Genomic DNA, 43665 nt, shown 5'->3' with positions numbered 1-43665 from the left:
GAGGCCGGTTGGGCGACCCCGACGAGTACGGCGCGCTGGCCGTGCACATCGTGGAGAACCCGATGCTCAACGGCGAGGTCATTCGGTTGGACGGCGCAATTCGGATGGCGCCACGCTAGCCGCGGGCCTTTCTGCGCCGAGACTGCGCTCAGATAGCGCCGCGCTGTCGCGAGCCTTTCTGCGCCGAGACTGAACTCAGATGGCGCCGCGCTCGCCGCGGGCCTTTCGGCGCCGAGACTGCGCTCAGAGCGCGATTCCTAGCGTTTCCGCGACCTGGCTACAGTTTCGGCGCCACCGTTACAGTCTCGGCGTCACCGCTGCAGTCTCGGCGTCACCGCTGCAGAATCGCCGTCACCTCTGCATTCTCGCCGTCACCGCTGCAGTCTCGCCGTCACCGCTACAGTCTCGACGCCACCGCTGCAGTCTCGGCGTCACCTCTAAAGTCTCGCCGTCACCTCTAAAGTCTCGGCGTCACCTCTAAAGTCTCGCCGCCGACGAAAAAGCCCCCCGCCAGAGGCGGGGGGCTCACACCGAAGACATCGGGTGCGCTAGCGACGGAACCACCGCGTGGCGGTCGGTTCGGCCATCAGTAATCGTGCAATTACGCCCATGGGGTTACCTCAGCTCGCTGTCGGCAGGGGTTGCCAGTCTTCGAACTGCTCCGAGCACTCACCCTCGACGAGCATGTCGCCGTGGTAGAGAGCTTCGAAGTCAGCCTTGATGACGTCGGCACTCGTGTCGTCGATCCACATGACACTGAGCGTAAAAGCCAGCATTAAGGATTCGGTGAGTCACGATTCGGAAAATGATGGCAATTCCTACCGACGGGTAGGTTGCCGTCGCGACGGCCGAGATTACCCATTTCGGCGCAAGCTGAACCATATGGGCTCGATACCCGTAATCAGGACGCGGACGCTGTTCGACATCTGTACGTTAGCGTTGGTAAATAGCGTGAATTTCTAAGGCCGCGGCAGCCCCTCGGGACGGGTCTGAACCGTGGTGGAGGGACACAAAATGCTGCAGTGGATCGCCCGACTGGCTCTCGCGGCACCACGGCGAATCATCGGCATTGCCCTCCTGGTCTTCGTCGCCGCCGCGATCTTCGGCATCCCGGTCGCCAAGAGCCTGTCGCCGGGCGGTTTTCAGGACCCGGACTCCGAGTCCGCTCACGCCATCGCCGTGTTGACCGAGAAGTTCGGACAAAGCGGGCAGCAGATGCTGATCCTGGTCACCGCGCCCGAAGGGGCCCGAAGCGACCAGGCGCGCACTGTGGGCACCGACCTCGCCGAGCAGCTGAGTCGCTCACCGCTGGTGTACAACGTGTCCTCGGCCTGGACAGCGCCGCCGCAAGCCGCTGCCGATCTGATCAGCAAAGACGGTAAATCGGGACTGATCGTCGTCAACATCAAGGGTGGCGAGAACGACGCGCAAAAGAACGCCCAAACGCTGTCCGATCAGATCGTGCAGGACCGACCCGGGGTGTCGGTCCGCGCCGGCGGTTCTGCCATGGAGTACGCCCAGATCAACAAGCAGAATCAAGCCGACCTGCTGGTCATGGAGATGATCGCGATTCCGTTCAGCTTCCTGGTGCTGGTCTGGGTGTTCGGTGGGTTGCTGGCGGCGGCATTGCCGATGGCGCTGGGCGCCTTGGCTGTCGTCGGGTCGATGTCGGTCCTGCGGCTGGTCACCTTCACCACCGAGGTGTCGATCTTCGCGCTCAACCTGAGCACCGCGCTCGGTCTAGCGCTGGCCATCGACTACACATTGCTGATCATCAGCCGCTATCGCGACGAGTTGGCGGAGGGCTGTGACCGGGAGGAGGCGCTGATCCGGACGATGGCCACCTCCGGTCGCACCGTGCTGTTCTCGGCGGTCACCGTGGCCCTCTCCATGGCCGCGACTGTGGTCTTCCCGATGTACTTCCTCAAATCGTTCGCTTACGCGGGGGTCGCGACGGTCGCCTTCGTGGCAACCGCGTCAATCGTGGTCACGCCGGCAGCCATCGTGCTGATGGGTTCCCGGCTCGACGCGTTCGACGTGCGGCGCCTGGCACGCCGGATATTGCGCCGACCCGAGCCTGTGCACAAGCCGGTCGAGCAGCTGTTCTGGTACCGGTCGAGCAAGTTCGTGATGCGGTATTGGCTCCCGGTCGGTGGTGCCGTCATCGCGCTGCTGCTCCTGCTCGGGCTGCCCTTCGTCTCGGTGAAGTGGGGATTCCCGGACGACCGGGTGTTGCCGGAGTCGGCGTCGTCGCATCAGGTTGGCGACGAGCTGCGCGATAACTTCTCGCGTGATTCGGCGACCTCGGTGCCGATCGTCATCCCGGACGTTCGCGGTGTGAGCCCCGCGGACCTCGATAGCTACGCGGCCGACCTCTCGAAGGTTCCCGATGTGGCCGCCGTCTCCGCGCCGAGTGGGACGTTCATCGGCGGCAAGGCCGCGGGCCCGCCCGTCGGGGCCACCGGAATCAAGGACGGCAGCGCATTGCTCACGGTGAGCAGCACCGCGCCGCTGTTCTCTTCGGCGTCGGACAACCAGCTCAAACGACTGCACCAGGTGGCGCCGCCGGCCGGGCACTCGGTGGAGATGGCGGGTGTCGCGCAGGTCAACCGCGACAGCGTCGACGCGGTGACAGACCGATTGCCGCTGGTGCTCGGCCTGATGGCCGTGGTCACGTTCGTCCTGCTGTTCCTGCTGACCGGCAGCGTAGTGCTGCCGCTGAAGGCGCTGGTACTGAATGTGCTCTCATTGACGGCCGCATTCGGTGCGCTGGTGTGGATCTTCCAGGACGGCCATCTCGGTGCCATGGGAACCACCCCCAGCGGGACCCTGGTGGCGAACATGCCCGTGCTGTTGTTCTGCATCGCGTTCGGGCTGTCGATGGACTACGAGGTCTTCCTGGTCTCTCGGATTCGCGAGTACTGGTTGGCGTCGGGCGCGGCGCGGCCGGCCACACCCACTCCACAGGAGGCGCACGCGGCCAACGACGAAAGCGTCGCACTCGGGGTGGCGCGCACCGGCCGGGTGATCACCGCGGCCGCGTTGGTCATGTCGATGTCGTTCGCCGCGCTGATCGCCGCGCATGTGTCGTTCATGCGGATGTTCGGGTTGGGCCTGACGCTCGCCGTGATCGCGGATGCCACGCTGGTGCGCATGGTGCTGGTCCCGGCCTTCATGCATGTGATGGGCCGTTGGAACTGGTGGGCGCCCAAGCCGATGGTATGGCTGCACGAGCGGTTCGGCATCAGTGAAAGCGGTGCCGCCGAAGGGTCCGACACCGCGGGGCGAACCATTGGAAGCCAGTCCGGCGGAGCCCCGGTTCGTAGCGGACGCAACGGGCAGGAGATCCACGCTTCGGTGACGCGTAATGGTTGAGTCGGCAAAGGTCGAGAATCCGTTCTTCGCACGGGTTTGGCCCGTGGTGGCCGCGCACGAAGCTGAGTCGGTGCGCGCCCTGCGCCGGGAGAACCTGGCCGGACTGTCCGGTCGGGTGCTCGAAATCGGCGCGGGCAGCGGGACGAACTTCGCTTATTACCCGGACACCGTCACTCAGGTCGTCGCCGTTGAGCCTGAGCCGCGGTTGGTGGCCAAGGCGAGGGCCGCGGCGGCGGCCGCGCCGATACCGGTCGAGGTGACCAGCGTCGCGGTTGAGGAGTTCAGCGACCAGGATGCGTTCGACGTGGTGGTTTGCTCGCTGGTGTTGTGCTCGGTGCACGACCAGGTCGCGGTGCTGCGGCGACTGCGCGAATTGTTGCGTCCCGGCGGGGAACTGCGCTTCCTCGAGCACATAGCCAGCGGCGGTGGGCGCGGCCGGCTGCAACGGTTGGCGGACGCCACGATCTGGCCGCGCATGTTGGGAAACTGCCACACGCACCGCCATACCGAACGCGCGATCGTCGACGCGGGCTTCGAGATCGTTGAATCCCGGCACGAATGGACGTTGCCAGCGTGGGCGCCGCTGCCCGTGTCAGAGTTGGCGCTGGGGCGCGCGCGAAGGAAGTGAGCCTGCGGTCGCCGTCATGAGCCTGGGCCAATACGTCGAACCTGCAGGTGCCGCGCGAAAGGCGCCGAAACTGTAGCCACTGCCTCGAGCCTGCGGGTACCGCCTCGAGCCTGAGGGTGTTGCGCCGAAACTGTAGCCACCGCCTCGAGCCTGCGGGTACCGCACCGAAACTGTAGCCACTGCGCGTTTACGCCGCGGATTGCGCTGTGGGCGCAGGCTCGATGCGCTCACTACAGGTTCGACGCCCTCACCGTAGGTTCGACGCCCTCGCCGCACACTCGATGCCCCCGCCACACACTCGACGCCCCCACCGCAGACTCGATCCCCTCACCACACACTCGACGCCCTCACCGCACACTCGATGCGCTCACCGCAGGTTCGACGCCCTCACCGCACACTCGACGCCCTCACCGCGCACTAGATGCTCGGTAATCCAGCGCATCTCGAACGCGACGAACAATCTCGGCCGGGCGGTCGGTGACCAGCACCCGAATGACAATCCAGCCGAGTCGCTCGAGGTCCTCGCTGCGTCGGACGTCTTTCTGGTACTGCCAGCGGTCGGTTCGATGGTGCTCGCCGTCGTACTCGACGGCGACCATGGTGTCCTCCCAACCCATGTCGAGGTAGTACCGACGCGCGTCATCGGGGGCGACGACCGGGATTTGGGTGGTCGGACGGGGCAGACCGGCCTGGATCAGCAAGAGCCGCAAAGACGTTTCTCGAGGCGACTGCGAACCGGTGTCCACGAGTTCCAGCGCGGATTCCAGCTGTCTGAGCCCACGCGCGCCGCGGTGGCGTTCGGCAACGCCAATGACGTCCCGCACTTTGGTGCTTGTCGTCGCAAGCAACGCATCGAGCTGGGGTATCGCGCTGTCGAGCGGTTCACGGCGTCCGATATCGAAAGCCGTGCGGGCCGGTGTTGTCACGGGCAGGCCGGCAACGACGACGGTCTCATCGGCTGCAAGCCGGATGTCATAGGTCTGGACCCCCGGCGGCGGCCTGAGATTCGACCAGGCCAACTCGACAGGTCGATCCTCGTCCACCCAGCGCGACCCATGCCAGGCGGCTGCGGTCAGACCGGCGACCACCCCCCGTCGACGGGACCACAGCCAGGCGGCCAACGTGCGTTGCCGCAGTGACGGCTGCTGGTCGCGACGCATGTAGACGTCGGGCAGCAGTGCACGAAATCGCGAGCGCAGCTGACTTGGCCGCAGTATCCCGCCGGCAATAGCTTCGCTGCCGATGAACGGATCGTCGCCAACCATGACGGCAGGATGCTCGTCCGCGCGGCCTCACGCGTGCCGAAATTCCTCGACGCTCACCGGGCTGTGGAACAAACGCGATCTGTGTGGCTCTACTTCAGCAGCGCCGGCAGCCGGTCCAGCAGCCCGGGCAACGCCGTGCTGGCCGACTCCCGGATGCTGAGCGTGACGCTGCTGGTCAACGGGGTGGGCTCGGGATTGACCTCGATCACCGGTATGCCGCGCGCGACGGCGAGCTCGGGCAGCCCGGCGGCCGGGTAGACCACGGCCGAGGTGCCGACCACCACCACCAGATCGGCGTTCTCGGTCGCCTGGACGGAGCTCTGCCACGGCCCCTGCGGCAACATCTCGCCGAACCACACGATGTCCGGCCGGATCAGCCCGCCGCAGGGACACACCGGCGGCTCCACCTCGATCACGGCTTCCGTCATCACCGGCAAGGCCTCGTGGTAGTGCACACCGCAACGCGCGCAACGAAATTCGAACAAACTCCCGTGCAGGTGATGGACGGTGGCACTGCCGGCGCGCTCGTGCAGGTCGTCGACGTTCTGGGTCACCACGGTGACTTCAGCTACTTCCGGATGGCTCTGCCACGCCGCGATCGCTCGGTGTCCGTCGTTGGGCTGAACATCGGCGACCAGGTAGTGGCGCCACAAATACCAACCCCAGACCCGTTCGGGGTTGCGTTCCCAGCCCTGAACACTGGACAACTCATAGGGATCGAAATTGGCCCACAGGCCGTTCTTGTCGTCGCGAAAGGTCGGTACTCCGCTTTCGGCGGAGATGCCCGCGCCGCTAAGCACCACCACTCGCATCCCACAAACATAGCGGCGCTTGGGCAATACTGGGTATGTGGAGTTGCGCGATTTGTTGAAGGTCGACGTGAAGGCAGGCAAGCCGCTGTTCGACCAGCTCAGAACCCAGGTGATCGACGGTGTCCGCGCGGGCTCGCTGCCCCCCGGCACCCGGCTGCCGACCGTGCGCGACCTGGCCGGCCAGCTCGGCGTGGCCGCCAACACCGTGGCCCGCGCCTACCGCGAACTCGAGTCCGCAGCCGTCGTCGAAACGCGCGGACGCTTTGGCACTTTCATCTCCCGCTTCGATCCCACCGATGCCGCGATGGCAGCTGCCGCCAAGGAATACGTCGAAGTCGCCCGTGCTCTAGGGCTCACCAAGTCCGACGCGATGCGCTACCTCACGAATGTCCCGGACGATTAGAACTCCAGCAACGTAAGGTTCGGCCGCACCGGATCCAACAGCGGAACGCTGTAGATGGCCGACATCGCAGTGTTGAGCAGTAGGCCGCGCCCGGGCGGCAGGTGTATATCGCGGACGGCGCTGACTCCCGGCACGATATTCAATAGATTTGCGGCCTCGCTGACCGACAGGCTGAAAGGCATCGTCGGCACCGTGTAGCGCAGTGAGGTGCGCAAGCCGAGCCGAGTCCACATGCTGAACCACCGCGGCGGCAGATCGAACATCATCTGGCCACCGGGAAAGCGTTTGGCGCACTCGGTGATCAGCTCCATGGATTGTTCGGGCTGCAGATACATCAGCAGCCCCTCGGCGGTGATGAACACGCCGTCGGACGGGTCGACGGCATCCATCCAGCTGTAGTCCAACGCCGATTGCGCGCGCACCGCGATCCGCGGCGACCCCGGCAGCAAACGCGCCCGGATGTCGACAATAGGCTCCAAATCTACTGTCAGCCAACGGAATTGGCTATCGGGCAGCGCCGCGTCCAAACGCCAGAAGCTGGTCTGCAGGCCTTCGGCCAACGCCACCACCGTCGCCGACGGGTGGGCCCTCAGATAGGACTCGGCCGCTTTGTCGAACGCCCGCGCTCGCAGCGCGATGTCCTGACCGGTGCGGCCGAACTTCGCGAAATCGAAGTCGATCGCATCGACCAGGGCTACTGCCATCGGGTCCTCGATGATGGCGTCGGGTCGGCGTGCCTCGCTGGCTCTGGCGTTCAATGTCAACAGAGCGGTCTCGGAGACACCGGTGAGAGAGACTTTCTGCGGCGCGGATTCGGGCTCGCTCATTTCAGCACCTTAGCCAGGGTGCGCAGGTTGCGGGTGGTGGTCGACGCCTTGTACCGCTTCTTTCCCATTGTCTTGCCGATCGTGCTGTTAAGGGTGCTGCCCTTGGCCACCTGCCAGTAGATGACGCCCTCGCCGCGCTCGATTCGCTCCTTCGGTCCGGCGGGCAGGTCGCCGAGTTCGTCGAGCACGTCGGCATCGGTGACGAAGGTGACGTAGGACTGGTATCCGTCGACCTCCCGCTCGAAGGGAAACGTGCGATCGATGGCGCGCACCGTCTCGATGTCGTACGCGAGCACCCACGCGTCGTACCCGAAACGCTCGCGCAGCGCGGATTCAGCCTTGGTGCGCACCGTCGCGACATTCGAGTCCGACTCGAGCAGAACATTGCCGCTGGCCAGGATGGTGCGCACATTCTCGAATCCGACCTTGGTCAACGCGTCAGCCACCTCGGCCATCTTGAGGTTGACGCCGCCGACGTTGACACCCCGCAAGAATGCCGCGTACTCGGTCATGAACCGATTCCAGCAGCCCATCGGCGAATGGTGCAACGCGACGTAGGCTTTCGGCATGGGACGCCAAGTCTTCGACGACAAGCTGTTGGCCGTGATCAGTTGCAACTCGATCGGGGTGCTGGCCACCATCAAGCGCGACGGACGCCCTCAATTGTCGAACGTGCAGTACCACTTCGACGCGCGGAGTCTGGTGCTGCAGGTCTCGGTCACCGAGCCGCGGGCCAAGACTCGCAACCTGCGCCGCGATCCGCGGGCATCCCTTCTCGTCGACGGCGACGACGGCTGGTCTTACGCGGTCGCCGAAGGTGTCGCTGAACTGACCCCGCCGGCAGCCGCGCCTGACGACGACACGGTTGAAGCGCTGATCACGTTGTATCGCAACATCGCTGGCGAACATCCGGACTGGGACGAGTACCGAGAAGCCATGGTCACCGACCGCCGGGTGCTGCTCACGCTGCCGATCTCGCATGTGTACGGCATGCCGCCGGGTAAGCGATAGGCTGCAGCCATGGCTGAATCGGACGACTTGGAAACGCCAGAAGACGAGAACAAGCGCAAGTTCCGTGAAGCGCTCGAACGCAAGAGCGCAAAGTCGGCTGGTGGCTCCGATCACAAGGACGGCGCCGGCAAGCAGTCCCGAGCGCACGGTGCCGCGGGCAACCGTCGGGAATTCCGCCGCAAGAGCGGCTAACGTGTTGCCGGGCAAGCAGATTCCTTTCTAATCTGATGCTCTGGCGGAGTGCTGGGCAGTCGGTTCTAAACTGAGGACGTGCCGAAACTTCAGCTCGTCCAAGAAACGGCCGCCGACGCTTTGCTGGACTCCAACCCCTTTGCGCTGCTGGTCGGCATGTTGCTCGATCAGCAGGTTCCGATGGAGACCGCGTTTGCGGGTCCGAAGAAGATCGCCGACCGGATGGGCGGTATCGATCCAGCCGAAATCGCGGACTACGACCCGGACAAATTCGCCGCTCTGTGCTCGGAAAAGCCTGCCATCCACCGCTTTCCGGGATCGATGGCCAAGCGCATCCAGACGCTCGCCCAGATCATCGTCGACCGGTACGACGGGGACGCCGCGGCATTGTGGACCGCCGGCGATCCGGACGGCAACGAGGTGCTGCGGCGGCTCAAAGCCCTGCCGGGCTTCGGCGAGCAGAAGGCTCGGATCTTTCTGGCTTTGCTAGGCAAGCAGTACGGCGTGACACCGACGGGCTGGCGGTCCGCGGCGGGCGAGTTCGGCAAAGCGGGCACACACATTTCCGTGGCCGACATCGTCGACGCCGAATCGCTGGGCCGGGTGCGGTCCTATAAGAAGCAGATGAAAGCTGAGGCCAAAGGAAAGGCGGCAACGTGAAGACACACATAACCTGCCCGTGCGGCGAGGCCATCGTGGGCAAGGACGAGGATGAACTGGTCGAGCTGACGCAGGCGCATCTCGCCAGCGTTCATCCCGGTCTGGAGTATGACCGGGACGCCATCCTGTTCATGGCCTACTAACCGTCGCCTGCCCTGCCGCGAGCGCGCGTGTCGGTACGAAGACACGCCGCGGACGGCGTACATTCGCGCGCGCTCGCGACGGCAATCTCGCGACGGCAATCTCGCGACGGCAATCTCGTGACGGCAATGGCGCTACGGCAATGGCGCGACGGCGGCGCTACGGCACTACCGTCGAGCCGATGGTGGGCATGAACTGGCACTGACGGTCTTTGGTGGTGACCTGACCGAAGATCGTCGACATGATGCTGCCCGAGCCGGTGTCGACGATCGCGGTCAGCGTGGTCGGTCCCTCCGCGTTGATGTCGGTGCGCGGCTTGAGGGTTGCCGTCCCGGACTTGCCGGTGGTCAGGTTCACCCAGGTGACATTCAGCGGCAATCGCTGCACATCCGCGGGGCCGGGAGTACCGACCGCGGTGAACACGTACGCGGTCTGGCCCGCGGCGGGACCTGGCGTGGGGATGGCGGCCGGTCCTGCCACCGATAGCGCGGTGGCCAGGGCGCTGGTTCCGTCGCCAAGGCAATTGGTGCCGATCGACGGGTACATGAAGTCCTGCGTGGGCGGGGCGTCCGGTCCGAAAGCCGGTGCCGCGGCCTCTGGCGCGGGCGCGGGAGCTGGAGCCGGTGCGGCGGCTTCCGGTGCCGGGGCCGGAGCCGCGGCCGGAGCTGGAGCGGGAGCCGCGGCGGGCGCCGCAGCCGGAGCGGGAGCTGCGGCGGGCGCCGGAGCCTGAGCTGGAGCCGCGGCGGGCGCCGGAGCGGCAACCGCCGCCGGAGCCGCCGAGGGGGCGGCGACGGGTGCAGGCGCCGGAGTAGCCGCGGCAGGGGCCGGTGCCGGTGCGGGTGCCGCGGGGGCCGGTGCGCCCGCGGGCGCCGGACCTGCCGCGTGGTTGGGATCTACGCCCGTCGGCAGATGCGGCAAGGTGCCGGGTTCGACGCCCGGCGGAGGAACGTGCGGCACGGGGGCCGCTTCCGGCGGCGTCGGCGCCACACCGGCCGCCGTTGCCGGTCCGCCGTGATGGGGCGTGCCGGCCACCGGAATCGACGGATCTGCCACGAACTGGTTGACCGACGTGGCGACGTTCTTGGCTTCGGGTGGCGCGGTCGGGTTGTGCGCGAACGCTTGAGCAGCCGCCATCAGCAGTTGCGTAGCCTGCGCCGGGTTGCCGGCCGCCTGCTGGATGATCGGGCTCAACTCGGCCAATGCTGGCAGCCCAGGGAGCTGTTGGGCGGGGTTGGGCGGCGGTGTCGCCGGGTCGGCTGCCGCGCTCGGACAAAGCGCGAACGCGGCAGCCGATGTGACGACGACTGCGGCCAAACCTTTGGACAGACTCCAAGTGCTTGCCACGGTATTTCTCTTCTCCCGTTATCGGTGGTGGTGGTTCAGCCGTCGGATGACGAGGCTCAGGGCAGTGCCGCGAGCAGCGTCTGGGGCGGTCCCGCGGGTGCCGGTGCGGTGGCGCCGGGTGCCGCGGGCGCGGTTCCCAAGCCCGGAATGCCCCCTGGAATGGCTGACGTCAGACTCGGCAGTGCCGCCTGAGCCAACCCCGGAAGGGCGGACGCCAGCCCTGGAAGCGCCGAAGCCGGAGCGGCGGGCGCCGCTGCCGCCGGTGCGGCAAGGCCAGGGATCGCCGACGCGAGGCCCGGAACCGCCGCTGCGGGCGCCGAGGCCGGAGTCACCGGCGCGGTGATCCCTGGGATCGGGGTGTTCACACCGGGAATCGAGGGAACCGCCGCCGGAGCCGGCGCAGCCGGAGCCGGAGCCGCAAGCGCCGGAAGCGGCGTGTTCACACCGGGAATGGCCGGCACCCCTGCGGGTGCGGGTGCTGGGGCGGCTGCCGCGGCCGGCGCGGTGATGCCCGGAATCGGCGTGTTCACACCCGGAATCGACGGAACCGACGCGGGAGCCGTAGCGGCGGCGGGCGCGGTTGCCCCCGGAAGCACCGAGGGCAGATTCAACCCGCCCGGGGTTGCCGGCACCGGGTCCGGCGCGCGAAGAATACCCTGCGGTGCCGGCGAAGTGCCCTGCGCCGGCGGGGTTGCACCCAGGGCAGTCGCCAGGTTCTGCAGAATCTGCGGTGCGTTGGCGGCCGAAGCGATCAGCTGCTGGGGGATGTCCGGTTGCGCGGGCGCGGGCGCGGGGTCGGCGTGGGCGATACCACCCGTCAGCAGCGCGGCGGACGAGCCGACCAATACAGCGGCGGCGCGTACGTAAGTCCAAATGGTTGGCATGACTCTCCCTGGTTGTTTCAACGGGCTATTCCAGGCCCCCACAGGACCTGAAGCCGAAGCTATCGCGGTACAGAAGTGACTCAAGTGACACGTGTGGCATTTATGCGATCGTTACCGATACGAGCGGCGGCAGTGACCGGCCACCAGGGATTCGTGTCCTGGCCGTGATCAACGGCCTGGCGCGCGACATGGTCGCTAAAGTCGGTCGAATCGACACCATCTCGGCCGCCGCGGCGGCACCCGCCCGCAAGACAGCCCTAGCCGCGCCGCTGCTGATCCTCAGCGTCCTGGCGCGTTTCGCCTGGACCTATTTCGCGCCCAACGGCGCCAACTTTGTGGACCTGCACGTCTACGTAGGCGGCGCGGCGGCGCTCAACCATCCCTGGTCCCTCTACAGCTACGTCTACGCCGACCAGACGCCGGATTTCCCGCTGCCGTTCACCTATCCGCCGTTCGCTGCCGTCGTCTTCTACCCGCTGCACGTGGTGCCCTTCGGCCTGCTCGCCTTCATCTGGCAGGCCGCGACCGTGGCGGCGTTGTACGGCGTGGTGCGCATCAGCCAGCGACTGATGGGCACGGACGCCGACCGCCGCGCCGCCATGCTGTGGACGGCGGTCACCATTTGGATCGAGCCGCTGCGCAGCAACTTCGATTACGGCCAGATAAACGTGTTTCTGGTGCTGGCGGTGTTGTACGCGGTCTACACCACCCGCTGGTGGCTGTCGGGGACGCTGGTCGGTGTCGCGGCCGGCGTCAAGCTGACCCCTGCGATCGCCGGGGTGTATCTGCTTGGGGCCCGCCGGTGGTCCGCGGCGTTGTTCGCGCTGTCGACGTTTCTGGTCACCATCGGGATATCGCTGCTCGTCGTCGGCGACCAGGCGCGGTACTACTTCACCGACCTACTGGGCGATGCCCACCGAGTCGGGCCGATCGCCACCTCGTTCAATCAGTCCTGGCGCGGCGCGATTTCGCGCATCGTGGGTTACGACGCGGGGTACGGGCCGCTGGTTCTGCTGGCGATCGGTGTCACGCTGGTGCTGGCGGTGCTGGCCTGGCGAGCGCTCGAAGCGTCCGACCTGCTCGGCAGGCTGCTTGTGGTCGAAATGTTCGGCCTGCTGCTGTCGCCGATTTCGTGGACGCACCACTGGGTGTGGCTGGTGCCGCTGATGATGTGGCTGCTACACGGGCCGCTGCGGAAACGACTCGGCGCCAAGGTCCTGGGCTGGGGCTGGCTGGTGCTCACTGTGATCGGCGTGCCGTGGTTGCTGAGCTTTGCACAGCCGACCATCTGGGTGATCAGTAGACCGTGGTACCTGGCGTGGGCGGGGCTGGTGTACGTGCTGGCGACACTGGCCACGCTGGGCTGGATTGCCTTGCCGCACCGCGCTACTCGCGCCGGAACAGCCGCCCGTGATTGCGGAACCAAATGATGTTGCCGACTTGGTCGCGAACGAAATTCGAACGGGTGCCCACCGGCTTGCCGTCCGGCCCGAGATCAAGCCCGTAGTCGGGCCGGTAGAACGCCAGACCCATCGGGGTACCGCGTTCAGTCGGGTCGGCCGAGCCCATCGTGCCGTCAAGCTGGCCCGCCCCTGCTCGAAAATTGATGACCGCGCGTTCCACATTGCCGGATTCCGGGATGAACTCGGCGACGTACCGGCCTTCGTATGGCGCGAGATCGCCGGCGCTGCGGCGCTGCACCGTCGCGGGCAGGTTGCCTACGCCGGCAAACCGGCGCAATGCCCAGTCGTCGGCGAAGAGGTCGATGTTGAGTTGTGCTCCGCCTTCGGAATTCGTCAGCAGCGTCATCGCGAAATCACGGGCCGGCACCATCAAGAAGCCGGAACGCTGGCCGTTCCATGTCCCGCCGTGCTGGACGATCAACTTGTCCTCCGCCGATGGCCGCAGCATCCAGGCCACACCCATTCCGGTCAGTTCGACCTGTAATGTGCCGCCGGCACCGGGATTGGCGCGCATCGACTGCAACGCCTGCTGGCTGAGCAGTCGCGTGCCGTCGGGTGTCGTGCCGTCGCCGAGGTGAAACCGCGCGTAGCGCAACTGGTCTCGTACATTAGATATCAGTCCACCGGTGGGGTTGCAGCTGCGCGGAAATGCCCAGAAGCTTTGTTCTACAACAGGTTTTCCCTCGACGACGTCATGTGGTGCGGCCACGCTGAGGCCTGACAACTGGTCGGAGGAGAAATGGGTATGTCCCAATTGCAATGGGTCGAGCAGCAGCCTCTGCACCGCTGACTCGTAGGTCGTACCCGAGACCACCTCGACGATCCGGCCTGCGACCGCCAATCCCGCGTTGTTGTAGGCGAATACCGCACCGGGCGGGCTGAGTTGCGGTAGCCGGGCCAGCGAGCCGACGTAGCGGGCCAGCGCGTCGTCGCCGCCGCCGAAATCCTGCACGTCGTCACCCATCCAACCGGAGGTGTGGTTGAGTAGCTGGCGCAACGTCACCGCGGCGCTCACCTCAGGGTCGGCGACGGCGAAGTCGGGCAGGTATCGGCGCACCGGGGCGTCCAGCACCACCTTGCCCGCATCCACCAGCCTCATGATCGCGGTGCCAGTGAATGTCTTTGTGGTGGAGCCGATCCGGAAAACGGTATCGCCGTCAACAGGAGTCGGCTGGTCGACACTGGTGACGCCGTAGCCCTTGACGTATTCCTGCCCGCCGGCCCAGACGCCGACGGCCACACCAGGAATCCCGTACGTTTTCATGCCGGCGGTGATTTTGGCGTCGAGTTCGTCGAACACCGTCGGCCTGGCCGGCTTGGCCGGCGAACATGACATGGCGGCAGCCGCCGCGCCAACAACGGCGCCGCCAAGCACGGTGCGACGAGTTACCGCGGTCACGGCGGCGGCGGGTTGACGGCGAACGTCGGTGGCAGCGTCCTGCCGACGCAACTGGTGTCGGGGCGCTGCGGGTCGTTGAAGAACGACGCGATGACGGCCGCGCCGCAGGGATCGGCATAGATGCCGTGGGCGGCACCCGGGACCGTTACCGAAATGGCGTGCGGAAGACGCTGCGCCACATACTGTCCCGACGCAGCGCCGGTCTGTCCGTCGTAACTGCCGGACAGCGCCAACGCCGGCATGGTGGCGTCGCTGATCCCGCGCACCCAATCCGACGCCTTGGGCACATTCCATGCCTGGCAGGCCTGCCGCAGGAAGGGCAGCTGCGGTGCCTGGGCGCGCACCGAATCGGGCAGCGCGGCGAAAACCTGTCGCGCGGCGCGGTTTTGGTCCTCAGCGGAGTCGAACGGCACCCATTCGCTGCACCAGATGCTCAGCGTCAGGCCCCAGCCCATGACCCCGACCTTGGCCGGGTTCACCCAGGCCATGGCCCATTGCTTAGCGGTCCGCGTGGGGTTGCCGTGCGCGAGTTCGTCGATCGCGGCGGGCATCTCGGCCGGAAGATGCGTTGCCATCGGAACGAACCAGTTCAGCAGCGCACCACCGTCCAACACGATCTTTGTGTCGCCGGCCCCCTCGACATTGACCGAGGTGGTCACCGGGTGCGCCTCGAGTTCGTTCACCAACCGCACGAATGTGTCGCCGAGGTTGGGATAGCGCGCCTGGCAATCCGGTTGCACGGTGCACGCGCTCATCATGTTGTCGAACGCTTCCCGTGCGCTGCTCCAAGTCCAACTCGGGCTCGCGATCGAGGGCGGTGTCATCCCGTCGAGCACCAGCGACCGGATGGCCGGCCCGTCTAGGCGCGAGTAGATCAATGCCAGGTCGGTGCCATAGGAGTGAGAGAACAGATTCCACTGCGTCACGTGCAGGGCGTTGCGCAGATCGACGAGATCGTAGGCGCTTTCGGTGGAGTTGAACGCTGCCAGGTCGGCAGTACCGGCCAACCGGTCATGGCACGTCTTGGCTGCCTGCACGTATTCGGCTCCGGTGCCGGGCGCGTCGTACACCAAGCCCACTCGGCGGCTGAAGAAGTTATCGATTTCCGGGCAGGTCAGCGCCGGTTGCGAGGAATGGTTGCCGCGTTGCGCGAGCAGGATCAGGTCCCGGTTGCGATTGAGGTCCACGTCCTGGGCGATCGGCGGATCCATGATGGCGTCCTCGCCGGGGCCGCCGGTGACGAAGACGATCGGGTCGGGCGCGGCGGGTTGCGTCTGTGCCGGAATGACGGCGACCGCCAACCGTAATGTCCGCCCGCCGGGCTTGGTGCGATTCTCGGGCACGACAAGTGTGGCGCACTGCGCCCGCTGCAGTTCGGGCGCCGGGTGTGGCAACGTCGGGCAGGGGCCCGGCTCGTACTTCACCGCGGGGTGGGCGACCGTAGTAGGCGCTCCCGAGGCCGGCGGTCCCGATGCCGGTGGGCCCGAATGAGAGCACGCGGTGCCGGCGGCTGCGAACAAGATCGCGATGGTCAACCGCAACGAGAGCGTCATCGCGGATCACCCTATCGTCGCCAACCCAACCTGGTTGCGGTTTTCGGCCCGGGATTTCGCCGTGTGGTTCGACTCGCGTAGCGGCGCCGGCTCAGTTACCGACGATGCCGTTGATGTCCCTGGCCATATCGATGTCTTTTTGCGTAATACCGTTCTCCGAGTGCGTCACCAGCGCGAATGTGACTGTCCGCCAACGGATATCGATGTCCGGATGGTGATCTTTGGCTTCGGCGTGCTCGCCCACCCGGCGCACCGCGTCGATACCGGCCAGAAACTCCGGAAACTTGATCGACCGCCGCAGGGCTCCGTCGACACGCTCCCAGCCGTCGAGTTCGGGCAAAGCGGCGTCTACTTGCTCATCCGATAACACAGCCATACCTCGAAGGTATACCGTCACTGGCCATGCCGACCCAGATCGTCGTCGCCGGAGCGATCATCCGCGACCACACGGTATTGGTGGCGCAACGGGCCCGTCCCCCGGAATTGGCGGGCCGGTGGGAACTCCCCGGCGGCAAGGTCGCAGCCGATGAAACCGAACCCGCCGCACTGGCCCGGGAACTGGCTGAGGAACTGGGACTCGAGACGAGCGACGTCGCGGTGGCGGGACGCCTGGGCGGGGACGTGGCGGTCTCGGCCACGATGACGCTGCGGGCCTACCGCGTACGCCTGCTCGGCGGCCAACCACAGCCACACGACCACCACGCGTTGCGGTGGGTGACTGCGGCCGAGCTTGATGAGGTCGACTGGGTGGCCGCCGATCGAGCCTGGCTACCCGACCTGCTTCGCGCTCTGTCCTGACGAATTCCACAGTCCGTCTACAGCAAACATCCAGGCCCGCTGAAGGTAGCCGACGTCAACTGTTGAGAAGGGCAACTTAAAACGATGCGTTGATGACGAGGAGGCATCCTTGACTGTGACGCCGCATGCCGGTGGACACCTCGAGGAATTGTTGGCACGCAGCGGGCGCTTCTTCACCCCGGGCGAGGTATCGGACGACGTGCGCACCGTTTTTCGACGCGGCGGCCGCGAGGGTGACGTGTTCTACCGCGACCGATGGAGCCACGACAAGGTCGTGCGGTCCACCCACGGGGTGAACTGCACCGGATCGTGTTCGTGGAAGATCTACGTCAAGGACGGGATCATCACCTGGGAAACCCAGCAGACCGATTACCCCTCGGTCGGGCCGGATCGTCCCGAATATGAGCCGCGGGGATGCCCGCGCGGAGCTTCCTTCTCCTGGTACAGCTATTCGCCCACCCGGGTCCGCTACCCGTACGCCCGTGGCGTGCTGGTGGAGATGTACCGCGAAGCCAAGGCCCGCCTCGGCGACCCGGTGCTGGCGTGGGCCGACATTCAAGCCGATCCGCAGCGTCGGCGCCGTTACCAGCAGGCCCGCGGCAAGGGTGGGTTGATCCGGGTGAGCTGGGCTGAGGCAACCGAGATGATCGCGGCGGCACACGTGCACACCATCAAGACCTACGGTCCGGACCGGGTCGCCGGCTTCACTCCGATCCCGGCGATGTCGATGGTCAGCCACGCCGCGGGCTCGCGGTTCATCGAGCTGATCGGCGGCGTCATGACATCCTTCTACGACTGGTATGCCGACCTTCCGGTGGCCTCGCCGCAGGTGTTCGGCGATCAGACCGACGTGCCGGAATCCGGGGACTGGTGGGACGCCTCCTACCTGGTCATGTGGGGCTCCAACGTGCCGATCACCCGAACCCCCGACGCGCACTGGATGGCCGAGGCCCGCTACCGCGGCGCCAAAGTCGTTGTGGTCAGCCCGGATTACGCCGACAACACCAAATTCGCCGACGAGTGGATACGCTGCGCCGCAGGCACCGATACCGCCCTGGCGATGGCGATGGGTCACGTCATCCTCTCGGAATGCTATGTGCAGAACCAAGTTCCGTTCTTCACCGACTACGCATGCCGCTACACCGATCTGCCCTTCCTGATCAAGCTGGAAAGCCGCGGCGAGCGGTTGGTGCCGGGGAAATTCCTGACCGCAGCCGACATTGGTGAGGAAGTAGAGAACTCAGCCTTCAAGCCCGCCCTGCTGGATCAGGCCACCGACACCGTGGTAATCCCACAGGGCTCCCTGGGGTTCCGGTTCGGTGAAGACGGGGTGGGCAAATGGAACCTCGATCTGGGTGCGGTGGACCCGGCGCTGAGCGTCGAAAGTGCGGACGGCACCGCCCAACTCGTCGACCTGCCCAGCTTCGACACCGTCGACGGTCATGGTCAGACCGTATCGAGGGGTGTACCGGTGCGCCGGGTCGGGAAGCATCTGGTGTGCACGGTGTTCGATCTGATGCTGGCCCAATACGGGGTGCGGCGCGACGGGTTGCCCGGCGACTGGCCGAGTGGTTACGACGATGCGACACAGCAGAACACGCCGGCATGGCAGGAACCGATCACCGGGGTGCCTGCCGCACAGGCTATCCGGGTGGCCAAGGAATTCGCCCGTAACGCCGAAGAATCCGGCGGCCGATCCATGGTGATCATGGGCGGCGGGATCTGCCATTGGTTCCACAGCGATGTGATGTACCGATCGGTACTGGCGCTGCTCCTGTTGACCGGGTCGATGGGACGCAACGGCGGTGGCTGGGCACATTACGTGGGTCAGGAGAAAGTCCGCCCGCTGACCGGATGGCAGACCATGGCGAACGGCGCGGACTGGGCGCGGCCGCCCCGCCAGGTGCCCGGCGCCTCGTACTGGTATGCCCACACCGACCAGTGGCGTTACGACAGCTACGGCGCGGAGAAGCTGACCAGCCCGCTGGGCCGCGGTCGGTTCGCCGGCAAACACACCATGGACCTGATCGCCTCGGCGACGGCGATGGGCTGGAGCCCGTTCTATCCACAGTTCGACCGATCCAGCCTCGACGTCGCCGACGAGGCAGACGCGGCCGGCCGCGAGGTCGACGAGTATGTCGCTGAGCAACTGGCCGAACGCAAACTCAAACTCGCGGTGACTGATCCGGACAACCCCGTCAACTGGCCGCGGGTGCTCACGGTGTGGCGAGCCAACCTGATCGGCTCATCGGGCAAGGGTGGCGAGTACTTCTTGCGGCACCTGCTGGGTACCGACTCCAACATCCAGGCCGAATCGCCCGCCGACGGTGTCAAACCACAGAATGTCCTGTGGAACAACGATATTCCCGAGGGCAAGCTTGACTTGATGATGTCGATCGACTTTCGGATGACGTCGACGACGCTGGTGTCCGACGTGGTGTTGCCCGCCGCCACCTGGTACGAGAAAGCGGACCTGTCCAGCACCGACATGCACCCCTACGTGCATGCTTTCAGCCCCGCAATCGATCCGCCGTGGGAAACCCGTTCTGACTTCGACGCTTTCGCGGCGATCGCGCGCACCTTCAGCTTGCTGGCCCGACGCCACCTCGGCACCCGCTCCGACGTGGTGTTGACCGCGCTGCAGCACGACACCCCGGATGAAATGGCCTATCCCGATGGGGCCGAACGCGATTGGTTGCAGACCGCAGAGGAACCGATTCCCGGCCGGACGATGAGCAAGATCACCGTCGTCGAGCGTGACTACACCGCGATCTACGACAAGTGGTTGACCCTGGGGCCGCTCGTGGAAAAGTTCGGCATGACCGTCAAGGGTTACACGGTCCACCCGTTCCGCGAGGTAACCGAGCTGGCAAGCAAATTCGGGGTGATGAATTCCGGTGCTGGCGCGGGGAGGCCGGCGATCACCACCGCGCAGCGAATGGCCGACACGATTCTTGCCCTGTCCGGGACCTGTAACGGACGCCTGGCCGTAGCGGGTTTCCTGGAACTGGAGAAGCGCACTGGGCAGCGATTGGTGCAATTGGCCGAAGGCAGCGAGGAAAAGCGCATCACCTATGCCGACACCCAGGCGCGTCCGGTCCCGGTGATCACCAGTCCGGAGTGGTCGGGCAGCGAAACTGGTGGGCGCCGATACGCCCCCTTCACCATCAACATCGAGCACCTCAAGCCGTTTCACACCCTGACCGGTCGGATGCATTTCTATCTCGCCCACGACTGGATCGAAGAACTCGGCGAACAACTGCCGGTGTATCGACCGCCGTTGGACATGGCCCGGCTGTTCGACCAACCTCGACTGGGACCCACTGACGACGGCATCGGGCTCACTGTGCGGTATTTGACGCCACACTCCAAATGGTCGTTCCACTCCACCTACCAGGACAACCTGTACATGCTCTCCTTGTCGCGGGGCGGGCCCACCATGTGGATGAGTCCGGGTGACGCAGCCAAAATCGAAGTGCGCGACAATGATTGGGTTGAAGCCGTCAACGCCAACGGCATCTTTGTGTGCCGGGCCATCGTCTCGCACCGGATGCCCGACGGCGTGGTGTTCGTCTATCACGTGCAGGAGCGCACCGTCGACACCCCGCGCACCGAAACCAACAACAAGCGCGGCGGCAACCACAACGCGTTGACCAGGGTGCGCATCAAGCCCAGTCACCTGGCTGGCGGCTACGGGCAGCACACTTTCGGATTCAACTATCTCGGTCCCACCGGCAACCAGCGTGACGAGGTTACCGTGGTGCGCCGGCGCAGCCAGGAGGTCACGTACTGACATGAAGGTAATGGCGCAGCTGGCGATGGTGATGAACCTCGACAAATGCATTGGCTGCCACACCTGCTCGGTGACGTGCAAGCAGGCTTGGACCAATCGTTCGGGTACCGAGTACGTGTGGTTCAACAACGTCGAAACCCGCCCGGGCGTAGGTTATCCCCGCACCTACGAGGACCAGGAGCGGTGGCGCGGGGGATGGGTGCGTGACGACAAAGGGCGGCTGCGGTTACGCGACGGCGGCCGGCTGCAGAAGTTGCTGCGCATTTTCGCCAACCCCAACCTGCCGACCATGGACGACTATTACGAGCCGTGGACCTACGACTACGAAAACCTGACGCGAGCGCCGGCCGGGGATACCTTCCCGACGGCGGCGCCCCGCAGCCAGCTCACCGGCGAGCCGATGAAGGTGTCATGGGGCTCCAATTGGGACGACAACCTCGCCGGCTCAACCGAAATCGTGCCCGAGGACCCGATCTTGAAGAAGATCGGCGACGAAGTTCGGTTGAAGCTCGAAGAGACCTTCATGTTCTACCTGCCGCGAATCTGCGAACACTGCCTCAACCCCTCGTGCGTCGCCTCGTGCCCGTCGGGAGCGATGTACAAGCGCAGCGAAGACGGCATCGTGCTGGTGGACCAGGACCGCTGCCGGGGCTGGCGGATGTGTGTTTCCGGATGTCCCTACAAGAAGGTGTATTTCAACCACCAGACCGGCAAGGCCGAGAAGTGCACGATGTGCTATCCGCGCATCGAAGTCGGCTTGCCCACGGTGTGCTCGGAAACCTGCGTCGGACGGCTGCGTTACCTCGGGCTGGTGCTCTACGACGTGGACCGGGTGCTGGAAGCGGCGTCGGTGGAGAACGACACCGATCTCTATCCGGCGCAGCGACGAGTCTTTCTGGATCCCCATGACCCCGAAGTGATTGCCGGCGCGCGGGCGGAGGGCATTTCCGAGGAATGGATCGACGCTGCGCAACGCTCGCCGGTTTACGCGCTGATCAACACGTACCAGGTGGCTCTACCGCTTCATCCGGAATACCGCACCATGCCGATGGTCTGGTACATCCCACCGTTGTCGCCTGTGGTCGATGCCGTCAGCCAGGGTGGGCACGACGGGGAGGATCTGGGCAATCTGTTCGGCGCTTTGGAGGCGTTGCGCATCCCGATCCAATATCTCGCCGAGTTGTTCACCGCGGGTGACACCCAGGTGGTGGCCGGAGTGCTTCGGCGCCTGGCCGCGATGCGGTCCTACATGCGCGATATCAACCTGGGCCGGGAAACGCAGCCGCACATCCCGCACGCAGTCGGGATGACCGAGGAGCAGATCTACGAGATGTACCGGTTGCTCGCCATCGCGAAATACGAAGAGCGATACGTGATCCCGACCGCCTATTCGGCGGAGGTGCCCGCCGCCGCGCTTACCGAAGAGATGGGCTGCTCGTTGTCGTTCGAGGGCGGGCCCGGGATGTACGAGTCGGGCCCATTCGGTCAGGACAGCGGTACGCCGGTGCCGGTCGCGGTGGAGAGTTTCCACGCGACTCGGCAGCGACAGACGAATCTGCTGAATTGGGACAGTAGGGCCAAACCGGTCGGGTTGTTTCCGGAATCGAAGCGGGTCGACAAGTGAAACTGTTGTCCCGCAACAAACAACGCACGCACACCATGCACGATCGCCTGGTGTGGCAGGCGGCGTCGCTGCTGTTGGCCTATCCCGACGAGAATCTATCGCGGCGTCTGGACACCGTCGACGACCTGTTGGGTCACCTCGACGAGCCGGCACGCAAACTGCTCGGACAAACGGCCGAGCGGCTACGTTCCTACGAAACGCTCAATGCGGCAATCGATTACGTCGAAACATTCGACATGCGTCGACGTGCCACCATGTACCTGACCTACTGGACCGCCGGCGATACCCGTAACCGGGGCCGCGAAATGCTGGCCTTCGCCAATGTCTACCGCGACGCCGGGGTGGAACCGCCGGGCGGCGAGGCGCCCGATTATCTGCCCGTTGTGCTGGAATTCGCCGCCACCGTCGACCCGGAGGCCGGCCGCCGTGTACTGGTCGAGCACCGCACCCCGATCGATGTGCTGGGCAAGGCGCTGGTCGATGCCCAATCACCCTACCGACACGTGGTGGCGGCGGTGTGCATGACTCTGCCGGCAGCTACCGACCAAGACCTGCGCCGGGCGCAGCGTCTTGCCCAGGCCGGTCCACCTGCGGAAGCGGTTGGCCTGCAACCGTTTACCCTGACCGTTCCGCCCAAGCGAGGTTCGGCATGACCCTGCTGCAGATCTTCTGGGACGACGCACCATATGTCGTGCTGGCCATCGCGGTCGTCGGCACCTGGTGGCGGTACCGCTACGACAAGTTCGGCTGGACCACGCGTTCGTCGCAGATCTACGAATCGAGGCTGTTGTCGATCGGCAGTCCGCTGTTCCACTTCGGCAGTCTCGCGGTCATCATGGGGCACATCAGCGGTCTGTTCATTCCGGAGTCCTGGACCAGGGCGATCGGGATGAGCGATCACCTCTATCACCTGCAGGCGCTGATGCTAGGCGCCCCGGCCGGTTTCGCCACCCTGCTCGGCATCGGGCTGCTCATCTATCGGCGCCGCACCAGCGGACCGGTTCGATCGTCCACCACACGCAACGACAAGCTCATGTATGTGGTGCTGGTGTGTGCACTGGTGGCCGGATTGAGTTGCACCCTGATGGGCGCAACGCACTTCGGTGAACTGCACGACTACCGGCAGAAGGTGTCGGTGTGGTTCCGCTCGATCTGGATCCTCGAACCCCGCGGGGACCTGATGGCCCATGCCGCGGCGTACTACCAGATTCACGTGCTGATCGCGCTCACCCTGTTCGCGCTGTGGCCCTTCACCCGCCTGGTGCATGCCTTCAGCGCGCCGTTCGCCTACGTGTTCCGGCCCTACATCGTCTACCGCAGCCGTGACGTGGCGGGCCGTAATCAGCTGGTCGGCTCCACGCCGCGTCGCCGCGGTTGGTAACGCTCAGTTCGCTTATTCACCGCTTCCGCTGCCACAATCACCGACGTGCCATTTCGTAATGTCGCCATTGTCGCCCACGTCGACCATGGCAAAACCACCCTCGTCGACGCGATGCTGCGGCAGTCCGGCGCCCTGACCCACCGCGGCGACGACACCCAGGAACGCATCATGGACAGCGGTGACCTGGAGCGGGAAAAAGGCATCACCATCCTGGCCAAGAACACCGCCGTGCACCGCCACAACGGCGACGGAACGGTCACCGTGATCAACGTGATCGACACCCCGGGTCACGCCGACTTCGGCGGTGAGGTGGAACGCGGCCTGTCCATGGTGGACGGGGTGCTGCTGCTGGTCGACGCGTCGGAGGGGCCGCTGCCGCAGACACGGTTCGTGCTGCGCAAAGCGCTGCAGGCACATCTGCCGGTGATCCTCGTCGTCAACAAGACCGACCGGCCCGACGCCCGCATCGGTGAGGTCGTCGACGCCAGCCACGACCTGCTGCTCGACGTGGCATCGGACCTGGACGACGAGGCGGCCGCGGCTGCCGAGCACGCGCTGGGACTGCCGACCCTTTACGCATCCGGGCGCGCCGGCATTGCCAGCACCGAGCAACCCGACGATGGCCAGGCACCCGTCGGGGACAACCTCGACCCGCTGTTCGACGTATTGATGGAGCACATTCCCGCGCCCATGGGGGATCCCGAGGCCCCGCTGCAGGCCCTGGTCACCAACCTCGACGCATCACCGTTCCTCGGCCGGCTCGCGTTGATCCGCATCTACAACGGCAAGCTGCGCAAGGGCCAGCAGGTGGCCTGGATGCGCGAGGTGGACGGCGTGCCCGTAATCACCAGCGCCAAGATCACCGAGTTGCTGGCGACCGAGGGCGTGGACCGCGCCCCCACCGACGAAGCGGTCGCGGGCGACATCGTGGCGGTGGCGGGATTTCCCGACATCATGATCGGCGACACGCTGGCCGACCCCGACCACGCCCACGCCTTGCCGCGCATCACCGTCGACGAACCCGCCATTTCGGTCACGGTCGGCACCAACACCTCGCCGTTGGCCGGCAAGGTCTCCGGCCACAAGCTGACCGCCCGGATGGTTCGCAGCCGTCTCGACACCGAACTGGTGGGCAACGTGTCCATTCGCGTCGTCGACATCGGCCGGCCGGACGCGTGGGAGGTGCAAGGGCGGGGCGAGCTCGCGCTGGCCGTGCTGGTCGAGACGATGCGCAGGGAGGGCTTCGAGCTCACCGTCGGCAAACCGCAGGTGGTGACCAGGACCATCGACGGCAAGCTGCACGAGCCGTTCGAGGCGATGACGATCGATTGTCCCGAAGAGTTCGTCGGCGCGATCACTCAGCTGATGGCCGGACGCAAAGGCCGGATGGAGGAGATGACCAACCATGCCGCAGGGTGGGTCCGGATGGATTTCATCGTGCCCAGCCGTGGCCTGATCGGTTTCCGTACCGACTTCCTCACCCTCACCCGCGGCACCGGCATCGCCAACGCGGTCTTCGACGGCTACCGGCCGTGGGCCGGCGAGATCCGCGCCCGGCACACCGGTTCGCTGGTGTCGGACCGCTCCGGCGTCATCACGCCGTTCGCGCTCCTGCAACTCGCCGATCGCGGCCAGTTCTTCGTCGAGCCCGGCCAGGACACCTATGAGGGCATGGTCGTGGGCATCAACCCACGTCCCGAGGACCTCGACATCAACGTCACCCGCGAGAAGAAGCTGACCAACATGCGGTCCTCGACTGCTGACGTGATGGAGACGCTGGCAAAGCCGCTCGAGCTGGACCTGGAACGCGCCATGGAGTTCTGCGCGCCCGACGAGTGTGTCGAGGTGACGCCGGAGGTCGTGCGGGTCCGCAAGGTGGAGCTGGACGCTACGTTGCGCGCCCGTGCCAAGGCACGCGCGAAGGCGCGCGGGTAGGCGGAGTGCGGCTCGATACTCTGATGGGCGTGCTGCACCGGGCTCGCCACCTCCTGTTGGCGGTCGGTGTTCTCGTCGCGATCATCGGCCTGGTGCTCTCGGGTTGCACGGTGAGTCCGCCGCCGGCACCGCAGAGCACCGACACACCGCGCAGCACGCCACCGCCGCCGCAACGCCCGACCCAGATCATCATGGGCATCGATTCAATCGGCGCCGGCTTCAACCCGCACCTGCTGTCGGATCTGTCGCCGGTGAACGCGGCCATCAGCGCTCTGGTGCTGCCCAGCGCTTTCCGGCCCGTCCCGGATCCGAGTTCATCGACCGGGTCCCGGTGGGAGATGGATCCGACGCTGCTGGTGTCCGCTGATGTGACCAGCGCGAATCCGTTCACCGTGACCTACAAGATCCGCCCGGAGGCGCAGTGGACCGACAACGCCCCGATCGCCGCCGACGACTTCTGGTACCTCTGGCAGCAGATGGCCACCCAGCCCGGCGTCGTGGACCCGGCCGGTTATCACCTGATCACATCGGTGCAGTCGCTGGAAGGTGGCAAGCAGGCCGTCGTCACGTTCAGCCAGCCGTACCCCGCATGGCGCGAGCTGTTCAACAACCTGCTGCCCGCGCACATAGTTAAAGATGTATCGGGCGGTTTCGCGGGTGGGCTGGCGCGGGCACTGCCCGTCACCGGCGGACAGTTCCGGGTGGAGAACATCGACCCCCAGCGCGACGAGATCCTGATCGCCCGCAACGACCGCTATTGGGGGCCGCCGGCCAAACCCGGCCTGATTCAGTTCCGTCGGGCCGGCGCCCCGGCCGCGCTCGCCGATTCGGTGCGCAACGGCGATACACAGGTGGCGCAGGTGCACGGCGGTTCTGCCGCGTTCGCCCAGCTGTCGGCCATCCCTGACGTGCGGACCGCCCGGATCGTGACGCCGCGCGTCATGCAGCTGACGCTGCGAGCCAACGAACCAAAGCTGGCGGACACCCAGGTCCGCAAGGCGGTCCTGGGCCTGCTCGACGTAGACCTGCTCGCCGCCGTGGGTGCCGGTAGTGACAACACGGTGACGCTGGATCAGGCGCAGATCCGGTCGCCCAGCGATCCCGGCTATGTGCCGACCGCGCCGCCGGCGATGAGCCGGACAGCGGCGTTAGGCCTGTTGGAAGCGTCAGGGTTTCAGATCGAAAGCAACACCACGATCACCTCGACGCCTGGATCGGTTTCCACCACCACGCCGGTCAGCACCGGACCAACCGAGGTGATCCACGGCCAGGTGAGTAAGGACGGGAAGCAACTGACGCTGATCATCGGGGTGGCCGCCAACGACCCGACCGCGGTGGCCGTGGCCAACACCGCCGCAGACCAGTTGCGCAATGTCGGCATCGCCGCCAGCGTGCTGGCGCTGGACCCGGTGACGCTGTACCGCGACGCGTTGAAGAATCACCAAGTGGACGCGCTGGTGGGCTGGCGTCAGGCCGGCGGGAATCTAGCCACCGCCTTGGCATCCCGGTTCGGGTGTCCCGCATTGCAGGCGACGGAGATTCCCAACCCCAACGTGCCGACACCCACCCCCTCGAAGACAACCGGAAACATCGGAACCACGCCCCAGGCGGGACCGGACACCAAGACACCGCCGACCACCACCCCTCGGCCACCGGAACCCGGTGCGTTGGTGAAGGCGCCGTCGAACCTCACCGGCATCTGCGACCGCAGCATCCAATCGAACATCGATGCCGCGCTCGACGGCACCAAGAACATCGGCGATGTGATCACCGCGGTGGAGCCGCGGCTATGGAACATGTCGACCGTCCTGCCGATCCTGCAGGACACCACGATCGTGGGTGCCGGGCCCAGCGTGCAGAACGTAAGTCTCACCGGCGCCGTCCCGGTCGGCATCGTGGGTGACGCCGGCCAGTGGGTCAAAACGGGGCCATGAGCCGCGCGGGTACGCCGGAGCGGCCGCTCGTTGAGCTTGCGACAAATTGTTACAAAAATTGCGTTTGGAAATGGCACGCGCGGGCAACACCGGCGATACGCTCGGCCAGGGGGCACCTGGTCGGGCAGGGGTAGCCAGCATTCATTGATGCGGTTAGGGGTCCGAAATGTCGTTTGTCTTTGTCGAGCCGCAAATGATGGCGGCGTTCGCTGCCAACCTGTCCGGCATTGGTTCGGCGCTCAGCGCCGCCAATGCCACTGCGGCGGCATCAACCACCGGCGTGCTCGCCGCGGCGGCCGATGAGGTCTCAGCGGGGATAGCCGCGCTGTTCTCCGAGAACGCGGTGGGGTATCAGCAGGTCAGCGCCCAGGTGGCGGCGTCATATGAACGTTTCGTCCAGGCGGTGACGTCGGGTGCGAACGCTTATGCCGCAGCCGAACTCGGCACCGCGCAAACCTTGGTGAACGGGTTGGCCGCACCGGCCCTGTCCGTCGAGGGCTTTGCTCAGGGGTATGCCAACTTCGCCGCCAACGTCGTCAATGCTGAGCTGAGTTTCAACCAGGCGTTGGTTGGCGGCGAGGTGGCGTTGCGGCAGCTCGTCTTCGGCAGTGGCAACGCGCTGTCCGCCGCCGTTGATTCCGGCCTGACGGTCGCGAACTCGTTTGTGGGTGCCGGCCAGACAGCTCTCAATACCCTTCTTGGAGCACAGGTTCCGGCCAACTTCGCCTCGAGTCTCGTCGTCGACAGCTCGCTGGACGCAAACCTCGGACTGGGCGGTCTGTCCGGTTCGTTCAATGCGGCAATCAACGGCCTTGGCGCCCAGCTCAATGCGGCTCTTTCGGGCAACCTGAGCGCTGCCCTGCCCGACCTGAACGTCCTGGTGCAGGCCGGGAACGCGTTGGCGGCCAACGTCAATGCGGGCATCAACAGTCTCGTGCAGACCGGCGGCGCCCTGGCGAACAATTTCGTGTCGAACCTCAACGCGCTCACGCAAACCGGCGGGTCGTTGTCGGCCATCTTCGGTGGCGACCTGTCAGCCCTGGGTGCTCAGATCAACGGGGCGGTAAACGCCGCTCTGTCCGGGAATCTCGGCCTCGGGTTGCCCGACCTGTCCGCCCTGGCCCAGACCGGTGCCGTGTTGGCGGCCAACTTCAACAACGCACTCGCCGGATTCGGTGTGAATTTCCCGGCTCTGGCCGCGAACGTGAGCACGGCGCTGAATGGATTGTTGACGGGCAACCTCGACCTCGGTCTGGTACTGCCGCCGCTGCCCACCCTGGACTCGCTGGCCGCGAATCTGACCGCGGGACTGAACGGTCTGGCAAGCAACTTCAACCTGAACCTTCCCGCCTTGGCGGCCAACATAAACGGCGCTCTCGGGCCCCTTGGCGCCCAAATCAACGCGGCCTTCACCGGCGCCTTGAACGGCGACGCGTCCGGGCTCAATGCCCTGATCAACGCGGTCGCGGGTCTCCCGACGACTGGCTTGGCGGGCTTCGAGCAACTGCAGAGCGGGCTCTTGGTCGACCTGACCACCAATGAGCTTGCGCTCAACGCATCTCTGGTCGCCAACGAGCGCGCTCTGGTCTCTGCATTGCTCGGCGCACCGGCCCTCTTGGGTCCAGCGGGCTATTTCTTCAACGCCGGAAACTTGTTGCTGGGTACCGGTGAACAGTTCCTCAATGGCCTGGTTGGTGCTCCGGCGGTTAACTTGACCAGCAGCCTGCTCTTCAACGGCGCGCTGCCGCTCGGCGGCGGGCTCGCTCCCGTCGGCGGTCTGACCGGAGTTGTGCAGCAATTGCTTTCGCTCAACACGGCGCTGGGTGGCGTGCCCGGCCTTGATGCGGCCCTGTTGACCCAGCTGGGTCTGACCCCGACCGCCTTGCAGGCTATTGCTAACGCACAACTTGCTTTCAACGCCAACCTGGTCGCCAACGAGCAGCTGTTGCAACTGCAGCTCTTCGGCACAGGTGGCGCGCTCAATGGTGCGGTGAACAACGCCTTCAACGGCCTCAACCTGGCATTGGTCGGCACGCCTCAGGCAGTCATCAATGCGCTGCTGGGTGTGCCGGCTGTGCCCATCGCGCCCAGCCTGCTGGTCAGCGCTACCGGCGATGTGTTCGGCGGCGTCACGGCCGGTGGTCTGCTAGGTGCCCTCGAGCAGAAGTTCCTGTTCGACGCCGCAGTGCTGAGCAACCTGTTCGCCCCGGTTCAGGTGACCCTGACAGGAGGGCTGCCGAACTTGCTCACCAACCTCAACGCCGTATTGACCGGGCAGGTCACGGTGAATGCAGGTGCCAACACCGGCGGCTAGCCGCCCGAAGTCGCTCTAGAAGCGACGTCGCAGCGACGTCGAATCAACATTTCACCGGTCGGTCCGTCACCTCTGGGTGCCGGGCCGACCGCGTTTATGTCAGTGCGCGAAGCGGATATCCAGTATGCGATGGCCGGCAAATTTATCCAACGCAATTCATAGAAACCACCCACACGACCTAGGTTGAATCGCTAACCTCTGCACATCATCGTCGCCAGCGGCGGCCCGGGAGACCCATCGCTGGCCAGAGTGGGGAGGACTGCGATGTCTTATTTGACGACGGTGCCAGAATTCGTGTCGGCCGCTGCAACGGATTTGGCCGGCATCGGTTCGGCCATCGGCTCGGCCAGCAATGCGATAGCCGGAGCGACGACGGCGGTACTGCCGGCGGGCGCTGACGAGATATCGGCGGCCATCGCGGGCCTGTTCGGTTCGCATGGACAGGACTTCCAGCAGCTCAGCGCCCAGGTGAGCCGATTCCACGAGCAGTTCGTGCAAGCCGTCAGATCGGCTGCGAGCGCCTATGCCGGCGCGGAGTTCGCCAACATCGCGCCGCTGCAGGGACTTGCGAGTGCGGCGGCGGGCAGTCCGTTCCAGCAGTTGGAGCAGATGCAGATCGGTTTCAACACCAATCTGGTAACCAACGAGATGTTGTTCAACAAATCGTTGGTGGCGAATGAGGTTGCGCTGGAACGGATGTTCTTCGGCACCGACAGTGCGTTCAATGGTGCGTTGAACCGTAGTTTCAATGTTGGCAACTTGTTGTTGGGTAGTGGTGAGCAGGCGGTGAACCTGTTCTTCGGTGCGCCGGTGCCGGCGAACTTCACGTCGAATCTGTTGCTGGGCAGCGCAGCGCAAACCTTCAACGGAGGTCAGATCGGTGGCCTGGTGGGTGCTTTCGATCAGAGTCTGATGGTTCCGACGGATTTGATCGGCATGTTCACCGGTAGTTCGGGTCCGACGGCTGCGGCGGGTCTGGCGGGGTTGGGTGTGGCCGCCCCGGCCAGTCCGTTCCAGCAGTTGGAGCAGATGCAGATCGGTTTCAACACGAACTTGGTGGCCAATGAGCAGTTGTTCAATCAGTCGTTGGTGACTAACGAGGTTGCGCTGGAACGGATGTTCTTCGGCACTGACAGTGCGTTCAATGGTGCGTTGAACCGTAGTTTCAATGTTGGCAACTTGTTGTTGGGTAGTGATGAGCAGGCGGTGAACCTGTTCTTCGGTGCGCCGGTGCCGGCGAACTTCACGTCGAATCTGTTGCTGGGTAGCGCAGCGCAAACCTTCAACGGGGGTCAGATCGGTGGCCTGGTGGGTGCGTTCGATCAGAGTCTGATGGTTCCGACGGATTTGATCGGCATGTTCACCGGTGGTTCGGGTCCGACGGCTGCGGCGGGTCTGGCGGGGTTGGGTGTGGCGGCCCCGGCGAGTCCGTTTCAGCAGTTGGAGCAGATGCAGATTGCTTTCAACACGAACTTGGTGACCAATGAGCAGTTGTTCAATCAGTCGTTGGTGACGAACGAGGTATTGTGGGAGCAGCAGGTTTTCGGCACTGACAGTGCGTTCAATGGTGCGTTGAACCGTAGTTTCAATGTCGGCAACTTGTTGTTGGGTAGTGGTGAGCAGGCGGTGAACCTGTTCTTCGGTGCGCCGGTGCCGGCGAACTTCACGTCGAATCTGTTGCTGGGCACTGCGTTGCAGACGTTCAACGGGGGTCAGATCGGTGGCCTGGTAGGTGCTTTCGACCAAGGCCTGATGGCGGGCGTGGATGTCATCGGCCTGATCGCGGAACCGTTCACCGTCTGAGGCGATTAGTCCTCGCGGGCTGCCGGCGCTTTCGGCGGTATGACGGTATCGACAACGAGCAACAACTCGCGGCGGGTCGGCGGCGTTCCGGTCAGCATGAAATGCTGATTGATCAACGCCGGCCCGATGCGCGATGTCAGCGGCGTCAGCATCCCCGCATCGATGTCCCCGTCGCGCACAGCGCTATTGAGGATCGACTCGATGATTTGCAACCGCGGGCAGACAACGGCGTCGGCGAAGATGGCCCGCAACTCGGGCTCGTGCAGCAGTTGGCTGATGATTTCCAAGCCTGGGAAATCGGTCTTGCCCGCCAACACATCACGATGAGCGGTGACGACCGACAGGAGATTCTCCCGAGCCGACCGGCCGGCGCGCGGTTCGGGCACCGGCGGCACGGTGTGCGTCATGGCCGCCTGCACCAGGTCGTGCTTGCTGGCCCAGCGTCGGTAGAGCGCCGCCTTACCGGTCTGGGCGCGCGCCGCGATGCCTTCCATCGTCAGACCGCCGTACCCGACGGAAGTCAACTCCGCCAAAGTCGCCGCGTAGAGTGCACGTTCAAGCACTTCACCGCGCCGGCGTCTTCGGCTGACGGTCGGTCGGGTAGCCTGCGCCATACGTCGATAGTAGCCGCTAGCGTTCCTATTGGGGCCATTGTCCGGTTTTCGGTGTCGGTCTGGGGACGGCAGGTAGGGTGCCTCCATGCCTGAGACACCGCGGCTGTTGTTCGTACATGCACATCCCGACGACGAAAGCCTGGCCAACGGGGCCACCATCGCTCACTACACCGCACGCGGCGCGCAGGTACACGTCGTCACATGCACCCTGGGTGAGGAAGGCGAAGTGATCGGCGACCGATGGGCCCAACTCGCCGTCGATCACGCGGATCAACTGGGCGGTTACCGCATTGGCGAGCTCAGCCGGGCACTGCACGCACTGGGTGTCCGGGAGCCCGTCTACCTCGGGGGAGCGGGCCGCTGGCGGGATTCCGGGATGGCCGGCACCGAGCCCCGCGACCAACGCCGATTCGTCGACGCCGACGAGCGAGAGGCCGTCGGAGCGCTGGTGGCGCTGATCCGAGAGCTGCGCCCGCACGTCGTGGTGACCTACGACCCCGACGGCGGTTACGGCCATCCCGACCACATCCACACCCACGTCGTCACCACCGCCGCGGTGGCGGCCGCCGCGACGGAGGACTACCCGGGTGAGCCTTGGTCGGTGCCGAAGTTCTATTGGACTGTCCTGTCGCGGGATGCCATCGCGACTGGCCTGCGCTCGCTGATGCCGGAAGACCTGCGGCCCGAATGGGTGCTGCCGCCGGAAGAGATCCCGTTCACCTACCCGGCCGAGAGCATCAATGCCGCCATCGAGGCCGACGCGGACGCGCATGCCGCCAAGGTCGCCGCACTCGCCGCGCATGCCACGCAACTCGTCGTTGGCACAACCGGTCGGGCCTGCGCCCTGTCCAACAATCTGGCGTTACCGATTTTGGCCGCGGAGCATTACATACTCGTCGCGGGCACGCCGGGCGCACGGGACGCGCGCGGCTGGGAGACGGATCTGCTGGCTGGTCTGGGCATCGCAGGTCTCGGCACGTAAACTGCCAAATAGGCAGCCACGGAAGGAATTCGCATGGACCCGGACTTGGACCCTAACCTGCAGCACTGGCAAGACCGGCTCGACAGCTTGCAGTGGGTGCTCGGTTCGATCGTCTCGCAAATCGACAGCGTCCCAACCTGACAGACACCACGTCACGCGTCGTCTCGGTTGAGGAGACCGGCGCAACTGATCCCGCTATCCGTGTAGTCGTGTTGGCGCTTCTGGCGGTCGACGGAGTCCTGTCGGCACTGGCCGGGGCGCTGCTGCTGCCCTCCTACATCGGCTCGGTTCCTTTTCCGGTGAGCGCGTTGCTGAGCGGGTTGGTCAATGCCGCCCTGGTGTGGGCCGCGACCCGCTGGACCACCAAGCCACGGCTGGCCGCGTTGCCATTGTGGACCTGGTTGCTCACGGTCGCTGCGTTGAGCCTCGGCGGCCCCGGCGGCGACATCGTCCTGGGTGGCCAGGGAGTGATGGCCTACAGCGCGTTGCTGCTCATCGTGCTGGGTACCGCACCGCCGGTATGGGTGCTGTGGCGGCGTAGAGCGCGCGTCTGACGGTCACGCACCGGGGAAGAACGGCGGCAGGGGCGGCAGCGGCGGGAGGAAGCTCCGGAACCAGTAGATCTCGGTTTCGATGAACTGGTTGACCGATGCCGTGGTGGCGGACCAGAAATTGCTCAGCCCCTGCTGGAAGCTGACCGTTCCGGCAAGGAAGTCCAGCGTATTGAACAGCCCGCTCTGGACGATCGGCTCGAAGAGGTAATAGAAGAAGTTGATCTGCGGCGCCAGAATGCCGACCCAGGGCAACCACCCAGCGGCGTACGCGGCCAGATTGAAGCCGTATTGCACGTAGGGCTCGAACGCGAGATAGGCCTGTTCGATCGCGGTGGCCCAGGAAACGGGTAGGACGGCCGCCGGGGCGGCCTCGGCCACCGGCGCCAACAGCGAGGCGCCCAGCGCCGCGGTCGAACCTGTCGGCAGCCCCAGCAAGCTCCGGATGCTCCCGCCCACCGAGCCCATCGAGCCCACGGCCTCGCCGATCAACGGCTGACCCAGCAGCTGCGCGGTCGGTGCGTTGACCGCACTGGCCAATGTCTGCGCCGCACCGCGCTCAGCGGACGCATAGGACGCCGCACCGGCGCCCAGGACCTGCACGAACTTGTCGTGGAATGCCGCAACCTGGGCACTGAGCTGTTGATAGCTCTGTGCGTGCGACGAGAACAACGCTGCGACCTCGGCCGATACCTGATCGGCGGCTGCCGCTACCAGCTTGGTGGTGGGCAGCGCGGCCGCCGCATTGGCCGAGCTGATCTCTGAGCCGATGCCGGCGATGTTGGAAGCCGCCGTCGCAAGCGCCTCGGGCGCCGCATGCATAAACGACATTCCATTCATCCTTGCGCTATCTCAGTTCGGTTCGATGGACGGATCGTATCGCGATCAGGACCAAATTTTGCCCGACTCGGCGGAATGGCACTCCGGATTGCCGCGCCGGTCAGTCGCGTGCCGACCGTGGCATGCCGCTACCCTTGCGCGTATGGCGCCCGGGATGCCCAACTGTTCACATGGTGGGACGCACGGATGAAATTCGACTGCGGGGAAGTTACACCAACGTGCCGGTGACACCCGAGCCGACGGCTCTGCCTAACCCAGTTGTGCCTTCTCAGGCCCCCAGCGCGTCCGCGTTGCGGCGCGTGTTGCGGCGGGCCCGGGACGGCGTGGCGCTCAACGTGGACGAGGCTGCCATCGCGATGACGGCCCGCGGCGACGATCTGGCCGATCTGTGTGCGAGCGCGGCGCGGGTGCGCGACGCGGGCCTCGAGTCGGCGGGCCGGCGCGGCCCGAGCGGCCGGTTGCCGATCAGCTACTCGCGCAAGGTCTTCCTGCCTGTCACCCACCTGTGCCGCGACAATTGCCACTACTGCACCTTCGTCACCGTCCCGGGTAAATTGCGCGCCCAGGGAATGGGCCTATACATGGAACCCGACGAGATCCTCGACGTCGCGCGCCGCGGCGCGGAACTGGGTTGTAAGGAAGCATTATTCACCCTCGGCGACCGACCGGAGGACCGTTGGCCGGAGGCCCGCCAGTGGCTGGGCGAACGGGGTTATGACTCCACCCTGTCCTACGTCCGGGCCATGGCGATCCGAGTTCTCGAGACCACCGGTCTGCTGCCGCACTTGAACCCCGGCGTCATGACCTGGTCGGAGATGTCGCGCCTCAAACCAGTTGCGCCCTCGATGGGAATGATGCTGGAGACGACGTCTCGGCGCCTCTTCGAGACCAAAGGGCTCGCGCACTACGGCAGTCCCGACAAGGATCCGGCGGTGCGACTGCGGGCGCTGACCGACGCGGGCCGGTTATCCATTCCGTTCACCACCGGTCTGCTGGTGGGCATCGGCGAGACGCTCGTGGAGCGGGCGGAGACTTTGCACGCGATACGCAAGTCGCACAAGGAGTTCGGCCATATTCAGGAAGTCATCGTGCAGAACTTCCGGGCCAAGGAACATACCGCGATGGCCGCCACGCCGGATGCCGGCATCGAGGACTACCTGGCCACAGTCGCTGTTGCCAGGCTGGTGTTAGGGCCAGGCATGCGGATCCAGGCGCCGCCGAACCTGGTGTCCCGCGACGAATGCCTGGCGCTGGTTGCCGCAGGTGTCGACGACTGGGGCGGTGTATCGCCGCTGACGCCCGACCACGTCAACCCCGAGCGGCCTTGGCCCGCGTTGGACGACTTGGCGGCCACCACCGAGGAAGCCGGCTACGACCTGGTGCAGCGGCTGACGGCGCAGCCTAAGTACGTGCAGGCGGGGGCGGCGTGGATCGATCCACGGGTGCGCGGACACGTTGCCGCGCTGGCCGATCCGGCAACGGGGTTCGCCCGGGACATCAACCCGGTGGGCGCTCCGTGGCAGGAGCCCGACGAGGTGGCATCCAGCGGCCGGGTCGACCTGAACGCCGCAATCGACACCGAGGGCCGCAACAGTGAATCCCGCAGCGACCTGGACAGTGCCTTCGGCGACTGGGAATCGATCCGTTCCCGGGTTCATGAACTTGCCGCCCGCGCTCCCGAGCGCATCAACACCGATGTGCTTGCCGCGCTGCGTTCGGCAGAGCGCAATCCCGGAGGCTGCTCGGACGACGAATACCTCGCGCTGGCCACCGCCGATGGCCCGGCGTTGGAAGCGGTTGCGGCGCTGGCGGATTCGCTACGCCGCGACGCCGTCGGCGACGAAGTGACCTTTGTGGTGAACCGCAACATCAACTTCACCAACATCTGCTACACCGGTTGCCGGTTCTGCGCGTTCGCCCAACGCAAAGGGGACGCCGACGCGTATTCATTGTCGGCTCAGGAGGTGGCCGACCGGGCCTGGGAGGCCCACGTTGCCGGCGCCACCGAAATCTGCATGCAGGGCGGCATCGATCCCGAGTTGCCGGTGACGGGCTACGCCGATCTGGTGCGTGCGGTCAAGGCGCGGGTGCCGTCCATGCACGTGCACGCCTTCTCGCCGATGGAGATCGCCAACGGCGTGACCAAGAGCGGGCTGAGCATCCGCGAATGGCTGGCCGGGCTGCGCGAAGCCGGACTGGACACCATTCCCGGCACAGCCGCAGAGATTCTGGACGACGAAGTCCGGTGGGTTCTGACCAAGGGCAAGCTGCCCACCTCACTGTGGGTGGAGATCGTGACCACTGCGCACGAGGTGGGGCTGCGCTCGTCGTCGACGATGATGTACGGGCACGTCGACAGCCCCAGGCACTGGATCGGCCATCTCAATGTGCTGCGCGGCATTCAGGACCGCACCGGCGGCTTCACCGAGTTCGTGCCGTTGCCGTTCGTGCATCAGAACTCGCCGCTCTATCTGGCCGGCGCAGCCCGGCCCGGGCCTACCCACCGGGACAACCGGGCGGTGCACGCGCTGGCGCGGATCATGTTGCACGGCCGCATCTCTCACATCCAGACCAGCTGGGTGAAGCTCGGCGTGGAGCGCACGCAGATAATGCTCAACGGCGGCGCCAACGACTTGGGCGGCACGCTGATGGAAGAAACCATCTCGCGGATGGCGGGTTCGGAATACGGGTCGGCGAAGACGGTAGCCGAATTGACTGCTATCGCCGAGGGCATCGGCCGGCCAGCACGTCAGCGCACTACGACGTACGCTCCGCTAGCCGCCTGAACCTCGCGACCTGAAAGCCTGCAGAAACAAACGCTGCGAAGCGCAGAACAAACCTGCGAAAAAACCGCGAGCGCAACGCCGGCACCACTCTCGGGGAGTTGTGCAGCGGCGTTACGCTCGCGGGTCAAACTCAGTAGCTGTTACAAACTCCGGCGACGGACTCGACGACGCCGATGTACTGCGACGCGCCCGGCATGGCCTGCAACTGTGCGGCCATCTGTGCGCGCGCCGGCGGCGGCGAAGCCAGGAACCGCTGCAGGTAGCTTTGCGCAACCGGCGAAGCGTTGAACTGCGCCGCGGCACCCGGGTTGGTCGCGTTGAGTGCCGCGATCACCTGTGGGTAACTGCAGGTTGTGTTCACAACGCCATCGAACGGATCTGCCGAGGCAACTCCGGTCCCTAAGCCCAGCGACGCTGCCAAGCCCCCTGTAACCACGGCCATCTTGATAAGCGACAACCTCATTTTTCGGACACCTTCCCCAAATATTGCACCGCCGGACACGACGGCGACGACATCTGCCCAGCGGTTGCCGTCTGCGCTAAAGGCTACCAGGCTCCGTGGACTTGCTCCTATCAAGATTGTTATCGCCAGACCCTCGCCGGTTGTAACAACTTGCAGGTCAGAGCATTATTCGCGGCGATTTCGCGGTGGGCGAAATAGCGGTTCCGGGGGCTACCGGTACCCCGTCGAGCGCCGTCGAACCGACATGCCGGTCCCCGGTCCTGCCGGCAACGGCACCCAGCACGATGCGATGCAACTATGTTCGACACGAGTGGACAGTTCGGCAGGCGTGCCAATTGCCGGAGTTGTATGTGCAACGTCTAGTATCAGTAACCGAAGGCATACCCGAGAAGCCCCTTGGGTACTACTAGCAGCCCGCCGTTGACCCGTACTGGTTGACCCGTACCTGGAGGACACGTTGAGGAGACGTCCGTGACGTACACGATCGCCGAACCTTGCGTCGACATCAAAGACAAGGCATGCATTGAGGAGTGCCCGGTCGATTGCATCTACGAGGGTGCCCGGATGCTGTTCATCCATCCCGACGAGTGCGTCGACTGTGGAGCCTGCGAACCGGTCTGTCCGGTCGAGGCCATCTATTACGAAGATGACGTGCCCGATCAGTGGAGCCAATACACGCAGATCAACGCCGACTTCTTCGTCGAGTTGGGATCGCCGGGCGGTGCCGCGAAGGTTGGCATGACCGAAAACGACCCGCAGGCGGTCAAGGATCTGCCGCCGAAGGCCGAGGACTGACCACGCCGATGCCAAGCCGGCAGATCGTGTCGGCGACCCTGCCGGAGTTCCCGTGGGACACCCTGGCGGAGGCGAAGGCCATTGCCGCCGGTCATCCGGACGGCATTGTCGACCTATCGGTCGGCACCCCGGTGGACCCCGTCGCGCCGCTGATCCAGGATGCATTGGCAGCTGCCGGCGCCGAGTCGGGTTATCCGGCCACCGCCGGAACCGCTCAGTTGCGAGAATCGGCCGTGGCCGCACTGGCGCGCCGGTTCGGTGTCACCGGCATCGACCAGGCGGCGATCTTGCCCGTCATCGGCACGAAGGAACTCATCGCCTGGCTGCCGACGCTGCTCGGGCTGGGTGCCGGCGATGCGGTGGTGGTGCCCGAACTGGCATATCCGACTTACGACGTGGGCGCACGCCTGGCGAAAGCGCGGGTGGTACGCGCGGATTCGTTGACCCAGCTCGGCCCGCAAAGACCCGCGCTGATGTTCCTGAATTCGCCGAGTAACCCCACCGGTCGCGTCCTGGGCGTCGACCACCTGCGCAAGGTGGTCGAGTGGTCCCGCCAGCGCGGTGTTCTGGTGGTTTCCGACGAGTGCTACCTGGGCTTGGCCTGGGAAGCAGAACCGCTATCGCTGCTGCACCCGACCGTTTGCGACGGCGACCATAGCAACCTGTTAGCGGTGCATTCGCTCTCGAAGAGTTCGTCACTGGCCGGTTACCGGGCTGGCTTTGTCACCGGCGATGCCACCCTGATCGCCGAACTGCTGGCGGTGCGCAAACACGCCGGCATGATCGTTCCCACGCCGGTGCAGGCTGCCATGGTGGCTGCGCTGGACGACGACGATCACGAGAAGCTGCAACGGGAGCGCTATGCGCAACGGCGGGCGAGCCTGCTGCCGGTGCTGCGCTCGGCGGGCTTCACCGTCGACCATTCGGAGGCCGGTCTGTATTTGTGGGCCAGCCGGGGCGAGGGATGCCATGAGACCGTCGCCTGGCTGGCCGAACGGGGCATTCTGGTGGCCCCCGGCGATTTCTACGGGCCCCGGGGCGCGCGCCACGTGCGGATAGCGCTGACCGCCACCGACGAGCGCATCGGCGCTGCGGTCGAGCGCCTCTCCTAGGAATGGTCAGGAACGGTCGATGACGAATTCAGCGGAGGATTCGACCGGTAAGCTCCGGATCCCGCTGACGATCGGCGACGTGTTCAAGCGGGTGTTTCTGGGCAAGCCCCTGATCACCCAGGAACTGGCGGACGAGCGGTTGTCCAACCGAGTCGCTTTGGGTGCGCTGTCGCCGGATGCGATCTCGTCGACTGCCTACGGGCCCGAGCAGATCCTCATCGAACCGCTGCCGCAAGCGGGCCTGGCGGCGTTCGCGCTGCTGCTCCCCGTTACCGGCGTCATTTTGTTGATCCTCGTCCTGGTGGCGGCGTCGTACCGCCAGGTGGTGATGGCCTACACCCGGGCCGGCGGCTCCTACATCGTTGCGCGCGACAATTTCGGACCGAAGATCGCTCAGGTCGCCGCCGCGGCGTTGCTGATCGACTACGTCGTAACGGTGGCGGTGCAATCGGCGGCCGGGACCGTGGCCGTGGTGTCGGCGTTGCCGGCGCTGGGGCCGTTCAGTCTGGAAATCACCATCGGCGTCGTCGTCCTCATCTGCTACCTGAACTTGCGCGGCCTCAAGGAAGCCGGAAAGCCTTTCGCGGCGGCGACTTACCTGTTCATCATCATGATCGCCACCACCATCGTGACCGGTGTTGTCCGCCAACTCTTTTGGAGCCTGCCCAGCTACGATCCGCAGCACCTGCCCGGAACCGTGCCCGTCCATCAGGGCAATGGCCTGGTGATGGGCGCGACCATTCTGGTGTTGTTGCGTGCGTTCGCCAACGGCGGTTCGTCGCTGACGGGGGTCGAAGCGATCTCCAACACCGTGGAGGTGTTCCGGAAGCCGCAGGGGCGCAACGCGCGTCGCGTGCTCACCGCAATGGCCTGCATCCTCGCCTTCCTGCTGGCCGGCGTCGCCTACCTCGCGTATGCCACGCACGCCACTCCGTACCTGACCGAATATCCGTCGGTGCTGTCTCAGATCGGGCGGGCGGTCTTCGGTAACGGCGTGATCGGCAACGTGTGCTTCTTCCTGGTTCAAGCGTCGACGGCGGCAATCTTGTTCACCGGTGCCAACACCAGCTTCAACGGCTTCCCGGCGCTGGCCAGTTTCGTTGCCGAGGACCGGTTCCTGCCGCGGCAGCTGATGAAGCGCGGGCACCGGCTGGTGTTCTCCAACGGGATCATCGCGCTCACCGCTCTGTCGGTGCTGCTGGTGGTGATCACCGGGGGTTCGGTGAACGCGCTGGTGCCGTTCTATGCGATCGGGGTGTTCACCGGTTTCGCCATGGCCGGTTACGGAATGACCAAACATCATCTGACACACCGGGAACCGGGTTGGCGGCACCGGCTGGCGATCAACCTGTCCGCAGGCATCATGTCGACGATCGTGGTGGGTATCTTCGCGGTGGCGAAATTTACCGAGGGCGCGTGGCTGGTCGTCGTCGTCTTTCCGCTGCTGGTGTTCGGATTGATTCGGCTGAACCGCGAATACCGGGCCGAGGCAGCCATTCTCGAGATGTTCCGCACCGATCGGCCCGAGTTGGTGAAGTACGCGCGGCACCAGGTATTCATCTTGGTGAACTCGGTCGATCTGGCGGTGATCGAAGCCCTGCGGTACGGCAAAGGGTTACGCGCCGACGAATTGATCGCGGTGCATTTCATGGTCGACGCGGTGCATACTGCCCAGCTGCGCAAGCGTTGGGACGACTTCGAATTGGATACCCGGCTGCGGGTGATCGATTGTCCGGATCGACGCGTCACCCGGTCTGCCCAGATATTGGTCGCTCGCACGAGTAAGGAGAACCGGGACACCAATGTGACGGTGCTGCTGCCGCGTCGCACCTATGCGCCATTGCTGGGCCGGTTGCTGCACGACCGGACCGCGGACAAGATCGCCCGCGCAGTGAGCCTCATCCCGGACGCCGCCGCCACGATCGTGCCCTACGACGTGCAGTCCCGGATCAAAGACGCGTATCCGCATCGACTCGAGCAACGAATCGCCTGTGAACTCGACAAGGTCGAAGCGTGGGTGTCGCAGGCGGAGGATCGCAACGTCGAGGCCTACGAGCACCCGGAGCATCGGTCGTCGGTGATCACTGTGGCCGCCTTGATCCCCGGCCAGCGCGCCACCTTCGAAGGGCGGGTCAACGAGGTCGAGGACATCGCCAAGCGCCGGGGGACGTTCCGTTGGATCGTGGTGGGCGATGACAGCGGGGAAGTCCGCATCCGGTTCCGGCCGGGGCATGACGGCGCCGACATCCAGCCCGGCCAGCTGCTGCGGGTGACGGGCAAGGCCCGTCAGAGCGGTGACCGCACGAAGTGGATGGTTGACCCCTCCTACACCGTGGTTCAGGAGCCTGCGGAGACGCGGGACGCCGGCGGCGCCGGGGCACCCGGGGAGATCGGCTGACCCGGCCGGTTAGATTCGATGGGTAGTCGTGTGAGGAGACAGCTTTGAAACGATTGGCCGCGGTCGGGGCGATGTTGCTGGCGGTGTTGGGGTCGGTGTTCACCGTGAACGGCTACCGACCGTTGAGCAAAAAGGGGTACGGCGCGGGCTACGCCTTCGCTTTCGGTCTGTTCGCTTCCGAACTTCCGCTGCAGTCGGCGGCGGCGCACGCGACAGCGCTGGCAACGGTGTCACGGTGGGTGCCGGCCCGGTTGCTCGGTGTGAGTTGGCTGGTTTCGGTGCTGTCCTGGCTGGGCCTATTCGGCCTGCACCGCATCGGGCAGCGCGCCAACGAACCGCTGACCGCAGCGCTGGATGAAGGACTGGGTACTGATCGCCGCCGAGAGGCTGGCGACTTGTGGAAGGTGCCGGCTTCGAACGGGGCCACCGCGAAGAAACCGGGTCCGGCGCGGATGCTGCGGATCTGGCGCGACTACGCGCACGACGCCGACATCAGTTACGGCGAGTTCGGGAAGCGAAACCATCTCGACATCTGGCGGCGACCCGATCTGGACCGCGGGGGACGGGCGCCGGTGTTGCTGCAGGTTCACGGCGGAGCCTGGATGGTGGGAGACAAACGCGGACAAGGACATCCGTTGATGAGCCACCTTGCCGAGCTGGGTTGGGTATGTGTCTCGGTCAACTATCGGCTGAGCCCGCGCTCGACGTGGCCCGACCAGATCGCCGATGTCAAGCGGGCGATAGCGTGGACGAAGGAGCACATCGCCGAGTACGGCGGAGATCCGGATTGGATTGCCATCACCGGAGGTTCGGCCGGCGGACATCTGTCATCGCTCGCCGCAGTTTCCCCCAACTACCCGTTGTTTCAGCCGGGTTTCGAGGAAGTGGATACCCGCGTGCAGGCGGCGGTGCCGTTCTACGGGTTCTACGACTTCACCCGGGACGACGCAGTGCATCCGATGATGCCGGCCATGATGGGCAAGCGAGTGTTCAAGCTGAGCCGGAACGAACTCGCAGAGCCGTTTCGTCTCGCCTCGTCGATCACCCACATCTCCGAGGACGCGCCGCCGTTCTTCGTCCTGCACGGGGTCAACGACTCGCTGATTCCGGTTGAACAGGCACGCAGTTTCGTCGCAAGATTGCGCGAAGTGAGCCGACAGCCAGTGGTCTATGCCGAAATGCCCTACGCCCAGCATGCTTTCGACATCTTCGGGTCGACGCGCGCGGCGCACGCCGCGGTTGCCGTCGAGCAATTCCTGGCCGAGGTGTATGCCTCATCTCGAACGGGAAGCGTCAGTCACCGGGCGGGTTAGCGCGTTCTGGGTTACCAGACGGACTCGGCCCACGTGGGCGCATGCTGTCGCCACGGATGTTCACCACGGGTTGCGAAGTCTTCGGGTGGCGAAGTCTTCGGGTGGCGGCCGAATTGCTGGATCTCGCAGTGTATTTGGGTGCGCTGCGGTGCCGGTAGAGAACGGACCCAGGGTGACCGGGGCTAGTTGTTGGTGGGTGGTGGTTGGGGTTCGTAGGGGGTGTACCACCACCAGTCGGCGCGTTCGCCGAGGGGTCCGGGACACGGTGGGAC

At 65.5% G+C, this 43665-nt stretch carries 38 protein-coding genes and 1 pseudogene; 25 read left to right on the top strand and 14 right to left on the bottom strand.

The window, feature by feature from the left end:
* Positions 1–119 (top strand): annotated as a pseudogene (locus tag A5636_RS25650) (3-hydroxyacyl-CoA dehydrogenase); the annotation flags it as partial.
* A 501-nt stretch (positions 120–620) separates the two neighbouring features.
* Here A5636_RS25650 and A5636_RS27645 read toward each other — a convergent pair.
* On the bottom strand, positions 621–752 hold the full coding sequence (locus tag A5636_RS27645) for a hypothetical protein (protein ID WP_155763853.1): 132 nt from the start codon (positions 750–752) through the stop codon (positions 621–623).
* Positions 753–1014: 262 nt separating this feature from the next.
* On the opposite strand from A5636_RS27645, the gene A5636_RS16720 reads away from it, so the two are divergent.
* On the top strand, positions 1015–3375 hold the full coding sequence (locus A5636_RS16720; RefSeq protein ID WP_065159758.1) for an MMPL family transporter: 2361 nt from the start codon (positions 1015–1017) through the stop codon (positions 3373–3375).
* On the top strand, positions 3368–4003 hold the full coding sequence (locus A5636_RS16715) for a class I SAM-dependent methyltransferase (protein ID WP_065159757.1): 636 nt from the start codon (positions 3368–3370) through the stop codon (positions 4001–4003). Before A5636_RS16720 ends, A5636_RS16715 begins: the two co-directional genes overlap by 8 nt.
* A 407-nt stretch (positions 4004–4410) precedes the next feature.
* On the opposite strand, the gene A5636_RS16710 is transcribed toward A5636_RS16715, so the two are convergent.
* Together A5636_RS16710 and A5636_RS16705 are read right to left on the bottom strand one after the other, a co-directional pair.
* A complete protein-coding gene (locus A5636_RS16710; RefSeq protein ID WP_065159756.1) occupies positions 4411–5268 on the bottom strand; it encodes a DUF559 domain-containing protein in 858 nt (285 codons plus the stop codon).
* Positions 5269–5357: 89 nt separating this feature from the next.
* Entirely contained in the window at positions 5358–6080 is a 723-nt protein-coding gene (locus A5636_RS16705; RefSeq protein WP_065159755.1) for an NAD-dependent deacylase, read from the bottom strand.
* Positions 6081–6117: 37 nt separating this feature from the next.
* Between A5636_RS16705 and A5636_RS16700 the strand changes: the two genes are divergently transcribed.
* Positions 6118–6483, top strand: a complete 366-nt coding sequence (locus A5636_RS16700) for a GntR family transcriptional regulator (protein WP_065159754.1) — start codon at positions 6118–6120, stop codon at positions 6481–6483.
* Here the strand turns inward: A5636_RS16700 and A5636_RS16695 are convergent.
* Positions 6480–7310 carry a class I SAM-dependent methyltransferase gene (locus tag A5636_RS16695; protein ID WP_065159753.1) on the bottom strand — a complete coding sequence of 277 codons (831 nt, stop codon included), beginning with the start codon at positions 7308–7310 and terminating at the stop codon, positions 6480–6482. The two genes, A5636_RS16700 and A5636_RS16695, sit on opposite strands and share 4 nt — an antisense overlap.
* Positions 7307–7822, bottom strand: a complete 516-nt coding sequence (locus A5636_RS16690) for a DUF1697 domain-containing protein (RefSeq protein ID WP_065159763.1) — start codon at positions 7820–7822, stop codon at positions 7307–7309. Before A5636_RS16690 ends, A5636_RS16695 begins: the two co-directional genes overlap by 4 nt.
* 55 nt (positions 7823–7877) lie before the next feature.
* Here A5636_RS16690 and A5636_RS16685 point away from each other — a divergent pair, with 55 nt between their 5' ends.
* The 4 genes from A5636_RS16685 (at position 7878) to A5636_RS16670 (ending at position 9316) form a co-directional block, all read left to right on the top strand.
* Complete coding sequence (locus A5636_RS16685) at positions 7878–8321, top strand: PPOX class F420-dependent oxidoreductase (RefSeq protein ID WP_065159752.1); 444 nt, start codon at positions 7878–7880, stop codon at positions 8319–8321.
* 9 nt (positions 8322–8330) lie between these two features.
* Positions 8331–8513 carry a DUF5302 domain-containing protein gene (locus tag A5636_RS16680; RefSeq protein WP_065159751.1) on the top strand — a complete coding sequence of 61 codons (183 nt, stop codon included), beginning with the start codon at positions 8331–8333 and terminating at the stop codon, positions 8511–8513.
* 78 nt (positions 8514–8591) lie between these two features.
* Positions 8592–9173, top strand: coding sequence for an HhH-GPD-type base excision DNA repair protein (locus A5636_RS16675; protein ID WP_065159750.1), 582 nt, complete (start codon positions 8592–8594; stop codon positions 9171–9173).
* Positions 9170–9316 carry a hypothetical protein gene (locus A5636_RS16670; RefSeq protein WP_003875447.1) on the top strand — a complete coding sequence of 49 codons (147 nt, stop codon included), beginning with the start codon at positions 9170–9172 and terminating at the stop codon, positions 9314–9316. Before A5636_RS16675 ends, A5636_RS16670 begins: the two co-directional genes overlap by 4 nt.
* Before the next feature lie 157 nt (positions 9317–9473).
* Here the strand turns inward: A5636_RS16670 and A5636_RS16665 are convergent, their stop codons facing one another.
* The gene (locus A5636_RS16665) at positions 9474–10658 is read right to left on the bottom strand and encodes an Rv1157c family protein (RefSeq protein WP_065159749.1); all 1185 of its coding nucleotides are present in this window, start codon (positions 10656–10658) and stop codon (positions 9474–9476) included.
* A 56-nt stretch (positions 10659–10714) separates the two neighbouring features.
* Positions 10715–11542, bottom strand: coding sequence for a hypothetical protein (locus A5636_RS16660; RefSeq protein WP_065159748.1), 828 nt, complete (start codon positions 11540–11542; stop codon positions 10715–10717).
* A 188-nt stretch (positions 11543–11730) separates the two neighbouring features.
* Here A5636_RS16660 and A5636_RS16655 point away from each other — a divergent pair, with 188 nt between their 5' ends.
* Entirely contained in the window at positions 11731–12972 is a 1242-nt protein-coding gene (locus tag A5636_RS16655) for a mannosyltransferase (protein WP_065159761.1), read from the top strand.
* Here the strand turns inward: A5636_RS16655 and A5636_RS16650 are convergent.
* The 3 genes from A5636_RS16650 to A5636_RS16640 all read right to left on the bottom strand — a co-directional run bounded on the left by A5636_RS16650 (position 12929) and on the right by A5636_RS16640 (position 16333).
* On the bottom strand, positions 12929–14341 hold the full coding sequence (locus A5636_RS16650; protein ID WP_065159762.1) for a serine hydrolase domain-containing protein: 1413 nt from the start codon (positions 14339–14341) through the stop codon (positions 12929–12931). The two genes, A5636_RS16655 and A5636_RS16650, sit on opposite strands and share 44 nt — an antisense overlap.
* A gap of 59 nt (positions 14342–14400) precedes the next feature.
* Complete coding sequence (locus A5636_RS16645; RefSeq protein WP_065159747.1) at positions 14401–15957, bottom strand: alpha/beta fold hydrolase; 1557 nt, start codon at positions 15955–15957, stop codon at positions 14401–14403.
* Positions 15958–16048: 91 nt separating this feature from the next.
* Positions 16049–16333 carry a 4a-hydroxytetrahydrobiopterin dehydratase gene (locus A5636_RS16640; RefSeq protein WP_065159746.1) on the bottom strand — a complete coding sequence of 95 codons (285 nt, stop codon included), beginning with the start codon at positions 16331–16333 and terminating at the stop codon, positions 16049–16051.
* Between the two features lie 26 nt (positions 16334–16359).
* Here A5636_RS16640 and A5636_RS16635 point away from each other — a divergent pair, with 26 nt between their 5' ends.
* From A5636_RS16635 to A5636_RS16595, 9 genes are all read left to right on the top strand, one after another.
* A complete protein-coding gene (locus tag A5636_RS16635; protein ID WP_065159745.1) occupies positions 16360–16755 on the top strand; it encodes a (deoxy)nucleoside triphosphate pyrophosphohydrolase in 396 nt (131 codons plus the stop codon).
* A gap of 109 nt (positions 16756–16864) precedes the next feature.
* Positions 16865–20548 (top strand): nitrate reductase subunit alpha, encoded by a 3684-nt coding sequence (locus tag A5636_RS16630; RefSeq protein ID WP_065159744.1) that lies wholly within the window; start codon positions 16865–16867, stop codon positions 20546–20548.
* A gap of 1 nt (position 20549) precedes the next feature.
* Positions 20550–22172, top strand: a complete 1623-nt coding sequence (gene narH / locus A5636_RS16625) for a nitrate reductase subunit beta (RefSeq protein ID WP_065159743.1) — start codon at positions 20550–20552, stop codon at positions 22170–22172.
* On the top strand, positions 22169–22825 hold the full coding sequence (gene narJ, locus A5636_RS16620) for a nitrate reductase molybdenum cofactor assembly chaperone (protein WP_065159742.1): 657 nt from the start codon (positions 22169–22171) through the stop codon (positions 22823–22825). The genes narH and narJ overlap by 4 nt, the downstream gene beginning before the upstream one ends.
* Positions 22822–23553: a respiratory nitrate reductase subunit gamma gene (gene narI / locus A5636_RS16615; protein WP_065159741.1), complete on the top strand. Its 732-nt coding sequence runs from the start codon at positions 22822–22824 to the stop codon at positions 23551–23553. Before narJ ends, narI begins: the two co-directional genes overlap by 4 nt.
* Before the next feature lie 45 nt (positions 23554–23598).
* Positions 23599–25488, top strand: a complete 1890-nt coding sequence (typA, locus tag A5636_RS16610) for a translational GTPase TypA (protein WP_065159740.1) — start codon at positions 23599–23601, stop codon at positions 25486–25488.
* A 23-nt stretch (positions 25489–25511) separates the two neighbouring features.
* Positions 25512–27422, top strand: a complete 1911-nt coding sequence (locus A5636_RS16605) for an ABC transporter family substrate-binding protein (RefSeq protein ID WP_065159739.1) — start codon at positions 25512–25514, stop codon at positions 27420–27422.
* A gap of 166 nt (positions 27423–27588) precedes the next feature.
* Entirely contained in the window at positions 27589–29736 is a 2148-nt protein-coding gene (locus A5636_RS27640) for a PE family protein (RefSeq protein ID WP_065159738.1), read from the top strand.
* Between the two features lie 264 nt (positions 29737–30000).
* Positions 30001–31539, top strand: coding sequence for a PE family protein (locus A5636_RS16595; RefSeq protein WP_065159737.1), 1539 nt, complete (start codon positions 30001–30003; stop codon positions 31537–31539).
* 5 nt (positions 31540–31544) lie between these two features.
* On the opposite strand, the gene A5636_RS16590 is transcribed toward A5636_RS16595, so the two are convergent.
* On the bottom strand, positions 31545–32153 hold the full coding sequence (locus A5636_RS16590) for a TetR/AcrR family transcriptional regulator (RefSeq protein ID WP_065159736.1): 609 nt from the start codon (positions 32151–32153) through the stop codon (positions 31545–31547).
* Positions 32154–32238: 85 nt separating this feature from the next.
* Here A5636_RS16590 and mshB point away from each other — a divergent pair, with 85 nt between their 5' ends.
* The gene (mshB, locus tag A5636_RS16585; RefSeq protein ID WP_065159735.1) at positions 32239–33135 is read left to right on the top strand and encodes an N-acetyl-1-D-myo-inositol-2-amino-2-deoxy-alpha-D-glucopyranoside deacetylase; all 897 of its coding nucleotides are present in this window, start codon (positions 32239–32241) and stop codon (positions 33133–33135) included.
* A 92-nt stretch (positions 33136–33227) separates the two neighbouring features.
* Positions 33228–33689 (top strand): hypothetical protein, encoded by a 462-nt coding sequence (locus tag A5636_RS16580; protein WP_065159734.1) that lies wholly within the window; start codon positions 33228–33230, stop codon positions 33687–33689.
* 3 nt (positions 33690–33692) lie between these two features.
* On the opposite strand, the gene A5636_RS27635 is transcribed toward A5636_RS16580, so the two are convergent.
* On the bottom strand, positions 33693–34517 hold the full coding sequence (locus tag A5636_RS27635) for a PE family protein (RefSeq protein WP_065159733.1): 825 nt from the start codon (positions 34515–34517) through the stop codon (positions 33693–33695).
* Between the two features lie 179 nt (positions 34518–34696).
* On the opposite strand from A5636_RS27635, the gene A5636_RS16570 reads away from it, so the two are divergent.
* The gene (locus tag A5636_RS16570) at positions 34697–37312 is read left to right on the top strand and encodes a bifunctional FO biosynthesis protein CofGH (protein WP_081287834.1); all 2616 of its coding nucleotides are present in this window, start codon (positions 34697–34699) and stop codon (positions 37310–37312) included.
* A gap of 130 nt (positions 37313–37442) precedes the next feature.
* Here A5636_RS16570 and A5636_RS16565 read toward each other — a convergent pair whose 3' ends face one another.
* Positions 37443–37775 (bottom strand): hemophore-related protein, encoded by a 333-nt coding sequence (locus A5636_RS16565; protein ID WP_065159732.1) that lies wholly within the window; start codon positions 37773–37775, stop codon positions 37443–37445.
* 471 nt (positions 37776–38246) lie between these two features.
* On the opposite strand from A5636_RS16565, the gene fdxA reads away from it, so the two are divergent.
* The 4 genes from fdxA to A5636_RS16545 all read left to right on the top strand — a co-directional run bounded on the left by fdxA (position 38247) and on the right by A5636_RS16545 (position 43393).
* On the top strand, positions 38247–38570 hold the full coding sequence (gene fdxA, locus A5636_RS16560) for a ferredoxin (RefSeq protein ID WP_065159731.1): 324 nt from the start codon (positions 38247–38249) through the stop codon (positions 38568–38570).
* Positions 38571–38596: 26 nt separating this feature from the next.
* Complete coding sequence (dapC, locus tag A5636_RS16555) at positions 38597–39682, top strand: succinyldiaminopimelate transaminase (protein ID WP_155763854.1); 1086 nt, start codon at positions 38597–38599, stop codon at positions 39680–39682.
* A gap of 19 nt (positions 39683–39701) precedes the next feature.
* Positions 39702–42080 (top strand): APC family permease, encoded by a 2379-nt coding sequence (locus A5636_RS16550; RefSeq protein WP_065159729.1) that lies wholly within the window; start codon positions 39702–39704, stop codon positions 42078–42080.
* Positions 42081–42151: 71 nt separating this feature from the next.
* Complete coding sequence (locus tag A5636_RS16545; RefSeq protein WP_065159759.1) at positions 42152–43393, top strand: alpha/beta hydrolase; 1242 nt, start codon at positions 42152–42154, stop codon at positions 43391–43393.
* Between the two features lie 182 nt (positions 43394–43575).
* On the opposite strand, the gene A5636_RS27905 is transcribed toward A5636_RS16545, so the two are convergent.
* A partial coding sequence (locus A5636_RS27905) for a hypothetical protein (protein ID WP_437339840.1) occupies positions 43576–43665 on the bottom strand: 90 nt, incomplete at its 5' end.

This window comes from Mycobacterium asiaticum, assembly GCF_001673315.1.
In the GTDB taxonomy this organism is placed as follows: domain Bacteria; phylum Actinomycetota; class Actinomycetes; order Mycobacteriales; family Mycobacteriaceae; genus Mycobacterium; species Mycobacterium asiaticum_B.
Note: the sequence above shows the minus strand (reverse complement) of the source record. Positions and strands in the feature narration are given on the sequence as shown.

Coding starts and splice junctions, on each gene's coding strand:
- A5636_RS27645 (WP_155763853.1), bottom strand. CDS start 752: ATGTGGATCGACGACACGAGTGCCGACGTCATCAAGGCTGACTTCGAA.
- A5636_RS16720 (WP_065159758.1), top strand. CDS start 1,015: ATGCTGCAGTGGATCGCCCGACTGGCTCTCGCGGCACCACGGCGAATC.
- A5636_RS16715 (WP_065159757.1), top strand. CDS start 3,368: ATGGTTGAGTCGGCAAAGGTCGAGAATCCGTTCTTCGCACGGGTTTGG.
- A5636_RS16710 (WP_065159756.1), bottom strand. CDS start 5,268: ATGGTTGGCGACGATCCGTTCATCGGCAGCGAAGCTATTGCCGGCGGG.
- A5636_RS16705 (WP_065159755.1), bottom strand. CDS start 6,080: ATGCGAGTGGTGGTGCTTAGCGGCGCGGGCATCTCCGCCGAAAGCGGA.
- A5636_RS16695 (WP_065159753.1), bottom strand. CDS start 7,310: ATGAGCGAGCCCGAATCCGCGCCGCAGAAAGTCTCTCTCACCGGTGTC.
- A5636_RS16690 (WP_065159763.1), bottom strand. CDS start 7,822: ATGACCGAGTACGCGGCATTCTTGCGGGGTGTCAACGTCGGCGGCGTC.
- A5636_RS16685 (WP_065159752.1), top strand. CDS start 7,878: ATGGGACGCCAAGTCTTCGACGACAAGCTGTTGGCCGTGATCAGTTGC.
- A5636_RS16680 (WP_065159751.1), top strand. CDS start 8,331: ATGGCTGAATCGGACGACTTGGAAACGCCAGAAGACGAGAACAAGCGC.
- A5636_RS16660 (WP_065159748.1), bottom strand. CDS start 11,542: ATGCCAACCATTTGGACTTACGTACGCGCCGCCGCTGTATTGGTCGGC.
- A5636_RS16655 (WP_065159761.1), top strand. CDS start 11,731: ATGGTCGCTAAAGTCGGTCGAATCGACACCATCTCGGCCGCCGCGGCG.
- A5636_RS16650 (WP_065159762.1), bottom strand. CDS start 14,341: ATGTCATGTTCGCCGGCCAAGCCGGCCAGGCCGACGGTGTTCGACGAA.
- A5636_RS16645 (WP_065159747.1), bottom strand. CDS start 15,957: ATGACGCTCTCGTTGCGGTTGACCATCGCGATCTTGTTCGCAGCCGCC.
- A5636_RS16640 (WP_065159746.1), bottom strand. CDS start 16,333: ATGGCTGTGTTATCGGATGAGCAAGTAGACGCCGCTTTGCCCGAACTC.
- A5636_RS16635 (WP_065159745.1), top strand. CDS start 16,360: ATGCCGACCCAGATCGTCGTCGCCGGAGCGATCATCCGCGACCACACG.
- narH (WP_065159743.1), top strand. CDS start 20,550: ATGAAGGTAATGGCGCAGCTGGCGATGGTGATGAACCTCGACAAATGC.
- narI (WP_065159741.1), top strand. CDS start 22,822: ATGACCCTGCTGCAGATCTTCTGGGACGACGCACCATATGTCGTGCTG.
- A5636_RS16605 (WP_065159739.1), top strand. CDS start 25,512: ATGGGCGTGCTGCACCGGGCTCGCCACCTCCTGTTGGCGGTCGGTGTT.
- A5636_RS27640 (WP_065159738.1), top strand. CDS start 27,589: ATGTCGTTTGTCTTTGTCGAGCCGCAAATGATGGCGGCGTTCGCTGCC.
- A5636_RS16595 (WP_065159737.1), top strand. CDS start 30,001: ATGTCTTATTTGACGACGGTGCCAGAATTCGTGTCGGCCGCTGCAACG.
- A5636_RS16590 (WP_065159736.1), bottom strand. CDS start 32,153: ATGGCGCAGGCTACCCGACCGACCGTCAGCCGAAGACGCCGGCGCGGT.
- mshB (WP_065159735.1), top strand. CDS start 32,239: ATGCCTGAGACACCGCGGCTGTTGTTCGTACATGCACATCCCGACGAC.
- A5636_RS27635 (WP_065159733.1), bottom strand. CDS start 34,517: ATGTCGTTTATGCATGCGGCGCCCGAGGCGCTTGCGACGGCGGCTTCC.
- A5636_RS16570 (WP_081287834.1), top strand. CDS start 34,697: ATGGTGGGACGCACGGATGAAATTCGACTGCGGGGAAGTTACACCAAC.
- A5636_RS16565 (WP_065159732.1), bottom strand. CDS start 37,775: ATGAGGTTGTCGCTTATCAAGATGGCCGTGGTTACAGGGGGCTTGGCA.
- A5636_RS16550 (WP_065159729.1), top strand. CDS start 39,702: ATGACGAATTCAGCGGAGGATTCGACCGGTAAGCTCCGGATCCCGCTG.
- A5636_RS16545 (WP_065159759.1), top strand. CDS start 42,152: ATGTTGCTGGCGGTGTTGGGGTCGGTGTTCACCGTGAACGGCTACCGA.